At 31.1% G+C, this 53,697-nt stretch carries 70 protein-coding genes and 1 tRNA gene; 19 read left to right on the top strand and 52 right to left on the bottom strand.

Annotated features, from left to right (window positions below; genetic code table 11):
* Positions 1 to 12 precede the first annotated feature (12 nt).
* Complete coding sequence (locus K9L97_02465; GenBank protein ID MCF7871874.1) at positions 13 to 933, bottom strand: hypothetical protein; 921 nt, start codon at positions 931 to 933, stop codon at positions 13 to 15.
* A 104-nt stretch (positions 934 to 1,037) separates the two neighbouring features.
* Here K9L97_02465 and K9L97_02460 point away from each other — a divergent pair, with 104 nt between their 5' ends.
* The 3 genes from K9L97_02460 to K9L97_02450 all read left to right on the top strand — a co-directional run bounded on the left by K9L97_02460 (position 1,038) and on the right by K9L97_02450 (position 3,531).
* A complete protein-coding gene (locus K9L97_02460; protein MCF7871873.1) occupies positions 1,038 to 1,490 on the top strand; it encodes a hypothetical protein in 453 nt (150 codons plus the stop codon).
* Positions 1,491 to 1,509: 19 nt separating this feature from the next.
* Positions 1,510 to 2,625 (top strand): tryptophan--tRNA ligase, encoded by a 1,116-nt coding sequence (gene trpS / locus K9L97_02455; GenBank protein MCF7871872.1) that lies wholly within the window; start codon positions 1,510 to 1,512, stop codon positions 2,623 to 2,625.
* 312 nt (positions 2,626 to 2,937) lie between these two features.
* On the top strand, positions 2,938 to 3,531 hold the full coding sequence (locus tag K9L97_02450; protein ID MCF7871871.1) for a hypothetical protein: 594 nt from the start codon (positions 2,938 to 2,940) through the stop codon (positions 3,529 to 3,531).
* Here K9L97_02450 and K9L97_02445 read toward each other — a convergent pair.
* Together K9L97_02445 and K9L97_02440 are read right to left on the bottom strand one after the other, a co-directional pair.
* A complete protein-coding gene (locus K9L97_02445; GenBank protein ID MCF7871870.1) occupies positions 3,528 to 4,346 on the bottom strand; it encodes a hypothetical protein in 819 nt (272 codons plus the stop codon). The genes K9L97_02450 and K9L97_02445 overlap by 4 nt on opposite strands.
* Positions 4,347 to 4,413: 67 nt before the next feature.
* On the bottom strand, positions 4,414 to 5,013 hold the full coding sequence (locus K9L97_02440; GenBank protein MCF7871869.1) for a hypothetical protein: 600 nt from the start codon (positions 5,011 to 5,013) through the stop codon (positions 4,414 to 4,416).
* Positions 5,014 to 5,144: 131 nt separating this feature from the next.
* Between K9L97_02440 and K9L97_02435 the strand changes: the two genes are divergently transcribed.
* Complete coding sequence (locus tag K9L97_02435; GenBank protein MCF7871868.1) at positions 5,145 to 6,365, top strand: hypothetical protein; 1,221 nt, start codon at positions 5,145 to 5,147, stop codon at positions 6,363 to 6,365.
* Complete coding sequence (locus K9L97_02430; protein ID MCF7871867.1) at positions 6,362 to 6,799, top strand: hypothetical protein; 438 nt, start codon at positions 6,362 to 6,364, stop codon at positions 6,797 to 6,799. Before K9L97_02435 ends, K9L97_02430 begins: the two co-directional genes overlap by 4 nt.
* Before the next feature lie 73 nt (positions 6,800 to 6,872).
* Here K9L97_02430 and K9L97_02425 read toward each other — a convergent pair whose 3' ends face one another.
* Complete coding sequence (locus tag K9L97_02425; protein MCF7871866.1) at positions 6,873 to 8,042, bottom strand: phosphoglycerate kinase; 1,170 nt, start codon at positions 8,040 to 8,042, stop codon at positions 6,873 to 6,875.
* A gap of 52 nt (positions 8,043 to 8,094) precedes the next feature.
* Here K9L97_02425 and K9L97_02420 point away from each other — a divergent pair, with 52 nt between their 5' ends.
* A complete protein-coding gene (locus tag K9L97_02420) occupies positions 8,095 to 8,787 on the top strand; it encodes an RNA methyltransferase (protein ID MCF7871865.1) in 693 nt (230 codons plus the stop codon).
* 12 nt (positions 8,788 to 8,799) lie between these two features.
* On the opposite strand, the gene K9L97_02415 is transcribed toward K9L97_02420, so the two are convergent.
* Both K9L97_02415 and K9L97_02410 read right to left on the bottom strand, forming a co-directional pair.
* Entirely contained in the window at positions 8,800 to 9,558 is a 759-nt protein-coding gene (locus tag K9L97_02415; GenBank protein ID MCF7871864.1) for a hypothetical protein, read from the bottom strand.
* Between the two features lie 216 nt (positions 9,559 to 9,774).
* Complete coding sequence (locus K9L97_02410) at positions 9,775 to 10,098, bottom strand: hypothetical protein (GenBank protein MCF7871863.1); 324 nt, start codon at positions 10,096 to 10,098, stop codon at positions 9,775 to 9,777.
* A 150-nt stretch (positions 10,099 to 10,248) separates the two neighbouring features.
* Between K9L97_02410 and K9L97_02405 the strand changes: the two genes are divergently transcribed.
* Positions 10,249 to 11,370, top strand: coding sequence for a hypothetical protein (locus tag K9L97_02405; GenBank protein MCF7871862.1), 1,122 nt, complete (start codon positions 10,249 to 10,251; stop codon positions 11,368 to 11,370).
* 65 nt (positions 11,371 to 11,435) lie between these two features.
* Positions 11,436 to 11,636, top strand: coding sequence for a DUF378 domain-containing protein (locus K9L97_02400; GenBank protein MCF7871861.1), 201 nt, complete (start codon positions 11,436 to 11,438; stop codon positions 11,634 to 11,636).
* Positions 11,637 to 11,910: 274 nt separating this feature from the next.
* Here K9L97_02400 and K9L97_02395 read toward each other — a convergent pair whose 3' ends face one another.
* The 6 genes from K9L97_02395 to K9L97_02370 all read right to left on the bottom strand — a co-directional run bounded on the left by K9L97_02395 (position 11,911) and on the right by K9L97_02370 (position 15,977).
* A complete protein-coding gene (locus tag K9L97_02395; GenBank protein ID MCF7871860.1) occupies positions 11,911 to 12,507 on the bottom strand; it encodes a hypothetical protein in 597 nt (198 codons plus the stop codon).
* A gap of 27 nt (positions 12,508 to 12,534) precedes the next feature.
* Positions 12,535 to 12,810, bottom strand: a complete 276-nt coding sequence (locus K9L97_02390) for a ferritin (protein MCF7871859.1) — start codon at positions 12,808 to 12,810, stop codon at positions 12,535 to 12,537.
* Between the two features lie 28 nt (positions 12,811 to 12,838).
* A tRNA-Val gene (locus tag K9L97_02385) sits at positions 12,839 to 12,911 on the bottom strand.
* 48 nt (positions 12,912 to 12,959) lie between these two features.
* Positions 12,960 to 13,262, bottom strand: a complete 303-nt coding sequence (locus K9L97_02380; GenBank protein ID MCF7871858.1) for a hypothetical protein — start codon at positions 13,260 to 13,262, stop codon at positions 12,960 to 12,962.
* Between the two features lie 2 nt (positions 13,263 to 13,264).
* Positions 13,265 to 14,992 carry a hypothetical protein gene (locus K9L97_02375; protein MCF7871857.1) on the bottom strand — a complete coding sequence of 576 codons (1,728 nt, stop codon included), beginning with the start codon at positions 14,990 to 14,992 and terminating at the stop codon, positions 13,265 to 13,267.
* A complete protein-coding gene (locus K9L97_02370) occupies positions 14,979 to 15,977 on the bottom strand; it encodes a protein translocase subunit SecF (GenBank protein ID MCF7871856.1) in 999 nt (332 codons plus the stop codon). The genes K9L97_02375 and K9L97_02370 overlap by 14 nt, the downstream gene beginning before the upstream one ends.
* A 149-nt stretch (positions 15,978 to 16,126) precedes the next feature.
* Here K9L97_02370 and K9L97_02365 point away from each other — a divergent pair, with 149 nt between their 5' ends.
* The gene (locus K9L97_02365) at positions 16,127 to 16,987 is read left to right on the top strand and encodes a hypothetical protein (GenBank protein MCF7871855.1); all 861 of its coding nucleotides are present in this window, start codon (positions 16,127 to 16,129) and stop codon (positions 16,985 to 16,987) included.
* 60 nt (positions 16,988 to 17,047) lie between these two features.
* Here the strand turns inward: K9L97_02365 and dph5 are convergent, their stop codons facing one another.
* The 5 genes from dph5 to K9L97_02340 form a co-directional block, all read right to left on the bottom strand.
* Positions 17,048 to 17,851 (bottom strand): diphthine synthase, encoded by an 804-nt coding sequence (gene dph5 / locus K9L97_02360; GenBank protein ID MCF7871854.1) that lies wholly within the window; start codon positions 17,849 to 17,851, stop codon positions 17,048 to 17,050.
* A gap of 170 nt (positions 17,852 to 18,021) precedes the next feature.
* Complete coding sequence (locus K9L97_02355) at positions 18,022 to 18,954, bottom strand: hypothetical protein (protein MCF7871853.1); 933 nt, start codon at positions 18,952 to 18,954, stop codon at positions 18,022 to 18,024.
* A 57-nt stretch (positions 18,955 to 19,011) separates the two neighbouring features.
* Positions 19,012 to 19,311 carry a 50S ribosomal protein P1 gene (gene rpl12p, locus K9L97_02350; protein MCF7871852.1) on the bottom strand — a complete coding sequence of 100 codons (300 nt, stop codon included), beginning with the start codon at positions 19,309 to 19,311 and terminating at the stop codon, positions 19,012 to 19,014.
* 43 nt (positions 19,312 to 19,354) lie between these two features.
* Positions 19,355 to 20,209: a 50S ribosomal protein L10 gene (locus K9L97_02345; protein ID MCF7871851.1), complete on the bottom strand. Its 855-nt coding sequence runs from the start codon at positions 20,207 to 20,209 to the stop codon at positions 19,355 to 19,357.
* A 10-nt stretch (positions 20,210 to 20,219) separates the two neighbouring features.
* A complete protein-coding gene (locus tag K9L97_02340; GenBank protein MCF7871850.1) occupies positions 20,220 to 20,867 on the bottom strand; it encodes a hypothetical protein in 648 nt (215 codons plus the stop codon).
* Between the two features lie 200 nt (positions 20,868 to 21,067).
* On the opposite strand from K9L97_02340, the gene K9L97_02335 reads away from it, so the two are divergent.
* On the top strand, positions 21,068 to 21,709 hold the full coding sequence (locus K9L97_02335) for a proteasome subunit beta (protein MCF7871849.1): 642 nt from the start codon (positions 21,068 to 21,070) through the stop codon (positions 21,707 to 21,709).
* A gap of 94 nt (positions 21,710 to 21,803) precedes the next feature.
* Entirely contained in the window at positions 21,804 to 23,696 is a 1,893-nt protein-coding gene (locus tag K9L97_02330; protein MCF7871848.1) for a beta-CASP ribonuclease aCPSF1, read from the top strand.
* A gap of 279 nt (positions 23,697 to 23,975) precedes the next feature.
* Here K9L97_02330 and K9L97_02325 read toward each other — a convergent pair whose 3' ends face one another.
* Together K9L97_02325 and K9L97_02320 are read right to left on the bottom strand one after the other, a co-directional pair.
* Positions 23,976 to 24,275 carry a hypothetical protein gene (locus K9L97_02325; protein ID MCF7871847.1) on the bottom strand — a complete coding sequence of 100 codons (300 nt, stop codon included), beginning with the start codon at positions 24,273 to 24,275 and terminating at the stop codon, positions 23,976 to 23,978.
* Between the two features lie 67 nt (positions 24,276 to 24,342).
* Entirely contained in the window at positions 24,343 to 26,940 is a 2,598-nt protein-coding gene (locus K9L97_02320; protein MCF7871846.1) for a hypothetical protein, read from the bottom strand.
* Positions 26,941 to 27,098: 158 nt separating this feature from the next.
* Between K9L97_02320 and K9L97_02315 the strand changes: the two genes are divergently transcribed.
* Positions 27,099 to 28,811: a peptidylprolyl isomerase gene (locus K9L97_02315; protein ID MCF7871845.1), complete on the top strand. Its 1,713-nt coding sequence runs from the start codon at positions 27,099 to 27,101 to the stop codon at positions 28,809 to 28,811.
* A gap of 76 nt (positions 28,812 to 28,887) precedes the next feature.
* Positions 28,888 to 29,748, top strand: coding sequence for an NYN domain-containing protein (locus K9L97_02310; GenBank protein ID MCF7871844.1), 861 nt, complete (start codon positions 28,888 to 28,890; stop codon positions 29,746 to 29,748).
* 223 nt (positions 29,749 to 29,971) lie between these two features.
* On the opposite strand, the gene K9L97_02305 is transcribed toward K9L97_02310, so the two are convergent.
* On the bottom strand, positions 29,972 to 30,205 hold the full coding sequence (locus K9L97_02305) for a hypothetical protein (GenBank protein ID MCF7871843.1): 234 nt from the start codon (positions 30,203 to 30,205) through the stop codon (positions 29,972 to 29,974).
* Positions 30,206 to 30,333: 128 nt separating this feature from the next.
* On the opposite strand from K9L97_02305, the gene K9L97_02300 reads away from it, so the two are divergent.
* Entirely contained in the window at positions 30,334 to 30,480 is a 147-nt protein-coding gene (locus tag K9L97_02300) for a hypothetical protein (GenBank protein MCF7871842.1), read from the top strand.
* Between the two features lie 134 nt (positions 30,481 to 30,614).
* Entirely contained in the window at positions 30,615 to 30,884 is a 270-nt protein-coding gene (locus K9L97_02295) for a hypothetical protein (protein ID MCF7871841.1), read from the top strand.
* A gap of 32 nt (positions 30,885 to 30,916) precedes the next feature.
* Here the strand turns inward: K9L97_02295 and K9L97_02290 are convergent, their stop codons facing one another.
* The 4 genes from K9L97_02290 to K9L97_02275 all read right to left on the bottom strand — a co-directional run bounded on the left by K9L97_02290 (position 30,917) and on the right by K9L97_02275 (position 33,780).
* Positions 30,917 to 31,681 carry a hypothetical protein gene (locus K9L97_02290; protein ID MCF7871840.1) on the bottom strand — a complete coding sequence of 255 codons (765 nt, stop codon included), beginning with the start codon at positions 31,679 to 31,681 and terminating at the stop codon, positions 30,917 to 30,919.
* 38 nt (positions 31,682 to 31,719) lie between these two features.
* Positions 31,720 to 32,400, bottom strand: coding sequence for a TraB domain-containing protein (locus tag K9L97_02285; protein MCF7871839.1), 681 nt, complete (start codon positions 32,398 to 32,400; stop codon positions 31,720 to 31,722).
* 146 nt (positions 32,401 to 32,546) lie between these two features.
* Positions 32,547 to 32,969, bottom strand: a complete 423-nt coding sequence (locus tag K9L97_02280; protein ID MCF7871838.1) for a hypothetical protein — start codon at positions 32,967 to 32,969, stop codon at positions 32,547 to 32,549.
* A gap of 13 nt (positions 32,970 to 32,982) precedes the next feature.
* Positions 32,983 to 33,780 (bottom strand): hypothetical protein, encoded by a 798-nt coding sequence (locus tag K9L97_02275; GenBank protein MCF7871837.1) that lies wholly within the window; start codon positions 33,778 to 33,780, stop codon positions 32,983 to 32,985.
* Between the two features lie 146 nt (positions 33,781 to 33,926).
* Between K9L97_02275 and K9L97_02270 the strand changes: the two genes are divergently transcribed.
* Positions 33,927 to 34,493 (top strand): hypothetical protein, encoded by a 567-nt coding sequence (locus K9L97_02270; protein MCF7871836.1) that lies wholly within the window; start codon positions 33,927 to 33,929, stop codon positions 34,491 to 34,493.
* Positions 34,494 to 34,497: 4 nt separating this feature from the next.
* Here the strand turns inward: K9L97_02270 and K9L97_02265 are convergent, their stop codons facing one another.
* The 3 genes from K9L97_02265 to K9L97_02255 all read right to left on the bottom strand — a co-directional run bounded on the left by K9L97_02265 (position 34,498) and on the right by K9L97_02255 (position 36,335).
* Positions 34,498 to 34,938, bottom strand: coding sequence for a 50S ribosomal protein L14e (locus K9L97_02265; protein ID MCF7871835.1), 441 nt, complete (start codon positions 34,936 to 34,938; stop codon positions 34,498 to 34,500).
* 47 nt (positions 34,939 to 34,985) lie between these two features.
* Positions 34,986 to 35,255: a 50S ribosomal protein L34e gene (locus K9L97_02260; protein MCF7871834.1), complete on the bottom strand. Its 270-nt coding sequence runs from the start codon at positions 35,253 to 35,255 to the stop codon at positions 34,986 to 34,988.
* A gap of 339 nt (positions 35,256 to 35,594) precedes the next feature.
* On the bottom strand, positions 35,595 to 36,335 hold the full coding sequence (locus K9L97_02255) for an EMC3/TMCO1 family protein (protein MCF7871833.1): 741 nt from the start codon (positions 36,333 to 36,335) through the stop codon (positions 35,595 to 35,597).
* Between the two features lie 118 nt (positions 36,336 to 36,453).
* On the opposite strand from K9L97_02255, the gene K9L97_02250 reads away from it, so the two are divergent.
* The gene (locus K9L97_02250) at positions 36,454 to 37,623 is read left to right on the top strand and encodes a hypothetical protein (GenBank protein MCF7871832.1); all 1,170 of its coding nucleotides are present in this window, start codon (positions 36,454 to 36,456) and stop codon (positions 37,621 to 37,623) included.
* A 166-nt stretch (positions 37,624 to 37,789) separates the two neighbouring features.
* Here the strand turns inward: K9L97_02250 and secY are convergent, their stop codons facing one another.
* The 25 genes from secY to rpl3p all read right to left on the bottom strand — a co-directional run bounded on the left by secY (position 37,790) and on the right by rpl3p (position 51,909).
* Positions 37,790 to 39,124, bottom strand: coding sequence for a preprotein translocase subunit SecY (gene secY, locus K9L97_02245; protein MCF7871831.1), 1,335 nt, complete (start codon positions 39,122 to 39,124; stop codon positions 37,790 to 37,792).
* Positions 39,125 to 39,146: 22 nt separating this feature from the next.
* Positions 39,147 to 39,593, bottom strand: coding sequence for an uL15 family ribosomal protein (locus tag K9L97_02240; GenBank protein MCF7871830.1), 447 nt, complete (start codon positions 39,591 to 39,593; stop codon positions 39,147 to 39,149).
* A gap of 94 nt (positions 39,594 to 39,687) precedes the next feature.
* Positions 39,688 to 40,131 carry an uL30 family ribosomal protein gene (locus K9L97_02235; GenBank protein MCF7871829.1) on the bottom strand — a complete coding sequence of 148 codons (444 nt, stop codon included), beginning with the start codon at positions 40,129 to 40,131 and terminating at the stop codon, positions 39,688 to 39,690.
* Positions 40,124 to 40,936, bottom strand: coding sequence for a 30S ribosomal protein S5 (rpsE, locus tag K9L97_02230; protein ID MCF7871828.1), 813 nt, complete (start codon positions 40,934 to 40,936; stop codon positions 40,124 to 40,126). The genes K9L97_02235 and rpsE overlap by 8 nt, the downstream gene beginning before the upstream one ends.
* Positions 40,937 to 40,957: 21 nt before the next feature.
* Positions 40,958 to 41,473 (bottom strand): 50S ribosomal protein L18, encoded by a 516-nt coding sequence (locus K9L97_02225; GenBank protein MCF7871827.1) that lies wholly within the window; start codon positions 41,471 to 41,473, stop codon positions 40,958 to 40,960.
* Positions 41,474 to 41,475: 2 nt separating this feature from the next.
* A complete protein-coding gene (locus tag K9L97_02220) occupies positions 41,476 to 41,976 on the bottom strand; it encodes a 50S ribosomal protein L19e (protein MCF7871826.1) in 501 nt (166 codons plus the stop codon).
* Positions 41,977 to 41,983: 7 nt separating this feature from the next.
* A complete protein-coding gene (locus tag K9L97_02215; protein ID MCF7871825.1) occupies positions 41,984 to 42,526 on the bottom strand; it encodes a hypothetical protein in 543 nt (180 codons plus the stop codon).
* Positions 42,527 to 42,542: 16 nt separating this feature from the next.
* The gene (locus K9L97_02210; protein MCF7871824.1) at positions 42,543 to 43,091 is read right to left on the bottom strand and encodes a 50S ribosomal protein L6; all 549 of its coding nucleotides are present in this window, start codon (positions 43,089 to 43,091) and stop codon (positions 42,543 to 42,545) included.
* A gap of 15 nt (positions 43,092 to 43,106) precedes the next feature.
* Positions 43,107 to 43,499, bottom strand: coding sequence for a 30S ribosomal protein S8 (locus tag K9L97_02205; GenBank protein ID MCF7871823.1), 393 nt, complete (start codon positions 43,497 to 43,499; stop codon positions 43,107 to 43,109).
* Positions 43,500 to 43,509: 10 nt separating this feature from the next.
* On the bottom strand, positions 43,510 to 43,740 hold the full coding sequence (locus K9L97_02200) for a 30S ribosomal protein S14 (protein ID MCF7871822.1): 231 nt from the start codon (positions 43,738 to 43,740) through the stop codon (positions 43,510 to 43,512).
* The gene (locus K9L97_02195; GenBank protein MCF7871821.1) at positions 43,737 to 44,261 is read right to left on the bottom strand and encodes a 50S ribosomal protein L5; all 525 of its coding nucleotides are present in this window, start codon (positions 44,259 to 44,261) and stop codon (positions 43,737 to 43,739) included. The genes K9L97_02200 and K9L97_02195 overlap by 4 nt, the downstream gene beginning before the upstream one ends.
* Before the next feature lie 2 nt (positions 44,262 to 44,263).
* Complete coding sequence (locus K9L97_02190; GenBank protein MCF7871820.1) at positions 44,264 to 44,965, bottom strand: hypothetical protein; 702 nt, start codon at positions 44,963 to 44,965, stop codon at positions 44,264 to 44,266.
* A gap of 1 nt (position 44,966) precedes the next feature.
* Entirely contained in the window at positions 44,967 to 45,428 is a 462-nt protein-coding gene (gene rplX, locus K9L97_02185; protein ID MCF7871819.1) for a 50S ribosomal protein L24, read from the bottom strand.
* A 13-nt stretch (positions 45,429 to 45,441) separates the two neighbouring features.
* Positions 45,442 to 45,843, bottom strand: coding sequence for an uL14 family ribosomal protein (locus tag K9L97_02180; GenBank protein ID MCF7871818.1), 402 nt, complete (start codon positions 45,841 to 45,843; stop codon positions 45,442 to 45,444).
* 6 nt (positions 45,844 to 45,849) lie between these two features.
* Positions 45,850 to 46,134, bottom strand: a complete 285-nt coding sequence (rpsQ, locus tag K9L97_02175; GenBank protein ID MCF7871817.1) for a 30S ribosomal protein S17 — start codon at positions 46,132 to 46,134, stop codon at positions 45,850 to 45,852.
* 36 nt (positions 46,135 to 46,170) lie between these two features.
* Positions 46,171 to 46,428, bottom strand: a complete 258-nt coding sequence (locus K9L97_02170; GenBank protein ID MCF7871816.1) for a ribonuclease P protein subunit — start codon at positions 46,426 to 46,428, stop codon at positions 46,171 to 46,173.
* Positions 46,429 to 46,433: 5 nt separating this feature from the next.
* On the bottom strand, positions 46,434 to 46,739 hold the full coding sequence (yciH, locus tag K9L97_02165; protein ID MCF7871815.1) for a stress response translation initiation inhibitor YciH: 306 nt from the start codon (positions 46,737 to 46,739) through the stop codon (positions 46,434 to 46,436).
* Between the two features lie 4 nt (positions 46,740 to 46,743).
* Positions 46,744 to 46,980 carry a 50S ribosomal protein L29 gene (gene rpmC, locus K9L97_02160; protein ID MCF7871814.1) on the bottom strand — a complete coding sequence of 79 codons (237 nt, stop codon included), beginning with the start codon at positions 46,978 to 46,980 and terminating at the stop codon, positions 46,744 to 46,746.
* 2 nt (positions 46,981 to 46,982) lie between these two features.
* Entirely contained in the window at positions 46,983 to 47,765 is a 783-nt protein-coding gene (locus K9L97_02155) for a 30S ribosomal protein S3 (GenBank protein MCF7871813.1), read from the bottom strand.
* Entirely contained in the window at positions 47,762 to 48,523 is a 762-nt protein-coding gene (rplV, locus tag K9L97_02150) for a 50S ribosomal protein L22 (protein ID MCF7871812.1), read from the bottom strand. Before rplV ends, K9L97_02155 begins: the two co-directional genes overlap by 4 nt.
* A gap of 2 nt (positions 48,524 to 48,525) precedes the next feature.
* Positions 48,526 to 48,906 (bottom strand): 30S ribosomal protein S19, encoded by a 381-nt coding sequence (locus K9L97_02145; GenBank protein ID MCF7871811.1) that lies wholly within the window; start codon positions 48,904 to 48,906, stop codon positions 48,526 to 48,528.
* 12 nt (positions 48,907 to 48,918) lie between these two features.
* Positions 48,919 to 49,617 (bottom strand): 50S ribosomal protein L2, encoded by a 699-nt coding sequence (locus tag K9L97_02140; GenBank protein MCF7871810.1) that lies wholly within the window; start codon positions 49,615 to 49,617, stop codon positions 48,919 to 48,921.
* 11 nt (positions 49,618 to 49,628) lie between these two features.
* The gene (locus K9L97_02135; GenBank protein ID MCF7871809.1) at positions 49,629 to 49,889 is read right to left on the bottom strand and encodes a 50S ribosomal protein L23; all 261 of its coding nucleotides are present in this window, start codon (positions 49,887 to 49,889) and stop codon (positions 49,629 to 49,631) included.
* Positions 49,886 to 50,908 (bottom strand): 50S ribosomal protein L4, encoded by a 1,023-nt coding sequence (locus K9L97_02130; GenBank protein ID MCF7871808.1) that lies wholly within the window; start codon positions 50,906 to 50,908, stop codon positions 49,886 to 49,888. Before K9L97_02130 ends, K9L97_02135 begins: the two co-directional genes overlap by 4 nt.
* 2 nt (positions 50,909 to 50,910) lie before the next feature.
* A complete protein-coding gene (gene rpl3p, locus K9L97_02125; GenBank protein ID MCF7871807.1) occupies positions 50,911 to 51,909 on the bottom strand; it encodes a 50S ribosomal protein L3 in 999 nt (332 codons plus the stop codon).
* Positions 51,910 to 52,397: 488 nt separating this feature from the next.
* On the opposite strand from rpl3p, the gene K9L97_02120 reads away from it, so the two are divergent.
* Together K9L97_02120 and K9L97_02115 are read left to right on the top strand one after the other, a co-directional pair.
* A complete protein-coding gene (locus K9L97_02120) occupies positions 52,398 to 52,556 on the top strand; it encodes a hypothetical protein (GenBank protein ID MCF7871806.1) in 159 nt (52 codons plus the stop codon).
* A 62-nt stretch (positions 52,557 to 52,618) separates the two neighbouring features.
* Positions 52,619 to 53,697: hypothetical protein (locus K9L97_02115; protein MCF7871805.1), on the top strand; the 1,079-nt coding region annotated here is incomplete at its 3' end.

The raw sequence follows: 53,697 nt of genomic DNA, 5'->3' as shown, positions 1-53,697 counted from the left end.
AAGATATTGATGTCAAACAATAAAGAATACAATGAAAAAACCAACTAAACAACCTAAAGATAAGAAAGGCATAGCAGGATAAAACCTATTTTTCTTACCAAACCAAAATAAACCAAATAATGCCAGAGAACAAACAAAAATAGGAATAAGAGAATATAAAAAAGCTAAAGATGGCAAAATACCTAGTAAAATAAGATGAGACATCAAAACACCATTAAAAAGTAAAGGAAATACAACATCCCCTCCCCCTAAAATGCCTGTTTTAACAGAACTCTTAAGAGTTTTTTTGTTCTTATAAAGCAACAAGTTCTCTGAGACTTTCTTATCTTGATCATATTGCAAAGACAAACCAGGAAATACACTAGCATCAGAAGTAAACCTTGCCATTTTAACCATATGCTTACTTTTCCAAACTGCTAATGCGTCATATAAACTAATAAACGCTAATAAAACAATCATTACTTGAACATTAAGAATAGGAACAAATAAAACAGCAATACCTGCGTACATAATAATTTCCGTGAAATTATGAACTAAAGAGTTAAACCTAAAAATCTTAACATAAGCCAAAACAAAACTTAAAATCCAAGATCCCAAAAAAAAATTTGGACCAAACAAAGTTCCAAAAGCAACACTCATAGATACAGCTGCAGCAATAAAAAACCAAGTTTTCCACCAATTAACTTTTTTTCTCTTAACAAAATATAATAAGATGAATGTTCCAATAGTTATGCCTAGTGCAATGTAAACAAGACTTTCCCAACCAGAAACCTCTGCTCTATCCCCAATAGTTGTTGAAGAATAAACTATTTTTGAAGTTCCATTAAAATTTTCAATGCTTTGCATAGAAATATTCAACAAATAAAGGCCTAATAAATTAGAAATGAAAAACATCAAGATGAATAACAAGGTAACATTAATTGTGTGCTTCATAATAAGCAATAACTAGGGCTTAATATATAAAATTAACCACAATTATTTACAATATAGACCATAAATATAGTAAAATACATAAACAAAAGAAAAAAAACAAATAAATGAAACTCGCAAATCACATAACAATAAGACTCTTCACACAACCAGAAGAACCCGAACAAGAATTAAAAAATAAACTATATGAACTAATACAAATACAAAAAGAGCAAATCATAAAACAAAAAATACCATATGAAGAGATAAAAGCCAAAGGATTCAATGAAAAAAAAATTAAAATAATAACTATAATACTAGAAAAAGACAGACACATAAACACATTTTTAGAGACCCTAAAAAAACAATTAAGCGAAGAAGACAAAGATCAACTACTAACACAAAAAAACAGACTGGACAAAGACCTAAATTACTATTTGAGGTTAGACAAAAAAGAAATGCTTAAAGGAAATTACAAACTAACAGACACAGGGAATTGCTACCATATAAAAATAAATATTGCTGCATTTCCAAAAAAAACAGAAAAAGCACAAGAAACAATACAAAAAATCTTTAAATAAAGAAAAAAACAAGATAAAAATGGGAACCATAACACCTTGGGAAGTAACAGGCAAAATAAATTACGAAAAAATGATAGAAGAATTTGGGCTGCAAAAAATAAATGATGAACTCATAAAAAGACTTGAAAAAATCGCCCAAAAAAAAGGAAAAAAACTACACAGACTCCTACGAAGACAAATATTTTACGCGCAAAGAGAACTAAAATGGTTTTTAGACCAATACGAAAAAGGAACCAAGACATTCATATATACTGGATGCGGACCATCAGGACCTATACATCTAGGCCACTATAGTGTCTGGGAATTCACAAAATACCTACAAGAAATATTAGACATAGAATTATGGTTCCAATTTACAGATGATGAAAAATTTCTATTTAAAGACAAAACATATGAAGAAATACAAAAATGGACTTATGAAAACATGTTGGATGTAATAGCAATAGGATTTAATCCAAAAAACACAAAATTTATACAAGACACAAAACATGCAAACTTATTATATCCAGAAGCAATAAAAGTAGCCAAAAAAATAACATTCTCAACAGTAAAAGGAGCATTCGGATTTACTAACGATAAAAACATAGGAGAGATATTTTATACAGCAATGCAAGCAGTGCCTGCATTTCTACCATCAATAATAAACAAACAAAAAATGCCTTGCCTAATTCCACATGCAATAGATCAAGATCCCCATTTTAGAGTAACTAGAGATGTGATAGAAAAACTAGGACACTATAAGCCTGCAAGCATCCAATGCAAATTCATGCCCGGACTTACAGGAGCTGAAAACGGAAAACAATCAAGTTCTACAGGAACCGCAATATATATGACAGACAAACCTAACGAAGTTAAGAAAAAAATCAACAAATACGCATTCTCTGGAGGAAAAGATACTGTCAAAGAACATAGAAAACACGGAGGAAACCCGGACATAGATGTAAGCTACCAATGGCTCTTAGTCTTTGAAGAGGATGATGATAAACTAAGACAAATATATGAAGATTACAAAACAGGCAAACTGCTTTCAGGAGAACTAAAAACAATATTAATAGAGAAAATAAACCAAATTCTAGAAGAACATCAAAAAAGAAGAATGAACGCAAAAGTTGAAACATTCATATATAAAAATTGATAACATCCAAAATAGTTCATAATAGGTATTTAAAAAAAGATCTTTAAAATATTTTGTAAACAACATTTTGCCTACAAAAGCAGACGTAGTTAAGTATAACAAACAACAGGATTTGTGGATTTAAAAAAAAACCAATATTAAATTTTCATTACAAAGATTCAACCTGCTATGTAAAAGGAACAATCAAATAATACCGCATCCTTTGAGACTTAGAGCCATGAACATATTTCGTCATTTTTATTGACCATATAGACTGTTTTGAGAAAAAATTTATAAATACAGATTTTAAAATAATATGAAAGGGGTGGACAAATGACTCAAGAAAGATATGTTCCTTTAACATCAGGATTCATGGCAATAGCAATAATAGGTTTCTTTATATCAATATGGCTTCCAATAGATACTTTACAGTTATCTCCAGATACAGAATTAAGTTGGAGATTTACATTTGCATTATTTTTCGTGCTAATGTTTATAGCGTCAATGATAACAATGACAAGAGCGGAAGTAACAAGAACACACATGAGAGAATTAGAAATGCATGAAGAAGTACATAAGAAGAGAGAAATAGGAAAACTTCATAAAATAGTTCATGAAATAAACAAAAAACCATTAAAATTAATTTGGCAAGACATAATCATTTTTTTATTTCTAATAGCTTATATTTACTTTGGAATAGCTCAAATAACCCCTATAATGCACATACACGTATTTGTAAACATGGCATTTTATGGAATAACACTTTTTCTCGTACTAACAATAATACTAGATACAATAACATCAGAAAAATTGACTGCAATACAAAAAACAATTATAAGTTTGTGTCTGATATTTTTAGGAGGTCTTGGAGTGGTAATATTCTATGTATACCGAAGAATAAAGCACAGGTGGGGTCAGAAGAACTAAATTACTTTTTGTAATTTATTAAAAAAATTTTCTGCACGTTTTAGCTCGTATTCTGAAAACTGCGCTGATTCTTTTTTTTGTTTTGAAAAATAAGAACATCTAGCAGATTTACGCAGTCCTCTAAGAGAAACATCGCTAGGAGGGATATATTTGTTTTGATCATTATTTATTAAGTTAATACGTTCAAGATATAATTTTCGAATTTTTGAATCCTCTAATTGAGTCTCCAAAGGCTTAAAAAAATCATTGATGAGATTCAAAGCGGAATAAATTAAACCTATTCCTGCGCCTCTATTGCTCCCACCATATAAAACTGTGGCTTTAACACCTAATTCAAATCCCATTTTTATATCATCTTCAGGAGAATTATAAATGTGGTGAGAATTAAAGATGTTTTTAAAAACAATTTCAAAATCTCTATTTGGACAAAAAATGTGGACTGATTGTGTATTTTCTGAAGAAGCATATTTAAGGTCAACAAGACGGTATAAAGGGAAATGTGCTTCACGTCTAATATCTAACAAAGAATTCAGTTCATCATCTGATAATTTATTGTATTTTTCTTTTTTTTCAAGTTCAGCTAGTAAAAATTTTTTTTGTTTATTTTGTTTAAACCTATCAGAATCTGATATTTTGATGAGTTTGTTAGACGAATCGTAATCAACAACAAAGCCTCGGGAATCTAGTTCTTCTAAAAAATCAGGCAATTCAATAGAATCTATTGATAAAAAATTTTCGGGGAGCACAAATACCTCTTGTCTGGAAACAAAAAAATTTCTAAAAACTACGCTATCTAAGCAGTCACTATAGTTCATAAAAAAAATTATTGAAATAAAAACTATATAATATTTTCTATGTCAATTAGTTGTGACGAAAAACAAGTTAAAAAAAAGGAGAGTATATGAAAATGGCATCGACTAAAAATTTATACAGCGAGGGATCAAACTTATGCAATATATTAATTGAATCGACATCATCTAATTTTATAAATTTACAAAAAGTTGAATCTGGAGAATCGTCCAATTTCAATTCTTTAGCAATAGGTTTATCCCAATATTTAAAATCGTTTTTTTCATATAATTTATTAGGAATTATCTTATCAGCACTTAAAGGAATAGAAACAACTTGATCTTTTAACAAAGCCGCTGACTCATAGTTCGGAGATTCTGCATGTATACCTGCAAAGATGTCAAAAGCAAGATTTTCTTCTTTTAGATAAATATTAGTTTTGTTAGAAAAAAGAAAGTAATCAAATGAAGAACGGACAAAAACATCATAAAACTCAGGAAATTCAGTTAAAGCATCCAAAGTGCCCTTGTTTTTATTTCTATTTTCAATCTTCCAGACATCTTGGTGAATGAAAAGGAATCCTTCTTTCCAAGAATATTCCTGTGTTTTTATAAATTCAAGCTTAGAAAATTCGCTGTGCAAATAATCAGAGAGTTCATTACCTTTTAAAGCCAAATCAACAACAACATCCATAGAAGATATCATAAATATAAATATAAAAATGTTTCTTCAAAAAACAGTTTATTACCATATGGAAGATAATTTGTGTTTGTGTTTTCGAAACTATTTAATATAAACAATTATTCTCTTTTTTAGATATTATCATGGCAATATTTAATTTCTTCAAAAAAAAAACTGTAAAACACATTCATTTAGATGAATTACTAGATTGGCTAGACGAATACGTAGAAGCACAAAAAATCTCTGAGAATATTGCGATAATTAAAAGAGAATTTAAAGCTAAAAAAGTTCGATTGAACGAATTACTGGATTCTCTTGAATCTGCAAAAGTAAAAGATACCAGTGTTATTCCTGAAAGAGCAATCAGCATATTTGAAGGTAATAGAAATAGTTATATTCACAAAATACGTTCTTTTCTTTCTAATTTAGAAATTCCTGAAAAATACGACGATGTAAAAAAATTTTTAGAGGAATCAGCAGAGAAATTAGAAAATCTTGCAACTGACACACAAAAGAATTTTTTTATTGTTAGAGACTTTGTCGCAGATGATGTTGCAACAGTTACTAAAAAACTTGGAGAATTTGATAATCTTATTTCTTCATCTATAGAACGCCTTGATAAAACTAGTTTGAATAAAGTTCAAGAAATTAAAAATTTATTAAGAAAATTTTATGATTCTGAAAGAGAACTAGAAAACTTAAGAAAATCGATGGAAAGCATTCAAGCTTCTAAGCTTACTTTGTTTGAAAGAAAAAGTAAAATAGAACAAAAAATTATTTCTTTAAGAGACTCTGCAAGTTTTAGAGATTTTGAAAAATTAAAAATTTTATTAGAAGAAAATAAAAACTCCCTTATTGAAAAAGAAAAGAAAATCCATAGCATTATATCCAGCGTTGACTCAGCAATAAAAAAATATGCGAAACTTCAAGCGAACAACATTCTTTCTGAATATCTTAAAGAACCGTTCAAAACTTTGAAAAATGATACAACCTTAAAATTGTACGAAGAATTAAATAATTTACAAAAGTCACTTCCAAAACTTGAGTTAAAAGAAGATAAAGAAATAAAAATGAAAAAAATTATTGATTCTTTAAAAAAAGATTCTTTAGAAAAATTAAGAAATTCAATCCTTAGTTTAGAAGACGAAATTAGTAATTTGAAAAAAAGAATAAGCAATAACCCTTCCAGGCTAAATGTTAAAGAACAAGAAGGTTGGGTGGAATCTATTCAAAAAGATATTGAAGAAGAAGAACGTAAAGCTGAAGAGCTAGAAAATCAGATTGAACGCATCAATACAAAACTTATCAAACAAAAAATTTCTAAATTAATAAAAGAATTAGATGAGTTTATTGAATTAAAATGAACAATATTAACGATTTTGCTAAAAGTATTAACTCTGTTGTTGATTTTGAGTACATTCTAAAAGACAATAATTACTATTTTATAACAAGCACCCAAAAATATTTTATAGACGCTGATGACCGAATGTTTCCTTCTGGTTTTTTAGGCAGAATAAAGAAAAGATTTGAGCCAAGTCTTTTTCTTTTAGAATTATTATCAAAAAATTCAGATAATAAAATTTTTATTAATGATACAGCAGAGTTTCTTTTTCTTTGCGGTAGAGATGTATTTAAGGAAAATATCACTAGAAATAATTCTAACAAAGAAATCTTTTTTGTTCAAAATAAATTTGATGAAAATCTCGGTTTTGGGACGTTTTTTAAGCAAGATAAACAAGTTCTTGTTAGAAACATTAAAGACAGGGGAGATTTTTTAAGAAGAGAAATGAACAAATAGACAACAAGACACATGATGTTAAATTATATGTCTCTTATATAGACTTAAAAAAATACTCTGGATTTGAATTTATTTAGTTATTTTCTTCAAGTGTCTTTATTGCTACTAATTTTTTCCCTTCTAGTAGCTTTAATGTCGCTCCTCCTCCAGTACTTACATGAAAGAACCTTTCCTTTATCCCTAATTTAGTAACAAGATTTGTTGTGTCTCCACCGCCTATTATTGTCTTTATTTCAGGGCTTTGTGCTAAGAATTTTAAAATGTTTACCGTTGCTCTTGCATATGCAGGATTTTCATAGTACCCTAGCGGTCCATTCCACACAACAGTTTTTGCTTTTGCGAGCTTTTTTTTGAATTCTAACACTGATTTTTCACCTATGTCAAGACCATACATGTAGCTGGGTAATTTATCTATTGTTACATTCATGCAGTTTGTGGATTCTGGATTGTCTGAAATTATTATGTCTGTTGGCAGCATTATTTTATCGTTATTGTTGAGCATTTGAGCCATAGCTATGGATTCTTTGTCTACAGGGCTTTTTCCTGTGCTTAGACCTTTTGCTTTGTAAAAAGTAAATATCATAGCGCCTCCTATAAGCAGTTTATCTACTTTCTGCGTTAAATTTTGTATTATGGGCAGTTTAGTTGATAGTTTTGCTCCCCCAATTATTGCAACGTAAGGTCTTGTTGGTTCTTTTAATATGTGATTAAAAGCTCTGAGTTCTTTTTCTACTAGTAAACCCACACATCCAGGTATGAATTTTGTTATTGCACACATTGATGCGTGTTCTCTATGACACACCGAAAAAGCGTCATTTACATATATATCTGCGTATTTTGTTAGTTCTTTTGCAAATTCTTCGTTGTTTTCTATTTCTTCTTTGTAAAATCTTAGATTTTCTAATAAAACTATTTTTGCATCTTCTGGTTCTGGAAATTCTTCTTCTCTAAAATTTATGCAATCATTTAATTTTTCTGTTGTTTTTTTTGTTAATTTGTATATTTCTTTTGCAATATTGTCCATTCGTAAGTGTTTTTCATTTCCTTTAGGTCTTCCTTGGTGACTTCCAATTATTATTTGTTTTGCTCCTTTTTTGAAAAGTAGTTTTATTGTTGGTATTGTTTCTTTTATTCTAAAGTCATCTAGTATTCTCCCTTCATTATTTATAGGTACATCAAATCCTGCTCTTAGGAACACTCTTTTTCCTTTAAAGTCCATTGCTTCTATTGTATTTACTGCCATGTGTTTTTTTGGTTCGTATAATTATTTAAATGTAACTGTTCTTCTGATTTTTATGGTGAAAATTTCAGTTATTTTAGTTGATTCCAAATTTTCTGGTAATGTGGGTGCTGTTGCTCGTGTTATGAAGAATTTTGGTTGTAATAGTCTTATTTTAGTTTCTCCTAGTTGCAAAATTGATGTTGAAGCTAAGAATAGAGCAAAGCATGCTCAGGACATTTTAGATTCTGCGATTGTTTTGAATTCTTTTGAGGAACTAAGAAATATGTTTGATACTTTAATTGGCACTACAGGTATTATTGGATCAGATTATAATGTTCTTAGGAGTCCTGTTCTTCTTAATGATTTGAAGGAGAAAATTTTAGGGTATGATGGATCTTTGGGCCTTGTTTTTGGTAGGGAAGATGACGGGTTGTATCAGAGTGAATTGTCCATTTGTGATTTTTCTTTGCATATCCCATCATCTCCTGTTTATCCTGTTCTTAATTTGAGTCATGCTGTCGCAGTTACTTTATATGAGATTTTTTCTGTTGAAAGGGGAATTAATTTGTTAGAAGAACATAAGGCTCTTAGTTTTGAAGAAAAGAATGTTTTATTAAGAGAAGTTGATAGAATTATTGATAAGACTTTTTTTTGTACTGAAGATGAGAGAGAAAATCAGAGGTCTATCTGGAAGAAATTTGTTGGTAAGGCTATGCTTACTAAACGTGAAGGATTTGCTCTTATTGGTTTTTTGAAAAAATTGTAGTTACAATAGGGGTCATTGTTTTTGATATTCGTGTATGAATGTTTGTATCATTTTCTTTTGTGTTATATCTATTATGTTTTTTTTGTCGTATAGTGCGTTTTTTGTGTAGATTGAGTTCATTTTAAGTATGTGTTTTATTTCTTTTTGTGTGTTTAGTTTGTTTATTTGTTCTATTATTGTTGTGTGTAGTTGTGAATCTATTATTTTTTTTTGTTTTTCTATGTCTTTTAATTCGTTTATTAATATTGAAGTTCCAAAATCTGTTACTTTGTAGTTTTCATGATTTTTGTGAAATTCATCTAACCAGTGGTTGTGGTTATAGAATACGTTAAATTTTGCTAGTTTAGCGTGCACTATTGCGCTTTCTGTGAATGCATTAATTATTGTTTCTGGTATTTGTTCATTGACTTTAGACCACAGTGTTTCATATGAGTTCGGGTGTATGTATTCCTCTATTAGGAAGTCTTCTCCTAAGTATAATATTTTTGGGCCAATAGTTGATTCTGTTTGTTTTATTATTTTTGCTTCGCGAATTTTTGAGTAAATATCATAGGATTTTATTACAAATTTTTGTTTGTGTGTTGTTATTAGAAAGGGTATTCTTGTTTTTCCTTTTTTTATATTATTGTTTTCTTTTAATAGTTCTACTCTACATTCTTTTATATTTGCTCGTTGTATTTTTTGTTCTAAATTTTGTATTAAAGTCCATTTGAATAAGTCTAAATGTTGTATTTGATACAATCTGTATATTTCTTCTGTTATTTGTATCATTCTCAGATTTTCAGTTTTTTTCTGTAATTTTTTTGGTTTTATTGCGTTTTTTGATTGGTTTGGTAGTTTTGATGTTAGATGGGTTATTTATTTGGTAGTTTTTATTATATGAGTTAGTATTTATGTGTGGTTTGTCTTTAGTGTTGTTTTGTTCTTTTATTTTTTTAACAAGAATAAATTTTTAATTTATAAATATTTTGTTACTTTCAAGAAGTATCATTTTTTTGTGTTTTGTGTCTCTAAAAACACTTTTACTCGCGGATCTGCTTTTGGTTTAGCTTTAGGCCCTATTTTGTAGTATGTTTTTTCTGCTTCAGAGCCCCAAGAATAAGTTCCTGATTCTTTTTGAACTTCATCTATTTGTAGTTCTCCTAGTTCTATTCCTTTTTTTAAATGGTAGTATATTCCTCTAAGAGTTATTTTAGGAAATATTTGTTTGTATATTTTATATATGTGATATCCATGCGCATTTCCGAGGAAATACAATATTTCTATTATGTTTTGTCTTACAGGGCTACCTATTGGTCTTCCTCTTCTCATAATTCATTCCTTGTTTTTCTGGTTTATATACTTTTCGAATATATTTTCTCTATTGAAGCTAATTGCACCTTTATAAATGAAACCACTATAGAATGAAAAAATATTTAAGAGAGGGGCGTTTATATTTTTCATATTGGGGAGGGTGATTTCATGAAGAAATTAATGTTTATATTACTGATGCTGATTTTAGCGAATAGTGTTTCTGCTTTAAGCGCAGATAATTTTGTTGTTGAGTCTTCATTTAATGTTAATGATTCTTTTAGAGATAATCTATATGTTATTTCTGATGATTTAGTTGTTCAGGAAGATGTTTTAGGTGATTTATATGCTCTTTCAGGAAATATTCTTTTAAATGGCACAATTAATGATGATTTTGTTGGTTTGACAGAGAATGCTTTAATTATAGGTAATATTGGTGGAGATTTGAGATTTATAGGTGGGGATTTAGTTGTCTCTGGCACCGTATTTAAGGAAGTTTTAACTTTTGCTGAATCTGTTGTTTTTGAGGAGTCCGCTGATGTGGGAGGGACAGTTTGGATTAATGCTCTACGAATTAATCTTAATGGTAATTATGATGGTTCTGTAAAGATTGATGGAGAAAATGTTGTTCTTAATGGCGTTTTTAGTGATGATGTTTATGTTAATGCTCGTTATTTGAGTGTTGATGAGAATTCTTTATTTTTGGGAGATGTATATTTGAGTGATAATCTTGTTATTGATAATTCTCTTGTCAAAGGAGATGTTTATAATTTTACTTATGAAGGATTTTTATCGGATTTTAGTAAGTATACTTTCGGAATTTTTGAGTGGTTTTTGACTTTGGTGACCATTTTTGTTACAGGCGTTGTATTTTTACTTGTTTCTAGAGATTTTTCTAGTAGATTAAATGTTACTTTGATGCAAAGACCTCTTTATTCTTTTTTGATTGGATTAGCAAGCATCATTTTAATCCCTGTTGTAGGATTCGCCCTTTTATTTAGTGTTGTTGGTTTACCTCTTAGTTTTATTTTATTTGCGGTCTACGGCATTTTGTTTTTATTAAGTGGTGTTGTTGGTGCTTGGTATCTTGGAGGTTTACTTATTAGATTATTTACTTCTGAAGATTATAAATATGTTAAGATGTTTTTGGGTTCCATCATTTTTATGGTAGTTATTTTAATTCCTATTTTAGGAGTTTTGATTTGGGTTATTTTGAGCATTATGGCTTTTGGCTCTTTTATTAGAAATTTTTATGGCAAAGATAAACCTAAGCGTAGGAAGAAAAAGAAGTGATTTTTTTGTTTTTTGCCATAAAATTTAAATATTCAACAACACAATTTTAGGTCAGGGGTGATTAAATGGCTAAAAAAACAACGTTAGATTGGATAGCTTTGATTTTGTTGATAGTTGGCGGTTTAAATTGGCTACTTGTTGGCTTGTTTAATTTTGATTTAGTAGCTGCTATTTTCAATAGTTGGGCACCAGTTATAGGAACCATAGTATATATTTTGGTTGGTTTGTCAGCTTTGTATACTATTTATTTCTTAGTGAAAAAATAGGTTCTTAATTTTTTCTTTTTTTTATGTGTTTGTTTTCTATATTTTTATTTCATTTAGTTTTAATAAGAGTATCATCTTTTTAGATTGAGGTGGTTTTTTATGAGAACGTTTGTTTATTTAGGAGGATCTTTTGTTGATGTTAGCAGCAAAGATTGTTCTTTGTTGTTTGATGATTTAATTGATCAGATTGAGTGTGAAGAGCAAAAAAGAAATTTTTAAGTTGTTGTTTCATTTGAAATTGCATTTGTATTTATGTTGTTGATGTTTTTTTAGTTTAAGATGTTTTAACAGTAGTGATTTTCGTTAATTTTTGTTCTATTTCTTTCCAGTTTTTGACACGAACTATGTTTTCTGGTAATTTCTTTGTTTGATTCCATGGTTGGTTCAACAGCAGTATTTTTGTGCCTGTTTTTGCTATTTTTTTTGCGTAGTTTAGATTGTCTTCAATCATTACTTGTATTTTTAGGCTTTTACATATTTGTGTTTTGTTTTTTTTGGTGGTTTGAACTAAATCATTTGAGAAGTGTATTTCTTTGAACATGTTTGGATGATGTTTTTTTATCCAATTAACTGTTTTTTCTTTTGTTAATTCAGGTCTTGCTGTTATTGCATATAGTTCATGTTTTTTTGTTAATTTTTTTATTATTTTTTGGCTGTCTTTTACTGGTTTTGTTTGTTCAAATTCTTTGCTTTGGTAGAATTCATATATTTTTTGAATGGTGTCATTTTTTGTTGTTTTCCACAAATGTGATAAATCAAATTTTTTTATGTTTTCTTTTTCGTGGTTCGTATTTTCTTTTTTGTTGAAGTATATTAGTACTTGAGGTATTAGATCTGCTAGCACTTCATCTATGTCTATTCCTATTCTCATTTTTGATGTTTTATTCGTTTTTGTTTTTTAGTGTTGCCCTGTTATTGGTCCGTTTTTAAATAGTGTTTCTTTCAGTTCTTTTTCTAGTTGAGAATCTTGTCTTCTAATCCATTCTAATAACATTGCAAAGTGTTCTTTTTCTTCATCTGCGTTGTGTATTAATATTTTTTTTAGTTCTTCGTCAGTGCATGCATCTGCTCTTTGATTGTAGAAATCTACTGCTTCTATTTCTTCTCGTAGTGATTCTATTGCTCTGTGCGTATTTTGTGTTTTTTCACTTAATTTGGTTGTTTTTTCTTCCATTTTTGCCCCCTCTTGTTTTGGTTTTTTATGGGCTCGCCCAGAATCGAACTGGGGATCTCCCGCGAGTCAGGCGGACGTCATAGCCACTAGACCACAAGCCCTGTTATATTTGTATTATAAAAGTGAGTTCTTCTTTAAAAATATTTATTTTATAGAAGTGATTCTTTTAGAATTATTAAATATTTTTCGTGGTTTTCTTCATTCGTGTTTATATTATTTTGTATATCTATAATTTTTCCTTTGTGTGTTATGTTTTCTTGATCTGTGTATTGCGGTAAATATTTTATGAATATGTGTTTGCTCTCAGGCGTATCTATTGTTATTAGAAATTCTTTTTGGTTTACTTTTTTTAGTTGCAAATTTTCTATTATTTTTTTGTTTCGGGATACTCTTATTTTATTTGCTTCATCTACTGTTTTTTTTACTTTTTCATATAGTTGTTCTGGATTCATTTTTATTTTTCAAGAAGTATTTCAAGTATTGCTGCAAATGCAGGCCTTGTTATTAGAACACCTATTGTTACTCCGGCTATGGTTGTTATTGCGAATCCCATCAAAAGTCCTGCACCTGCAAACATAAGAGGGATCATTGCTACTACGAGTGTAAAGTATGCTGCCATTATTATGAAGAATGCTCGTTTCATTCTAGCTTTCCAATCTATTGTTTCGTCTTTGTTTTTTCTTCTTCCTAGTGTTTCGTCCGTTATAACTATTTGATCATCTACTCCGCTTCCTACAGCAATTATTATTGCAGCTATTGCTACTATGTCTATATTCCAACCTATAAATGCTGCAAATCCTAGCAAAATTATTACTTCTGATAGCATCGTTATTGCCATAGGTATGCTTATTCTTGGTTCTCTGTATCTTATTGCTACAACTATTATTACTGCCAGTATTGCTAGTAGTCCTGTATTCATAGCGGTTTTTGTAAAGTCTTTTCCTAATATCGCGCTTACGGTATTTACATTTGCTATTTCTAGTTTTACAGGTAAAGATCCTGTTATGAGTAATGTTTGGAGTCTTTTCATTTCTTCTTTTGCATTTTCGCTCGCACTTTTTTGTGAAGTTCCTTGTCCTGAACCTGATATTCTTATTTGAGTTGTTGCTAGCCCTTTTAGTCCGGAGCTTATGCTTAGTTCATCTACTTTTTCTCCATCTAATATTAATGACAGATTTTCTGTTAGGTAATTTTGTCCAGAGGAACTTGGAATTATTCCTAGATCTCTTGTTGCATCTGCTTGCCTTTCTGCTGCTATTTGACTTAGTGTTATTTGGAACCAAAATCCGCAGAAGTACGTTCCGTCTGTTGTTTGTTGACAGGTATTTATTGGATCTATGAATGAGCATTGACTCGTTCTGCACACATTTAGTATGTCTTTATTTCCGCCTTCAAATACTGTTATTTGTCCTATTTTTGCTTGGAATTCTCCTTGTTGTGTTAATAGCTCTTTTATTTGATCCTCGTTTGTTCCTGCTATTTCTACAGATATGAATTGGTTTCCAAAGAAATCTCTTGTCGGCCTTACAGTTATATCGCTGACTCCAAAAACGTTTAGTCTTTGTTTTATATTTTCTACTATTATGTCCATGTCTTCATCATTTATTTCTTCTTGTGGTTTTAGTAGTACTCTGGTTCCCCCTTCTAAGTCTAGACCTTTTTTTACGTTACTAGTCGGACGGTCGTATACTGTTATTCCTATATCTTGTTTTCCTATTATTTCTTCTTTATATACTGGTTTTTCTGTTTCTATTTCTTCTGTTATTGTTTCGTTTGTAGTTTCGTTTACAGTTGTTCTGTTTATTAGTGTTGTTTCTGTTTCGTTTGTTAGTGTTAAATTAATTAGGGGGTTTATTGTTATGAAATATGTTTTTTTGTTTGTTTTTATTGTGAATGTGTCGTTTATTTGAAATTGTTCTATTGAATCGTAGTATTCTTTTATTGTGTTTATTGGTTGGTCGTTTACACTTAGTATTACTTCTCGACCCATAGGTTTTGTTGTTTGCGGCGGGCTCAATATTGGTGTTGGGAATGCTTGTGCTGCCGCGCTGTCTTTTTGCACGCTTCTTATTGCTACACCTTGTTCTGAGAATCCTGGTTGTATTAGTATTACTGATATTATTAGGAACGCGAGTAGTATTAGTATTCTTTTGTTTGTGAATATTTTTTTAATTTTGTTCATTTTTTTCTTTCCTTTCCATATACCATCTTAGTATGCTTGCGTTTTGTAACCAAGTATTTATTAGGTCTACTAACAGACCTATTAATATGATTGTCATTATTTCAGTTAGTTCTCCTATTGAATTTAAATGAGCCATTATTAAGGTCACTATTATAGCGGCCATTGTTGTTACAGTCATGGTAATTCCAGTTTTCATTGAATCTATTGTTCTTTTGTAGACAGTTCCTTCTTTATTTTTTAGTACTCTGGAGCTTAGTAGTATGTCTGTGTCTACTGAATATCCTATTAGCATCAGTAGCGCTGTTATTCCTGCTACGCCTATTTTCATACCAAATAAGTCTGTTATTGCTATTGTTACAATTATGTCTGATATTGCTGCAAGTATTACTGCTGCGCTTGGTATTATTGTTCTGAAGTATAGAAAAACGACTATGCCCATAAAGAGCAGTGCTATTAATATGCCAACCATTAGTTGTTGGAAGAAAGATTCTCCCATTTTTGCGCCCAGGATGTTTTCTGTTAGTTCTCCTTGTGATGGATTTGTAAGTTCTTTTACTTTGTTGGTGAATTTTTTTACTTGTTCTTGGTTTTCTTGTATTATGTTTGATTCTATTGTTATTCCTGTTATTTGTCCAAAGCTTGTCGTTTCTCTTACTATTACGTCATTTAATGGAAATTCCTGTTGTAGTTTTTGTTCAATTGTTTTTGCGTTTAGTCCTTGTTTTGTTATTATTAGTTCTGTTCCTCCTGTAAAACTTATTCCTTTAGTTATGAAATCTCCTGTTGTTGCTATATTTATTCCTATAATCATTATTCCAAATAGTAGCATTACAAAAGGTATTATTAGAAGTTTTTTGTAGTGTTTGTAGTAAAATGAGTTTGATGTATCTTTTTCTTTCTCTATTTTTTTCGTTTCTGTTTGTACATCCACAATTTTTGGTTGTTTTTTTAGGAATCTTTTTTGTCTTTTTTCTCTTCGGTTCACTAAGATCTCCTCTTTTGTTTTGGATAGAGGTTTTATTTATAAGGATATCGGTATCTTCTTATAGCGCGCTGCGTTGTAATAACCACACCCTCAAAACACTATTGTTTAGTAGCAAAATATTTATAAAGAGTTGGAATTTGCTTTTGTGCATGAACATTATCGTATTGAAAAAAAGTGTTGATAATTATTTTGGTGTTGATATTGGCAAGGATAGTTCGCGTAAACGTAATGTAGAACATTTATTTTTAAAAGATAAACCTAATTTTTTAAATTATATGATGAATCATTCTTTTGAATTATTTCCTGATTCAAGAGATCTTAATTCGGAAGATATTGTTGTTAGAACTTATTTGGGAGAAGATGCTGGTTGTTTATCATTGGATGCGTTTGTTGATTCTGATTTGAAAAAAAATATCGATTTTTATTCTAAACACATGATTAAATCTGTTGAGAATGTGACTGCTAAAAAGCTCGGTTTTTTTGAAAAAATATATGTTGGTTTTGACGAAAATGTTCTTGCTTTGAACGATTTACCCCATATTTTGAATTGTTATTCTGTTGACTCTAAAAAGAAAGAAGATGTATTTCTTCGAAGACTATTTCATGTTTCTTTTGATAGTAAGCATGTTGCTTTGTATCAAGTTAATGATACTTCTTTTTTTAATGATGATGCGTATAGGGGGGGAGCACCTGTTGCTTATGCTGTTGAAAGAAAGAAAAATAAAAATATTCGTTTGAGCAACGTAGCCAGGAAACCTGTTTTAATTAGTCCTGTTTTTTATCTTAGAGCTATTGATACTAATGAATCTTCAGTTAATTTGGTTGGGGGAGACCATTTTAATAATTATTTCGAAGATCCTGTTCGTGTAGATTATTCGAATAAATTTTTGAATCCTGTTGGTTTAGGAGTTGTTTCTTTGAGCCAGCCATCTAGGCAATCAACGATTGAGTTGATTAGGAATTTTATTCGTGAAGAAAAAAATATTAGATCTAGGCGTTATGGTTTTTGATTTTTTTGATAATTTTATACGTTGATAATAATGTTTATTATTTTTAAGCGCCAGTTTTTCTTATTTGTGTTGGTTTATCATTTGTTCTTCTATTTCGTGAAGTTTTCCTGGAATTATTAGAGAATGCATTTCTTTTCCGAAGTTTGTTTGTTCTAGTTCTTTTAGCGTTGCTGTTTTTATTATTTGATCTTCTGCGCCAATTCTTGCTATTCCTATTCCAATAGTTTCATCAGAGATTATTTTGTTTTGTTTTTTTTCTTCTAACTTCTTTAGTATTTTTATTGCTTTGTTTATTGTCATGAACCTTGGAGGTTCTGGCTTATCTAGTTCTTTTCTTATATTTTCTGGAGTTGGTTCTGCTACTTTTATATCTAGTAAACAGAGCGTGTGTAGTCCTCTTTTCAGGTTTTCGTTTATTACATTGTATGGAGTTTCTGGCAGCCAGTTGTTGTCGTCAAACACTACGCTTGTTGTTTTTCCTAATTTATATAGTTCTAGTCCTGTTTCTCCTATTGCATTCATTATTGATGCGTTATGATATATTTTTATTTGAATGTTTTTTTCTTTTGCTCTTAAAAATAAATCAGCGTGAGTTGTTGCTCCAAAAGCATCACCGACTACTAGGAATGCTATATTTTCTGTTTTTGCAGGGTTTAGTATTTTGTCTGATTCTTTTTCTACTAGTTCTCTTGTGGCTAGGATTATTTTTTTTTGATAGAAGTTTTCCATTTCTTTTTGTGTGCAGTTCATTATTGCCGTGTAATTTTCTAGAAATACTAGTTTTGATTTCATTATTGCATTCATGCCATTTATTGTTATATCTCTAAGATTTCCAAGTCCTAAGCTTATTATGTGTAAAGTCATATGTTTAGAAGTGGTGTTTTGTTTATATTTTTACTTGTCTTTTGTGAATTTTCACAGGAGTTTATGGAGTTTTTGTGTTCTTATCGTCAGCATTTAGGTATTTTTTAGTTTTAAGTTCAATTTTTTGTTTTTAGAAATAATTTTTGTTATAGTATTTTATAAAGAAATAATTATTTGTTTTCTGTGTCGTTTTGTTGTTCTTTGTTTGGCTTCTTTTTTTGTCCTGTGCTTCCTGTTCTTTGCAGTATTAGTAGGTCTTCTGTTGTTAGTTTTTTTCTTTTTTCTAGTTTTTCTTCTACTTCTGCTGCTTTTTTCTTTAGTTCTTGTCTATCATTTCTTTGCCGTTCTTCTTTGAATTCTATGTTATGCTCTTGAAGTTTGCTTTGTAGTTCATTTACAGCTTTTAATTTTTCTTTTAAATCTTTGTTTGCTTCTGTAAATACGTCTTTTTGTTCTGAGAATTGTTTGAATGCTTCTTCTTCTTTTTCTTTTAGTTCGTCTATGTCTTTTGATAGCTTTATTAGGTCTTCGTGATATTGTTGGCTTAATTGTGCTTTTTCTTGCATATCTTTGTGCAGTTTATTTGCTTCTTTTTTGAGTTTGTCTGTTTCTTTGCTTTTTTCTTTTATTTCTTTTGTTGCCTCTCTTATTGGTGCTAACGTTTCTAGTTCTTTTCTTAGCTGTTTTAGCTGTTTCATCAGTTTTTGTTCTTGCGCATACTTCATAGGAGTTGTTTCCATGTTATATTCTATTTTTTCTATTTGTTTTTTTATGAATCCATAACTTTTATTTTTGTCTCTTTTTATATCAGTTTTATCATCTTTGTGAACTAAGTCTTTTATGTTTGTGCTTATTGCTGTGTTTAGTTGGTTTCTTTTGTCTTTTAGAGTTTTTACTTCTGTTGAGAATTGATTTCTTTTTTGTTTTAGGTCTTTAACTTGATTTATTTTGCTTTTTATTTGTGTACCTATTTCTGCTTTTTTTGAGAACCATTTTTCTTTTTCTTTGTTAAGCTCGTTCAGTCTCTTTTTTAGATTGTTTACTTCATCTTTTGCTTTTTTTAGTGTCTCTAAGAGCTTTTCCTTTTCTTGTTCTTGTAACATGTTGGTATCACTGATGAAAAATTAGTTTAAAAAAATTAAAAAAATTGTTTTTTAAGCTTATCCGAAAAGTGCGCCTAGTCCTGCTGCTGCAGCTCCATCATCTTTCTTTTCTTCTTTCTTCTCTTCTTTCTTCTCTTCTGCTGCTGGTGCTGCTGCTTGCGCTGCTGCTGGTGCTGGTGCTATTGCTGCTGATTTTATAGCTTCTTCTATGTCCACTCCATCTAGTGCTGCTATTAGTGATTTTACTCTTCCATCATCTGCTTGAACGCCTGCTGCTGTTAGTACTTTCTTTACTGATTCTTCATCAACTTTTTGCCCTGCTTTGTGCAGGAGTAATGCTGCATATACATATTCCATTTTTTGTTCCTCCTAATTGTATAGTATTGTACTTTCGTTGGTCTTATTCTTTTGTTACTTTGTTTTTAATTGCTGTTGCTTGAGCTTCTGCTTTAGCAAGTACTTTTACTGTATCTTTTGTTATTATATTTTGTGAATCTGCTAATCCTATTGCTTCTGTTGTTGCTTTGCATATTAATTGTGTTATGTTGTCTTTTGTCGGGTATGCTATTCCTATTGTTAAAGCAAATGCATCTCTTGCTGCTCCTTTAAGTTGTGCTAGGAATGCATCTTCGTCTATGTCTAGGTCTTTTTTTGTTAGTATTGATCCTTTTTCGTATGCTGCTTGTAGGTTTAATCCTATTTCCATAGGATATATTTCTAGTCTTGTTAGTAATGCGGCCAGTCCTTGTTTTACTTCTTCGCCTTCTTTTGCTACTGTGACATCTTTTTTTACTGCGACTTTTCCGTTTTCAACACCAGTTATGATTCTAAATTGACCTAATTCACCTATTATTGGTCCTGGTGCAAAATTTGTCGGGCCTGCCTTTACAATTATGTCTTTAGGGGCTATTTGTCCTCCTTTTATTGGCGCTGGACTTTTACTTTTTTTTAGTATTTTAAACAGTGTGAATGGGTTTTCGTTTGTGAATAATAAAGCTGGCATCCCCGTCATATATTTTATTAGTTCGTCTATTTTTTCTTTTCCTGAATCATTTATTGCTAGTTTTAGAAGTCTTCTTTTTGTCATTTGTAAATGAGCTTTACCTCGTAGACTGGCTCTCATTTGGTTTAGTTGTTTTGCAGGCAAATTCTCTACATCTACTGCGGCTATGACTTCGTACTTTTTTATTAAATCTGAAAATTCTTTAACGATTTTTTTCTTTTCTTCTGATACATGTGCTTGAACTTTTTCCATTTTGATTCCTTTATTCTATCTTTACTGGTTTGCTCATTGTTAGTTTTAGCATTATTTCTTTGACGTTTGATTTTTCTTTTGGTAAGTGATGCACTATTTGATTGTATGCATGTTGTATGTTTTCTATTATTTGTTCGTCAGTCATATCTTCTTTTCCTATTTTTACTTGAATGACTGGTGATTTTTTCGCCATTACTCTAACTGTTTTTTGTAGTCTCTCATATATTGTTTCTACTTGCCCTTTGGCAGGCAGTACAGATCCTAATTTTGGATTTGGCATTTTATTTCTTGGGCCTAGCACTCTTCCGAATGTAGCTGCAACTTTTGGCATTATTTCTGCTTGTGCTATGAAAAAAGTATGTTCAGCTGCTAACTTTTTAGCTAGTTTTTTATCTTTATATTTATCAAAGTCATCTACATTTATTGTGATATCGCATATTTTTTTCGCTTTTTCTTCTAGTTCAGGTCCTACTAGGGCTGCTACTTTTTGTTTTCCTTGAATGTGAGGTATTGTTGTAAAGAAATCTACTTGTTCATCAACGTTTTTCAGATTTAAATCTTTTAGTGTTACTATCAAGTCAAATGATTGTGAGAATTTTCTTTTTTTTGCGTTTTCTCTTAAGTCCTTTATTGATTTTTGTATTAAATTTTTATCCATATTAATTCCCTCCTACGTGAAGTAGTGTTTTCGGGTAATTGTCAGGAATGCTGTTTGATTTATAAAGGTTACTGTGGTTGTTTTGGATTATTTAGCAAAAACTATATAAATAAATGGAGACTTACGTAGTTTAATGAAATTTTTTCTAGCGATTCTAAAGGCTGCTAGGCACAATATAATATAAATTGGGATTGATATTAATGAGTGAAGATAAAAATATTTTAAAGACAGGCACTACAACTGTCGGTGTGTTGGCAAAGGACAGCGTTATTTTGGCTGCTGATAAGAGAGCTACAGCAGGAAGTCTTATTGTTGATAAGACTGTGGAGAAAGTCATTCCAATCACCGATAATTTAGCTTTGACTTTGTCAGGTAGTGTTTCTGATGTTCAAGTTTTAATTAAATATCTGAAAGCTGAACTTGCTTTAAAGGAATTAAAAACTGGCAGGGTTGCTAGCGTTAGAGAGGCTGCTAATTTATTATCTGCGTTTACTTATAGCGGGATTAGAAGCCGAGGAAGTATAACCCATTTTATTATTGGAGGGTATGATTCTACAGGAGCTCATCTATATGATATTTTCCCTGATGGATCTTTGACTGAAATTAAACCAGAAGTTGGATTTGTTACTAGCGGGTCTGGCATGGTTTACGCATTAGGTGTTTTAGAAGATTCTTACAAAGAAGGATTGACAGAAGATGAATCAGTAGACCTTTGTTTTAGGGCAATTGGTTCTGCTTTAAAGAGGGATAACGCATCAGGTGAAGGCGTTGATGTTTTTGTTATTAATAAAAATGGTGTGAAAAAACTTGCACAAAAATTGATTAGTAACAAATTAAATTAATTAAATTAATTTTTTTGTCATAAAGGTTATTTAAAAAATTGAGTTAGGTGAAATTTAAATAGTATTTTTTTAAGAAAAGTGAAGTGAAAGTTCTATGTCAAGCGAAATAATAAAGGAAATATTAAAGGATATACCGAGTGGAAAGATCAGTGATGCTGTTTTTGAGGGTGCAAATATTGTTTTGTATTCTAAAGATAAGACTTTTGTTAAGGATGATAAGGGTCTTGTGAAGAGCATTGTTTATAAAATTAAAAAAAGAATTGAATTAAGGCCGGATCCAGAGTTGTGTCATGATCCTGATAAAGCTGAGAAAGAAATCAGAGCATTGATTGGTGATGAAGCTGGAATTGATCAGATAATATTTGATCCTCAAAGATCAATCGTCATTATTGAAGCTGAGAAACCTGGTCTTGCAATAGGCAAACAAGGTGAATTGCTACAACGAATAAAGGCCAAAACTTTTTGGGTTCCTCAAATTAAGAGAACTCCTCTTATTAGAAGTCAAATCATTGAAAATATTCGAAGCGTTTTATATCAAAATTCTGATTATCGTAGAAAATTTTTGAACAAAGTTGGTGAAAGAGTGTACAACGGTTGGCTTCGTCAGAAGAAACATGAGTGGATTAGAATAAGTTATCTTGGTGGTGCAAGACAAGTTGGCAGATCTTGTTTGTTATTACAAACTCCAGAGTCAAGAGTTTTATTAGATTGTGGTATTGATGTTAGTAGTCCTGATGATCCTTATCCGTTTTTAGAAGCTCCTGAGCTAAATATTAAGGAACTAGATGCAATTATTGTTAGTCATGCTCACGTTGACCATACGGGTTTGATTCCTTATTTGTTTAAGTTTGGTTATAGAGGCCCTGTTTATTGTACAGCGCCCACAAGAGACATTATGGCTTTGTTGCAATTAGATACTATTAAGATTGCGCGCGGAGAAGGCAAAGATCCTATTTATGATACTGATGATGTAAAAGAGATGGTGAAACACACTATAACGTTGGATTATGAAGAAGTGACGGATGTAACTCCTGATGTTAGAATTACTTTGTATAATGCAGGACATACACTTGGCAGTAGCATGGTTCATATTCATGTAGGTAACGGCTTGCACAATTTATTATATACTGGAGATATTAAATTTGTTAAAACTCGTCTGTTAAGCCCTGCTGCAACTCAGTTTCCAAGATTAGAAACTATGCTTGTCGAATCCACGTATGGTGGTAGAGAAAATGTTACGGAGTCTGTCAGGACACAAGACAATATTTTACAAGAAGTCATTAAAACTGCAGTTAACCGCCATGGCAAGGTTTTAATGCCTACTTTAGGAAGCGGTCGTGGTCAGGAAGTTTTGATTTTGGTTGAAGAAATGGTAAGGAATGGATTGATTCCAGAAATTCCCATTTATATTGATGGCATGGTTTGGGACATTACTGCTATTTTTACGGCATATCCTGAATTTTTGAACAAAACGATTAGACAACAAATTTTCCACAAAGACAATAATCCTTTTTTGAATAAAAACATTAAACAAGTTGGAAGCCAAAAAGAAAGACGACAAATCATGGAAGAAGAAGGTCCTTGTATTATTCTTGCTACTAGTGGTATGCTGAGTGGGGGCCCTAGTGTTGAGTATTTAAAGGGTTTAGCTGAAGATAAAAGGCACACTCTAGTATTCTCATGTTATCAAGGGGAAGGTACGCTTGGTAGGCGTATTCAGCGCGGAGAAAAAGAAATTATTTTCCGTGAAGGTGGCAAAGAAGAAGTTCTTAATATTAGAATGGATGTTACTAGAATTGAAATCAGCGGTCATGCAGATCGTAGAGAATTAATCAACTTTGTTCAACATCTAAGTCCTAGACCTCGTAGAATTTTAATTAACCACGGAGAAAATAATAGATGTTTGGATTTAGCTTCTACGTTACACAAACAGTTCAGAGTAGAAACTGAAGTTCCAAGAAACCTTGAATCTGTCAGAATTAAGTGAATTTAGTTATATCCTTAACACAGTTAATTAATTGCTTTAAAATTGTATTTATGAGTAAATTATTTTTAAAGCGCTGAATATGAATAGATAACTATGATAAAAATTGTTATTTTAAATTCCTACTTAGAAAAGCAAAAGCGTGCCTAGAATACCAAGGCACAAAAATCTTTTGGTGTATATCTACGACCTAAATATACAGAAACATGTTCTCAATAAAAACACTAAAAATTATTCCAGCAACATCTTATTTAAGTGCACACAGTTTAATGATAGAAAAATTCAATTAGATAATTTGTCAAATTTTTCTTTTGCTTTTTTTTCCTTGAAAAAGACTTCATGGCTTGCTCTTTTTTCAAATAAAGCAACAGCGATATCTACAAGAATTTGTTGACTCTCCATTAGTTTTTTATCTAAAACAATACTTCTAGCATCATCAACGCACTGCAACATTTTCAAAATATTATCATTTCTGCAGTCTTGTTCTGCTTTTTTCTCTTCTTCTTCAGTTAAATATATCTCTTCCCATTTAGGATATACAGATTTATCCGTGCTTTTTGGAAACGTTTTACTAAAAGGCATAATACTTATGAAATACAAGTATTTTATATATTTACTGGAAAGAAAACCGAAAAAAAACCAATATTAGTTAATCTTCATCAACATCATGAATCGCTGTAGGACTACCACCGCCGTGCCAAGTAAATCTGGGTCTGATTCGAACAGGATACATTTTTTCGTTTGTGTCATCAAAAATAATAGCTGCGCCTTTTTCTCTAGGTAAATTGTCAAGTTCTTCAACTAGACCTTTTCGCATATATGACTGCATTAACATGCCCAAAGCGTCTGTGTCCATTTTAGCGGTAATACGATGTGCAATAACAGTATCTGATTGCGTCATAACATCAGTATGTATTTTACCAGGCTGCTGAGTGGCTAAAATCAAACTAATGCCTGGTTGTCTTCCTTCTCTTAGAATAGTAACTAAAGGATCTGTAGCTAAAGTCTTTCCTTTAACAGGTAAAAATTCATGAGCTTCATCTAATACTAACCAAACTAGAGGAAAATTTTGTTTTTTTACGGCTTCATCACTATAAGGATTGAGACTCTTATGCAAATCCAAATATTCTTCTTCTTTTCTTGCAGTCATACGTTGAATAAAAAGCTTTTCGGCAACTAGCCCAACAACTAAATTTTTAATCTTCCAAGAACCTTGCATAGTAGCATAACAACTAACATCCAAAACAGTGACTTGCCCAGGCATAGCAATATCTGAAATCTTTGTTGCTGTTTTAGAAAACAAACCCCAATTATCTGCATTCAAAAAACGATTCTTGGCAGCGTTCACTTCGTTTTCTTCAGCGCTTTTTTCAGCATCTAAAGATTTGATGATGTCTTTGATGCCGTAATCTTTACCCGATTCTTTCAAATCGTAAATAACTTTTTCGATAAGAACACCAACTGGATCATCTTCTGATAAACCAAAAGTTACAACCCAATCATGACCTGAAAGCTCGGATGGTTTAATACTGAACGGATAATCTGTGGGAATGCCTTTTTCTTTAAACTCATCGTGATAACCTGAAGGCGTGAAAATTTTTACATCCAAACCTTTTCCTTGTAATCCCCAAGAATCTAACAAATCAGGATCTTGTTTATTACCATACTTCATAGTCCAATAAACACCCATAGTGTCTACGAGGATTATTGATAAATTTTGTTTTATTTCTTCAGGCAAATCAGCAACACCTTCGGCAATAACACCCATAGTGTAAGAATTGTGAACAATTATATCATTTGCAACAAAATTGTGCGTGTCTGGAACAGAAAAATCATAAACAGGTATAGATTCGTCTATTTCTTCAACACAAATAATTTCATCCCAATAAATATCTGAATTGACCAATTTATTTACAGCGTCATGTTTATCATTAATAGAGATTTGCGCCAATCTTTGTTCAGAGCAATAAGAACTCCCCTGATTTACTACATTTTCAAAAAGGTTGTAACCTAATCCATCATCATTAACAACAGGCAGAGTATGATCACAAAAAGTTAGTAATTCTTTAGGAATATTGTCTAAATTGGAATTGTTCTTTACTTTTTCAGTTTCTAAAAAAGCACGCTTTTGGATTTTTTGTTTATTCCCAAAAAAACCAATTTCTTCAATAAAACTTCTTAAAAAAGAACCTTGAACGATTAATTCGTACTTTGGTCCAAAAGAAGAACCCTGTCTTTTATTTTTTAAGATGCTGACAATTCCGAATCTGGAAAGTAAATGTTGAACATCGTTGACTAATTTTTCTGAATTTGAATCATAATATATTTTCCACTCATCGTCTTCACAACACAGTCTTCCATCACAAGAAAATAATCTATTCAAAAATAAAGATAGCTTATGTTTAGGTAATTTAAAAATATCTTGGGGAACAAATTTGTTTTCTAAAGTCATGCCGGGACAGTCTGACAAATCTAGCAATTTACTTAAAGAATTTTTAAGATCTCTAACATAAAGATTTCTAGAGTCAACACTTAAATTTTTGTTTTTATCAAAAAAACAATCGATATTAGTTTCTAAAATTTTAACTGAAAAACAGTCATTATTCTCAATTATTAAATTCGAATCAAACTGTTTTATAGAACTGCAAAAATCAGATACTAAAATGGAATCCTTAATATTAAATAAAATAAAATTTTTCTTGACAATACAGCCAGCAACCAAATAAGCCAATAATTTGACTTTAGCCTCTGATAAATCATATTCTCCGAAAACTCTTTGAATTTTGGGAGTTGCAATTTTTGAACCTACCCGCAAATTTTTAGCTTCTACCCAACCCGAAACAGTTAATAAAGGATGTTCTGGAGTCAACCTCACTTTTTTTCCAGTTTCAAGAGTTAAAAGCAGAGTTTTGTCAACAATTCTTTTAAAAAAATTTTCTTTGCCCATGGATCTTATTTTCAAATCTTCATTTAAACTAATAATTTCTTGATCATTATTTTCTAACTCATCAATTTTCTTGACAGAACCATCACTTAGAGTAATTCTTGTATCCCCCGCAAGACATTTGCCGCCGCCTCTCTTACCACAAATAAAAACGACGTGACTGTTAATAACATCTAAAAAAACATCATTAGAAAGACTGGTTGTTCGGCCCATTTGAATATAATGTTTGCCTAAAAAAACAACACCTTTATTTCCAAATTTCTTTTTATCTTTTTCACTTCTACCTATAACTATATCATTCATAACTAAACTCATAAAAAAACAGCTTTTTAAATTTATCTTTAAAAAAGAACAATAAACTGTTACCATTTCATAATTAGTGCAAACGATAAGTTTAAAAAGACCGGTTACATACAATTATAAAAATATCCTATTATTTTACAAATCAAAGGGTGATAATTGTGGCAAATGATCTATTCAAAGACGTAGATGAATTAACAGAAATAGAATACGACTCAGATTTATATCCAAAAAGAAAAAGTCAAGCAGAATTAGATCTTGAAACTGAATTAAAAAAAGATTCAAAAGAAATAGAAAAAACAGAACAAAAAACAGCAAAAAAAACAGATTCAGAACCAGAAAAAACAGAACAAAAAACAAAAACAGAAATGAAGACTTCTAAAAAAACAGCGCCAAAAAAGAAAAAATTCCTAAAAGATAATACTGAAACTAAAGAAGAAAAGAAACCAGAAACTAAAGAAGAAACAAAAAAGAAAGAAAACAAAAAATCAAAGAAAAGTGAGCCTGAAGAGCAATCAAAGAAAAAAAGAACGGAACCGCAAACAATAATTCTAGAAGATGAAGAAAAAGGAAACTGGGCAATAGTTGCTGCTAGTTCATTAGTTATAATAGCAATAATAATAGCATTATACTTCGCATTCAACGCAGCACAAACAAATACTCCTGCAGACAAAGTACTGGCATTAGTAAACAACGAACCAATATATCAAAGTCAAATTGATTTTAGAATTCAAAGCCTAAGCAGTCTTGGTGCAACAACCGTAAATGAAGAAATCATACTAAACCAAATAATAGATGAAAAACTAATATTGCAAGATGCAGAAAAACAAGGGATAAAAATCACAAAAAATGAAGCAGAAAAACAGTTGCAAGAAAGAATGTTGGAAACAGGAATAGAAATAGAAGAACTAAAAACTCGACTCGCAGAACAAAACATGGAATACGAACAAATGGTAACTTTCTATCAACAAAGCATGATCGTTAATGAATACATAAATCAAACAATAATTCCTACAATAAACACAAGTGAAAAAATACTAAAAACATACTATGAAGAAAACAAAAATTTATTCAAAGTCCCAGAACAAGCACAAGTAAGACACATATTAATACTATTCACAGACGAAAATGAAACTGAGACATACACTAAAACAAAAGACATACAATTGCAAATAAATGAAAATGCGACAAATTTTTGCGACTTAGTTAAAGAATACACAGAAGACATAGCAAGTAAAGAAACATGTGGAGAATACAACTATACAATGAATGATCCATTAGTGCCGGAATTCAAAGAAGCTGGATTTACAATGGATGAAAAAGAAATAAGACTCGTAAAATCTCAATTTGGGTACCATATAATGCAGAAAATAAAACAAATACCAGAAACAACAAGAACTTTTGAGGAAGTAAAAGAACAAATAAAATTGGGAATACAACAACAAGAAGTAAACAAGAAATATGATATGAAAGTTGAAGAACTCAAAAAAGATGCAATTATAGAAATATATACGGATGATAAAGAAACTGAAAATACAAGTCAACAAATTCCAGAGCCCAACATCCAACCAACAGACACAGAAGAAACAAATGAAACAGAGTCACAAAAAACAACGCCTAGCTTAACAGACTGCATATCACAAAAAGCAACAATGTATACAGTTTATTGGTCTCCAGATAACGAAAAACAACTAAGTTTTTTTGAAGACGAAGCAGATAAAATAAAAATAATAGAATGCGATAAGGAATCAGAGAACTATGATACAATCTGTGAAACAAAAGACATAAGAGCATACCCTGCTTGGGAAATAAATGGAAAGATATACAATGGAATACAAAATATTGACAGATTAAAAGAATACACAGAATGCTAAATACAAACATTTTTATTTTATTAAATTAATTCTAATATTTATACTTAAAAAAAAGAGGAATAATAAATACAAAAAAATGAAAACAAACATAACGCAATCAGTAGCAATTTTATGTGATGGAAATAACATTGAAAGAAGCATACAAGCTCAAACACAATCAAATTCTATGTTGAATTTTGACGTAATAATCCCTAGATTATTAAATGGAAGAGGACTAAATAGGCTTATATATTTCAGAGAAGGAAGACAAATATCTTCAAAATTGGCGGATCGATTACATGAAAACTTTTTTGGATCAGTAGTTCCTTGTCATAAATCAGCAGATATACCCCTTTCTATAAAAGCAACACAATTAGCAAGCAAAGTCGATACAATAATAATTTTAAGCGGAGACTCTGATTATATTGATTTAGTAAGACACTTAAAAAGCGAGGGTGTAAGAGTGGAAATCTCGGCAGTGAAGGACAATACTGCAAGAATACTGCTAGAAGAAGTGGATTTTTTTCATCCTATAACAAAAGAAGATTGGTTTGAATATAATAAGCCAGTTAGACAGCAAAATTTAAGTTATAGAAACCAAAAGACTTCTTATCAAAACTACAAACCACAAAACTATAGCAATTTAAACTCTAATAAACCAATTGCACAAACAACAGAGGCAAGTCAAAGATTTGACAACATAGAAACAATAAAACAAAAATTAGAAGCCAACATGCAAACCCCTGAATCTAAAAAAATAATGATATTAGAACAACCACCTGAGCCTAAACAAATTAAACAAGCACAGGATACCTCACAAAATAATGTTGAAAAGGACATACAAAATACGAAAAATAGTCCAAAAGAAGAGTCTAAAACAGTAAAAAAAACAAAGAGTAAAAAGAAAATAACTAAAAAGAAAACTGTGAAGAAAAGCGAAAAGGACGTAAAATCATGAATAATTTGAAGTAAGACTGTTTTTTTATTCATAAATACTGAAAATTCTTGTTCAGGGCTACTTAAAAACGAAAAAGAGGCGTGTATCTATCGCGCAAAAAATGATATTCTAAGCAGCTTATATCTATTCAGTCATACTATTTGTTAATTCATACAACAGTTTTATAATAATGCAAAAAAGTTAATTACCATATTGAAAACAAATATTTTAAAAAAAAAAAGAACTATTTTCTTCCACGAGCCATTTTAGCCTTAGAAACATCGCCTTCTTTATCAACAAAATACAAAAAACCGGCTTCTTTTTTAATATTTGCCTTGCTAACAACTTCCGGTTTCTTCTTTTTACCCTTCAAAGCGCCCCTTACCATGACCGCTCTTGCAACATCACCATTCTTATCAATAAAATAAAGATACCCAGTTTCTTTTTTTAATCCGAGTTTAGCAACTTTTTTTGACATAATAACACCCTCCTATAAAAATATGAATATAATAATTACAAAAAACCTAATATTTAAATCTTTTCAAAAAAACAGGGCGTGTCCCAAATATCTGTATTACCCTAGAGTTCAATTGAGAGAAACACAACGTGGAACACGTTAAAGATCGGTGTTTCTTAGTAAAAACCTTAGACTGCAAAGCAGCTAACAATACTTTGCAATACGAAAAAGAAAGACCTGAAGAGACACTCCAAAAAACAATAGTTAATGAAACAACCTTTAATTTTTTTTACTAAAAATGCTCATACCCTATAAAAACAAGTTTTTTATCCAAAAAAACTCAATACTACGCAACACACTCTAAATTATAAGCGTGACAAACATCTTTAAAACCAAAGAAAATATTAATGCGATAAAGTTCACAGACTAAATGGTTGTTATAAAATTTTTAGGTTTTGTTGATATCATAGCTGCAATAATAATAACATTATTCAATTTTGAACTTGTGCCTCTTAAAATATTTCTAAGCATATTTCTCTATTTAATACTGAAAGGATTAGCATTTAGAGGAGATTTTGCAAGTTTTACAGACATAGGTATCGCAATATACATGCTTTTAATGTTAATATATCCAATCACAATAATTACACTCATTTGCTCTTTATTTTTATTTCAAAAAGGAATATTTTCTATGCTTTAAGCAAAAAAACAAGATAAGCGGCATCTTAGGTTTCAATGTAATTTAGGAACCATATATTTCTTAAACCACCAAGCTAACAATAAAGCAATAATAACAGCAGAAATATATATCCAAACATTCCAAGATGCTAGACTGGCAGAAATCATGAACATAAACACTGCACAAAAAAAGAAATAAATTAACCAACCAATTCTGGACTTTATAAGAACATTTATCCCGTTCATATAAGGAAGGGGAAGACTTGTAAAGAACAAAATTAAACTTCCGAAAATAATCGCCCACTTAATTATAGAAAATCCCGTCAGGGCATAAAATGGTATAAAAAACAAAATTAAAAAAAGAAGCACTATTGGCCCTGTTAATCCCACAATAGTCATGTCTTTTATATTTATACTTCTTCTATGTTCGCCCAGCCTAAGTCGAGGCACATCTATTATTGAAACATTACCTAAGTACAAAATAACTAAGAAAAATAAAACTGGTGATGGAAAAAACATTAAAGAATACATAGTTAAAAAAAATCCGAGTAAAGGACCATATTTCCATATTTCATATCTTCCATGATACCCTTTAGTCGCCGCAATAAATTTTTGAGACGCTACAAAAACAAAATATAATATGCTAAATATTAATGTAAAACCAACAAAATAAAGTACTGCTGAATCAAGAGTTTCTGCAGCAGCTAAATGCCTTGAACTGAGAAGAAAACCTGCAATTATTACAGTTATTAAAAAATTTCTGAGTTCTTTAGTTTCAAAACTCAAAAATGCTTTCCAACCCTGGTTAAGTCTGAACATGATTCTTAAATTAGATAAATAATATATAAATCTGATGGTTAAATCAGATTAGATGCTACTAGTTTCTCTAAAGAGCTAGTCATTCCTTTTTCATGACCTGCACCAACAATTGCCAATATTTTTTTATCAGGGTTGTTTTTTAGCAATAAAAATAATTTTTTTGCCATAAATTTATTTCTGTCTGCTAATAAAACTTTGTGAAACCCGGGGTATCTTTTTTCCAGTTGCAACATCATCTTATCAATTATTTCATTCGATGGCACTTTATTTAAATCAATAGATATCTTTTCTTGTTTTCTAAAAGGAGCGGACAATATATCCCACACAATTTTCATTTTTTCAGAAAATTTAACTTCTTTTCCTAGTTTTAAAGTTATAGAAACTTCTTGATCTATTAATGCCAACGCTAGCTTATTATTTTTAGCCAATCTCGCGCCCAGGAGCATTTCCTCTCCCGGAATTACACCGACCAGTTTTCCTATATGCTTTTGCACCAATTTACCTATTATTGCAAAAATAAACCCAGTTATACCTATACGAGATATATCTGTTATTGAGAGGGAACTTTTAGCATTATTTGATAAAGCATAAAACCTTTGTCTGTCTAATTCTATAGCGATTATGTCAGGGGAGAATTCTGCGAAAGCAGTTTTTATTTTATCTTGTGATTCTTTTGCAACGTGGCTTGTGCCTACAACTCTAAGTCTGATTATGTCCATAACTACACGAAAGAAGTCTTTAATTTTAAATTTATGTGTTAATATATCTTTATTTTAAACATTATTTGAATTTTTTTGTTTTAAAAGAGTCGAAATTTATAAATTTATACTCTTTAATTCTTAATAGAACACACTCTAAAAACAGTTTACTTGTAACTGTCTAACATATTAATTATTTTTTGTTCATATACACCACATAATTTTTCTGTGAAAATTATTCTAGGAGATAACTCTTTAGGCGTATCTAGTTTTTTAAGATAAGGTTTTAATTCATCTGCTAAATTAGATATTAAACTAATTATTTTTACATTATCACTAAGATCGAAAGAATTCTTGTTTTTTGATATATAATATATAGATTCAGAAGCTAAATCATCCATTATATTGTCTATTCTTTTAATAGGGTCCGTTAGGGACCAGTGATTTATTTTATTAAAAGGTTTGTTTAAATCAGTAGGTGAAATAAAATTTAGAAGTTTATCGTAGTTTTCATCAATAATTTTTTTAAGATTAGAAATATGATCCTTATTTAAATTTTCATCTTTGAAATATTTAGTTGATTCGAACATTCTTTCTTAAAAATTATGCTTTTATTTTTATGGATTTCCAAGCTAACTCGAATAACTGTTGAAGTGCTGATGCAAACAAAGGGGTGTTTACCCAAATTCCAACATCGTATGTAGGATGTACTTCGGCATCATTTGCTAGCATGAAAAGGACTGATTTGTTATCAGAGATGCAAAATCTTGCATTGATATTTATATTTCTTATTTCTGCTATTTGTTTTAGTTCTTTTATTTCAGGAGTTTCTTTTTTTATTGGTGCTCCAATCATTATCTTTATTCCTTTAGCTTTTGCTTTTTTTAAATTTTTTAGTAAAATGTCTGCTTTTCTTAGTAATCCTTCCTCGCTTGTTACTATTACAAGAGATTCTTCTGATTCTTTTATCATCATGTTTATGTGATCATAAAGTGAATCTCTTCCTTTTACAGCGCCGGAAAGATCTGTTGGGTCTACCATTTCAACCCCGTTTTGGTGAAGCTGTATTAAATCGTTTAATATTTCTGAATCTTTGATTGTATCTATTTGTTTTACGGTCCTTTCAGATTCTTCTCTTACATTTTTCTTGACTCTATCAAGAACTTCTTCGGGTGGTACTGCGATGTATTTTATTGGTTTTCCTATTTTCATTACGACAAAACCTTTTTTTTCTAAAGATTCTAAAACGTCATAACTTCTACTTCTTGGCACATTAGCTATGTCTGAGAGTTCTCCCGCAGTACTAACGCCTCTTGACAAAAGAGCAGTCCATATTTTTGCTTCATAGCTATTTATTCCGAAATCTTTAAGTTTGTTCAAAAAGTCTTGTTTTACTAGCATTTTATACATCACCTTTATTATTAATTTTGATAAAAAGAGAAATGCGTTATCATTTATAAATGTTTGCGTATGTTACCATTCAAAAGTGAATAAAATGGAAAGTTTTTTATAGTCTATCAGTTTAAGTGCCCTTTAAGGTGGTTCATATGCAACAAGAAGAACAACTTATGGAATTCCGATTCGAAGAAAATTTTGCAGAGAAATATTTGGGAACAATCATAGATTATGTACAAGAAAATATGCAGCATAAAGGGTATGAATGTGATATAAAAAACATTTTAGCAAAATTAGCTAAGATGCGAATAAGCCCAGAATTAGAAATTACAAAACACATACCGTCTGATGAAAATTCACTATACGACACATACAATTTAGACTTGAAAGATTTAAATGTCACAGAAGAAGTTGCTCAATTCGAAGAAAAACTAAAACCCCTAGAAATTATAATAAGCTTGCCTAACACTGAGCAAACACTTCAAACAAAATTTTACCAGATAAAAGAAAACGCGGTTATAGATAACAAAATATTTGAAGAAATCATGCAACTAAGCAGACTACTTTATCGTGCGGAATCTGCAAACAACCAAAAAGATGTTTTCTTTACAAACAAAGCATTGAATATTAAGTTCGAAGAGTATTTGATAAGTGGACAAACACTAAGAGAACAAGCAGCAGAATATGCAAACAAACAAAGTAATCAAAAAAGAACATAAAAAATTAATTTTCTTTTTTGCCGCCAGAAAGCTCTTTTTTAACTTCTTTTTCAGCTTCCGTTTCTTTAGTTTCTTCTTTTTTAGCTAGTTTCTTTGTTGATTCTGTCTTTTTTGAGGCTTTCTTCATCTCTTTAGTTTGTTTGGGTTGTTTTTCTTTCTTTATTTTCTGTTTTTTAGGTCTTTTAGTTGATTTTTTTGGACTTGTTTTTTTAACTTCAACATTTAACGTTTTAAACGCTTTAATAACTTCATCTGTTGAAGCATCTTTTTTAATATCAAGCAAAGTATCTACTGGTTCCAAATGTTTTACATTGCATTTTCTTCTTCTTGTTTGACCATCAATCAATACAAAAGAATCATCTATCTCATTTATTATGACGCATAATTGTCCTGCATCTCTTCCAGCTATTTTCATACAAACTCTTCCGACATTCATCATTTTCATCACCTTTTGACCCTTTAGAAATCTTCTGCGTCACCGCAAAAGCAGGTCTATAATTCTAAATTTCTTGCTTTATTTTTCATTAGCTTTCTTGTAGCTTCTGAAGACAACACACCACCATAAGGTCTTTCTGGTCTCTTGCTTGATTTAGGCATCTTCTTTAACTCAAAAGGAAGTGCTCTTGGAACTCCTTTGAGTTTTTGACCAGTTTCTGGACAAGTAGGTGCAGAAGGTTTCTTTCTTTGATAAGAGGTCTTTGTACCTGAAACAACTCTTACCTTAACTCTTCTAAACGTTCTTGATTTAGTTTTGTGTTGCATACATTTTGGGAAAGAATGTCTATTTATAAAGCTTATTGTGTGATGCTATAATTATCAATTTGTCCAGATTCATAAGAAGTTACATTTATCTATTAATAGCTATAGAAATTTTTAAGTATTAACTCTCTTTATTTTACTTTTTGCTTTTTTATGAGTTTTTTCTCTTTCTTTGATTTAACCGTATTTTTTGTGTTCTTATTTAGTTACTTTGTCAAAAGTCATCATTTTTTTATTGTGATTATATTATTTTACTACATTTTAGGATTCTTATTCGCAATAATTACGCACAATAATTAATCGCACATTATTTTTTAAAGAACAATTCTTTTTTTAAGAAAATTATGCGATTTTTAGTAGTTTTCTTAGACCTATACTCATAACTACAGATAGTAAAATGTAGCTCCATAACCAATCTAACCCGCCTATTATGGGGAGTCCTTGGAAAGGCTTTACTTTTTTGTTACTTATTTCAATTTTTTCTAATTGACCAGAATATGTTTGTGTTGGAGAAACATATTTTTTACTATTTGTTACTAATACTTCTTTTGTTTCCTTAAAGCTCTCGCCTTCTATTAAGAAGTTGTAGGTTCCCTCTTCCTCTGCATTTATAATCCATCTTAATTGTTTGCCATCAGGTTGAAAATCATTGTCTAATTTCATTTTTATTGCTTTGTCTGCTGTTAGTTTTGTTTCATTTAGTGTTCCCATGTAGTTTTCATCAAAAGTTGCCGTTATCGCGAAAGGAACTCCTGGTTGTATTGGTTCAAATGCGAGTGTTGAGGACATCCAACTTAATATTAAAAGCAAAGGTATGAATGTATAAAGCATTGGCTTAAAGCTTTGTTTCATTAAATCCATGTTTTTAGACATCATTTCTTGTTGTGTTTTTAACATTTTTTTCTGATCGTCTTTGTATAATTTCATCTCTTTTTGGAGTTTTTTAACGTCTGCTCTGTGTTGCTTTATTTTCTTTTGATCAGTTGTATATTTGTATGTAAGTGTAGAAATAAGAGTTACAATTAACGAAAGAATAACTATGAGTAACCAATAATCCATATTTAATATTGTTTCTAAAACCATTTTTTAACCCTTTGATTTCGTTTTAGAATGTTTAACCATTTATAAGGTTTTTGAGTGTTTATCCCTGGCTGTGATTTTATTCGACAACATTATAAATAATTCTTTCGATTGCTTGTTTATGGATGAAAAATTGAAATCTAATATCTGGAAATTTTTTCTTATCAAGTTATGTAACAGAAGGAATTATATTCCTATTCTCTCTATTTATTTTCTGACATTACCGGATTCAACTGCTCAGCAGATTGGTTTATATGTTGGTATTGGTTGGTTAGTTGGTTTCCTTGCAGAGATTCCTTCCGGTTATGTTGCTGATTTGTTTGGTCATAAAAAGACAATAATTCTGGGAAAAATATTCATGCTTACTTCGAGTTTGTTGTTTGTTTTGGGAAATTCTCTTATTTATTTTATCTTAGGATCGTCATTTATTGCATTGGGTTTTGCCTTTTCTTCAGGGACTTATAGTGCATTTTTGCATAATACTTTGATTGGTCTTAAAAGAGAGAAAGAGTACGGAGTTCTTCATGGGAAGATTGATGCTAATGTTTCGTTGGCTTCTGCTGTAATGATTCTTTCATTACCTTTTTTGACTGAGATTTCCATTGTGATGCCTATTATGGCTTATTTAATGCTTGATGTTTTAGGGTTGTTGCTTAGTTTCACATTGTTTACTCCTGTAATAAAATATTGTGTTGAAGATAAAAAAGGAGAAAATATTTTGTCTCAATTAAAAAAATTCAAAGGAACTGGTTTTTATCTAACTTCAATATTTTTCGGTTTGCTTGGTGGTTTATTGTTTGGTTTGACGCCCTACAAAGAGCCATTTGTTCAAAGCTTAGGAATGCCAGTTATTTTTATTGGGAGCATTATGGGTGTTTCGAGAATAATATGGTTTTTAGTAGGACATAATCTGAAGCTTTTGAAAAAAATCCCTATAAAAAGACTAATGTTGATTGAAATATTTGTTTTTCCTGGATTAATTATTTTTGCATCTCAAATCACTAATCCTTATTTTGTTGCGGCAATATTTGCTCTGCTTATGGGTTATTATTTTGGTAGGATGTCTTTAATAGAAGAGTATTATATTGATAATTTTCTTGTGAACAAGCGATTTAAGGCAACTATGCTTTCTATAAAGCAGCAGATCAGAAAACTTTTTGATACTATTATTATTTTTTCTGTCGGTTTTTTGATGGTTGAATCTTATAGCTTGGGTTTTTTTGTGACTGGAATTATTATTTTGATTTTGCTTATCATATTGTACGTTATTGTTAGAAAAGTAATGAAGTGAATTAGAAAGTTAGAACTTCGTGAAATGAAAATTTTTGTTAAGGGATCTTACTTTGTCTTCTTTTTTCTGAATCCTGACAGCTGCATTCCCAGATTTAAATTTTACTTGTGCTAAGCGAATTTTTGAGCGCGCACCCACAATGAGTAGTATATGCGTAACTATAAATTTAGAATTTCATGAATTTTTTCATCAATGGGTTCATGTCGTACATATGTTGTTTTGCGATATCTTCATATAGCTTGTATATTATCATTACTGTTAATAAGAGGCCTGTTCCTGTTCCTATTGCTCCTGTTAGGTCTGCTAGGGTTGCCAGTATTCCTATGCTTATTCCACCCATTACAGTCAAGGGAGTTATATATCTTTTGAGCATTCTTTCTAGCACTCTTTTGTCCCGCCTGAAACCAGGGATTTGTAATCCTGAATTTATCATTTGTTGTGCTTGGCTACTTGCGTCTAGGCCTGAGGTTTGAACCCAAAATATACTAAATACTGTAGCGCCTACCATATAGATTACCATGTATATTGCTGCTTGTCCTATGATTGTTAATGAGCCTGCACTAAAAAGTTGTCCGTCAAATGCTGCTTGGAGTATATTTGGGGCTTGTATCCAGTTAAATATTGGTTGTAGTGTAGGCCACATTTGGCTTAATAATTGAAAATTTGCTATAAGTGCGGATACTAAGATTATTGGTATTACATTTGCGTATAAGAAGTTTAGTGGCCATCTTATTCCGTGTCCTGCAACTCTTCCAAAACTTAAAGGAATCTCTACTTTCATTGCTTGAACATATACAACTATTAAGTATATTATCACAGTTGCCAATATTATTGTGAAGCTTGATAATATTACGTCTGTGCCTGTTTGTGTGAATAGTGCGGATAGTATTGCTATTATGTGTCCTGATGGTATGCTTGCTGCTTCGCTTGTTAGTGGGTTGAATAATTGTAAGAATATTTGTTGGCTTACTCCTGCTGCTATAAAGAGACTTATTCCTGATCCAAAGCCATATTTGCTTACTATTTCGTCCATGAATAGTATGAATAATCCCCCAATAATTATTTGTAGAATTACTATTTCTGTCATGCCTGGTTGTGCTCCAAGGGCTCCTGTTATTACAAATATTATGGATTCTAGAATTATGAAAAACACGCTTAGTAGTTTTTGAAGTCCTTGAAATCTTCTTTTTCCTTGTTCCGAGCTTAAGTCAAATTTTACTAGTCCTGAGCCGTTTAATAATTGAAGTACTATGCTTGCAGTAACTATCGGGCCTATTCCTAGGCTTACTAGTGATCCGAAGCTCGCTCCTAGTATTGTTGATAAGAATTCGAATTGTGCTAGTGTATTTTGTCCTAGACCATATACGGGTACTAGGCCTAATGCGAAGAACAGGACCAGGATTATGGCGGTCCATCTAACTTTTTCTGAGAATGCTAATTTTTTTTGTGTTGGTGGTTTGACTTCGGGGAGTGCCGCTATTAAGTTGTCTAAGAAAGACATTTTTTCTTACCGTTCCTTTTTTTTAAGCGTTTGGAAGATTTATTTTTCCGCCTGCTTCTTCTATTTTTTTTATTGCTATTTTTGATGCTTCTAAAACTGTTATTTCGTATTTTGTTTTTGTTTTTCCAGCACCGAGTAATTTTGTGTATTTTAGAGCTGTTAAGTCTAGTTTTATTGTGTCTCCTGTTTTTGTTGCTTGCCCGTTATTTAATAATTTGTCTTTTTGAAGTTCTAGGTCTGATATGTTGATTGTGGTTGTTGTTTTTTGGTTTATTGGATGAAAGCCGTATTTTCCGAAGTATTTGGTGTCTTTCCAGTACATTGTTTTTTTTGCGTCTCCTTTTTTTCCGGATCCTGCTTTTCCTCTGCCTCCTCTGTGTCCAGCGCCTCTTCTTTTTTTCTTTTCGCCGCCACCGTGAGTCCAGCTTCCTCTTGCTCTGCTTAGTTTGCTTCTTTTATTGTGAACCATTTTTTACTATCCTCTTAATTCGTAGTTAAAATCTATTGTTTTTGTTGGGCTTGATGAATATTGATATTTATGTTCGTTTGACATTTTTAATTTTTTATAGCATTTTTTTGATTAGTTCGTTGATTTTTTCTTTTCTGTATCCTAGTACTCCACCTTTTGTGAATGGTGTTTTTATTCCTTTTCTTTCAAATCCTCCTCTTGGAGGGTGTAGTGCGTAGTATTTTTTGTTTGTTTTTCTTTTTTCGTTTAGGAGTTTTTTAGTTTCTTGGTTTATTTCTCCGTATGTTATGTAGTCTTTTGTTTTTTTTAGCATTCCTTCTGTTTGTTTAGTTTTTGGTATTATTGTTAGTTGGTTTTGATTTTGTAGGTTTAGCATTTTTAGGGTGTCTTTAACTTCGTATGTTACGTTTATTAGACCTCTAACTAGCAATACTGCGTATTCTTCTCCTGTTTGGGTATTGTTTTTTGAACTTTGTTTTTGTGTGTTTTGAACCTTTTCCGTTTTTTCTGGGTTCTGTTTGTTTTTTTCTTCACTCATTTTGTTCTAGCCTCAGTCTTCCTTCTTGTATGCTTAATGTTTCTGTGTCTTGGGGTCTTGTTTTTGTTTTGATTAGTTGTTTTAGTGATTTTTCGCATGCTTTGATGAGGTTTATTTTGTTTTTTGTTTGCCCTTGACTTTTTGCCCAAATGTCTTTTATGCCTGCAAGTGCTAGTATTTTTGCACATTCTTTTTCTACGCATAAGCCTTTTCCTTTGGGTGCTGGCATTAGTTTTATTTGTACGGAGCCTACTTTTCCTTGTACTGCGTATGGTATGCTTGTTGGTTCTTTGCTGTTTGAGGCCCAGCTACCTGATCCTCTGCTGATTTTGAATATGTTTAGTTTTGCGTTTTTTATTGCTTTTTCTCGTGCGGGAACTGTTTCTTTGCTTTTTCCTAGTCCTAGGCCTATATATCCGTTTTTGTTTCCTACTACTGCCATTGTTGTGAATTTTGGTTTGTTTCCTTCTCTTGTTTTCTTTTGTGTTTGTCTAAATATTCTTCTTTGGCCGCCGCCAAATTTTCCTTTAGCTTGTCCTATTAGTAGTAATTCTGATTCTAATTCTGGTAGTAGTGAGTCTACTATTTCTGGTTCTAAAATTGTTCTTCCAGAATCTATTATTTGGTCTATGTTTGTGATTTCTCCAGATTTTACTTTTTTGCCTAGTTCCGTTTTGGGAGTCCAGTTTTCTACAATATTTGTTTCTATTTTTTCTACTTTAGGCGATTCTTCGTCTATTGGTTCTAGTACTTCTGGTTGTTCTTCTAAATCTTCATTTTTTTTTGTTATTTTCTTTTTAGGCATGCTTGATCACTCGGATTTTTTTTAGTTTAGTATTTGTTTTTTTGTTTTTTCGAAGTCTTCTTGTATTGATTTTGCTTTTTCATTATGTTGTGCTATGTGTTTTCCTGTTATTCGATCTTCTGAGGGGAATATTTCTTTTGAGGCTGGTATTTTTAGTCCGCCGTCTATTGCTCCTTTCAGCGCGGAGTATATTCTGTTTCCTTTTTTTGGTGTTTGAAGCCCTAGGTCAAGTATTGCTTCTGTTATTTGGTGTTTTTGTGCTTCTTTTGCTAGTATTAGTCCTGTTAAGTATGCTGCAGGTAATGTTTTTGTGTCATGTTTCCAACCTGTTTTTTTGAGGTCTGCACTTCCTGTTGTTAGTAGTATTTTATCTCCATCTGGATTATATGTTGCTATTTGCATTATTATTTGTGTGTTTGTTCTTCTAACGATTAGTCTTTTTTGTCTTCCTTTAAGTAGTTCTAATCTTCTTTTGTAGTTTGTTTTTCCGTTTCTTTTCCTTCTGTACTGTACTGTGTATGTTGTTTTTGATGCCATGATTATTCACTTTTTGTATTTTTTTTGTTTGTTGATTGTTGTTTTTTTGGTTTGGATTTGGATTGTTGGAATAAATTGTGGTCTTCTAAGTATAGTTTAATGTGTCTTTTGTTTCTGAAGTATCCGCCTTTTGACTTTTTGTATATTTCTCTGTATGTTTCTTGTGTTATGTTTTCGTTATCTTTTAGTTGTTTTATTAGTTGTCTTTGCGATCTTATTTTGTTCATCCATTCTTCTTTTTTTGGTAGTCTTGCAGTTCTTTTTCCTTTTTTGCTTCCAGGACCTTTTTGTTTTCCTTTGCTTTTTTGTTTTTTTATTTTGTTTGCTCTGCTTCGACTTATTCCTTTTTCGTTTTGTTTTGTGATTGCTTTTTCATCTATTAATTGTCTTATATCTGTTTTGGTTATTGCTTCTTTTATGTCTGCTAGTCTGTCTGCTGCGAATTTTATCCTTTTAGAGGATGCTTTCATTAATCGTGATGCTAGTCTTTTTTGGATTTTCATTTTATTTTCACTTTGCTTTTGTTAGTATTTTATCTTGTTCTTCTTTTTGTTGCTTTTTTTTGTCTTCTTCTGTTTTGTTTTCTGTGGTTTGAGTTTTTGATTCTGTATTTTTCTTGTTCTCTTTGTCTTGTTTTTGCTTTTCTTTTAGTTTTTGTTCTCTTTGTTTTGCGGTTTCTTGTTTCTGTTTCTGTTTCTGTTTTGTGTTTTCTTCGTATTTTTTTAGGTTTAAGTTTTGTATTGTGATGTTTAGTTTTTTTGCTTCTTCAATTATTTGTGTTTTGTTTTTTCTTCCTAAGTTGGGTATTGTTATTGTTTGAGTTTTAGGATTTATTGTTTTTAACTCTTCTATTTTATTTACGCTTACTATTAGTAGTCCTTGTTTGTTTGTGTTTTTTTTGGTTTTTTCTGTTCCATACCCTGGTTTGACTGTTGCTGCGTGTCCTTTGACGTGCAGTCTTTTTTTATTTTGGAGTCCTTTTGGTTTTCTCCATTTCATACCTACTTTTGTTTTTTTGTGAGTGTCTTTTCTTAGGAATTTTTTTGGTTTCATTTTCTCATCCTTGTAATTATGCTATTTTTTTTCCGTCTTTTTCGGTTATGTATATTCCGTCTTGAAATATTCTTTTATCAAATCCGGGTCTTTTTGTTAGTTTTTCTATACTTGCGGCTGTTTGTCCTACTAGTTCTTTGTTTATTCCGTCTACTTCTATTGTGTCTCCCTTTATGTTGACTTTAGCGCCTTCTTTTATTTTGATTGTTCTAGGTACTTTTTCTCCTATGAAATTTTTAATTTCGAATATGTTTCCTTTTAGTGCTACGTTCATTGGAAAGTGTCCTGAGCATATTTTTAGTTTGTAGTTGTATCCTTCTTTTACTCCTTTGATCATATTTTTTATGTGTGCTCTTGTTGTGTGTAGTTGTGCTTTTTGTTTTTTTCCTGATTTTTGGTAGCTTAGAGTGATTGTTTTGTTTTCTATTTTTATGTTCATGTGTATGTCTGCTAGTTTTCTTTGGTTTTCTCCTTTTGGTCCTGTTACTTTTAGGATTTTTCCTGTCATGGTTATTTGACAGTCTTCAGGCATTTCAATTGTTACTTCTTGCTTGTTTTCTTTCATTTTAATCTTTTATTTTTAGTATGCATAACTTATTAGTTTGCCGCCTACACCTTTTTCTTTTGCTTGTTTGTGAGTCATTAGACCTTGGCTTGTTGATATTATTAATATTCCAAAATCTTTTGCGGGTAGGAATCTTTTTTCGTATTTTTCAAATTCGTCGTATTTTGTTTTAAATCTTGGTTTTATTACTCCGCATTTGTTTATTGAGCCAAGAAGATTTATTTTTAGTATGTTTCCTTTGCCATCTTCTATTTCTTCATGACTTCCTATTAAGTGTTCTTCTTGCATTATTTTTAATACATTTCTGATTAGTTTTGAGTTGTTTTTAGTGGTCATTTCTTTTTTGCCTAGTTTTTCGTAGTTATATATGTGACTTAGTACATTTGCTAGTGGATCGTTTAGTGTCATTTTTTTAGCCTCATGAATATTTTTTAAATCCTAATTTTGTTGCGAATTGCCGGAATGTTTTTCTGCAAAGGTTGATTCCGTATTTGTGTATTACTCCTCTTGTTGCGCCGGTCATTCTGCATCTTTTTTTGTATTTTCCTTGATCTCTTTCTTTTGGTATACTATATTTTTTGTATTTAGCGTATTTTCCTGGTTTTTTTTGTATTTGTTTTAATACTTTAGTGTGATCTGCTTGAGTCATTCTTCGTCACCTGTTTTTGTTTTGAATGTTTCTTTCATGAATTGTATTGCTTCTTCTTTGTGTATTCTGTGTTTTTGAGGTATTTTTTTGTTTTGCAGTTTTCTGTTTTTTATTCTATATCCTGGTCTTTTTAGGGTTATTGTGGCTTGTAAGCCCATCATTCCTATTTCTGTGTCATATTTTGCGCCTTCTATATCTATGTATTCTGGTATTCCAAAGCTTATGTTTCCGTTTTTGTCAAAACTGGATTCTTTTAGTGTGTTGTCTTTGGCGCTTAGTAATCTAGGTATTATTTTTTGTGCATCTTCGTTTCTAAGTGTTAGTTTTGTTCCTATTGCAAGCCCTACTCTTAGTCCCCATCCTTGTATTCTTTTTTGTGTTATTGTTTTTATTGGGTCTATTCCTGTTAGGTTTTTGATTAATTTCTGTCCTTTTTCTAAGATTTTTTGGTCTTTCCCTGCACCTATGTTTAAGGTGACCTTCTCTATCCTTATTTGCCTCATCGGGTTTTTTTCTGTCATTTTTATGCTTCGATTGTTAGTTCTGGTTTTTTATTTCCTATCATGATTATGTATGATTTTTTTGTTTGTATTGTTTCGTCTTTGGTTTTTATTTTTATGTGTTGGTCGGTTATTTCTTCTATTGTGCCTGTTTTTCCTGCGTGTTTTCCTGTGTAGATTAAGGCTAGATTTCCTTTTTCTCTTTTTATGCAGGATTCAATTTTTTTTTCTGGTAGTTTTATTATTAGTGTGTCTCCTGTTTTGTATTCGTTTATTTTTTCTGTATTGTCTAAGATGTTCATTCCACTTAGTGTGTTTATTTGTGTTTTTCCATTTTTGTTTGTGGTTTTGTTTTTTATTATTGCAAATGTTTTTTTGGTTTCGTCGCCTTGTATTTCTTTTGCAGATAGTTTTCCTTTTTTGTCTATGATTATTCTATAAGTTTTATTTGTGTTTGGTATTGTTATTAGGTCTAAGAATCCTACTTGTTGTTTGTGGTTTCTTTTTCTCTTTCCGTTTATTTGTACTTCTTGTTTTGTTAGTAAGTATTTTGTTTCTTTTGTTGTTGCGGTTGTGTTGGTCATTTCTTTTAGGAATGTGTTTAGTGATATTCCCATTTCTTGTGTATGACCCGCAGCCTTTGGTCTAGTTATGAATGTTGTGTTTTTTCTTAGTATTCTCCATGTTTTTGGCATGGTTAGTCTTTTCATGTGATTTTTGACCATTTTATTTTCCCTCTGTAACAGTTTGTTTTGTGCTTGTTGTGCTTGTTTTCTCGTTTTTTTGGGTTTTTGATTTTGAGTTTTGTGTGTTTTGAAGTAGTTTTTGTTTTCGTCTTTTGTCGTCGAGGTTTAGTTCTGTTATTTGTAGGTTGTTTGCCCTGTGTGGAACTCTTGTTTTTGAGCCATCTTTTTTTGTTATTTCTATTTTGGTTAAGTAGATTTTTCCTGTTTTTAGGTTTAGTTCCTCTACTTTTGTTTCTTGGCCTTTAAATTTTCCTCTTAGTATTTTGACTTTGTCTCCTTTTCTTACAGTTGTGTTTCTTGTTCCATATTTTTGTCTTAGTTCTTTACTTAGGTTTGTTGATTGTAGTTTTTGTTTTATGTGTAGTGGAGCGTTATGTAGGTATTTTCTTTGTTTTCTTGTTTGTTTGCTGTGTTTCCACGTTGTTGAAAATTTTGTTTTCATTTTTTTATTCTCCTTATATGATTATGTTTGCTATTTTTGCGATTCCTGGCCATCTCTCGCATGCTTCTTTTGCTATTGGGCCTTTGAATATTGTTCCTTTTGGATTGCCTTTGATGTCTTTTACTACGACTGCAGCGTTATCTTCGAATTTTATTCTTGTTCCGTCTAGTCTTCTGTATTCTTTTTTTTGTCTTACTATTACAGCTAAGACTGCTGTTTTTCTTATGTCTGGTTTTCCTTTTATTACTGATGCTTGTACTAGGTCTCCCACTCTTGCTTCAGGCATTCTTCCTTTGATGGTTTTTCTTCCTTTTACAGCGAAAACCTTTAGGACTTTCGCGCCACTGTTATCGCAGGTTCCTAATACAGCTCCGTGAGGGAGCGCTTTTGATATCGTTGCTTTTACACTTTTCATTTTTTATCAGTTTTCTTCTTCGTTTTGTATTATTTTTAGTACTATGAAATTTTTTGTTTTGGATATAGGTCTTGTTTCTGCTATTATTACTTTGTCTCCTGTTTTTGCGTTTATGTTTTCGGGGTTGTGAGCTTTTACTTTGGTTTTTCTTTTTTCGTATCTTTCATATTTTGGGTCGTATTTTCTTCTTTCCCATTCTACTGTGACTGTTTTGCTCATTTTATCGCTTACTACTGTGCCTGTGAATTTTCTTCCTCTGATGCTTAGTGGTTTTTCGTTCATTTTTTTCATCCCTTGAGACCTTGTGAGGTATCAAAATTTATTTTTTTATGTTTTGATTTTGATTCTTTCTTCTGGTTTTTTTGTTATTTTGTTTCCGTTTATTGTTTTTTCATTGATTTTGAATTCTTTGTTTTGTTTTAGTATTGTTATGATTTTGTTTTCTTTGTTTTTTGTGATTAGTTGTATTGTGAATGTGTTTTTTGTTTCGTTTATTATTTTTCCTATCTTTCCTTGATGTTGTTTATCGTTTGATTTTGTTATTTCTATTTTTTTTCCGATGTATTCTTGTTGGTGTTTGTTCATTGTTTTTATTTTTCTATTTGATCTGGTGCAAATCCGAGGGTAACCAGTTCTTTTCTTATGTCTTTCATGTGGTCGCCTTGAAGTTCTATGTGCCCTTCTTTGGCAGTTCCTCCGCATGCGAATTTGTTTTTTAGTTTTTTTGTGATTTCTTTTATGTTGACTTCGTGTTTGTTTATTCCTTCAACCACAGTGTATTTTTTTCCGAATTTTTTCTTGATAATTTTTATTGTGATTTTTTGACTTTCTTTTGTGATGTTATCCCAAGCGCCTAGTTCTTTGGGCAAGCCTGTTATTGGATCGATTTCTGGCATTTACTTATTTTTCCTCCTTGGATTTTGTTTTGGTTTCTTGCAATTTTTGTTTTAGTTCTTGTTCGTGCTGTATTGTTTTGAGTCTTGCAATTATTTTTTTTATCTGTTTTATTCTTCCTGGGTTTTTTGGTGGAGTTCCTGTTGCTGCTTGTCCTTGTAGTTGTATTAACTCTGATTTCAGCTCTTTTAGTTTTTTTGGGAACTCTTCAGGTTTTTGTGATCTTATTTCTTTTGATTTCATTTTTATTCTTCTGTGTTTTTGTGATTTTCTTTCTCTGATTTTGGAACCTTATTTTCTTCTGTTGTTTTGGTTGTTTTTTTCTTTGTTGCTTTCTTTTTGGTTGTTTTTTGTTTTGTTTCTTTTTTTTCTTTTTCTTTCTCTGTTGTTTTAGTTTCTTCTGTTTTCACTTCTTCTATGATTGTTTGTGGTTCATCTAATAGTTCTATTTTATCGGGTAGTTTGGTGGTTCCTGGCATGATTGTGACTTGTATTCCTACGATTCCTGATTTTAGTCTTGCTATTTGTTGAGCATTATTTACGCCTGATATGCTTATGTCTCCACATTTTTTTAAGTATCCTTGGTAGAATCGCCATGTTTTTGCTCTGCTGCTCGGGATTTTTCCGCTTATTAGTATTTCTACACCTAGTGCTCCTGAGGACATTACTGTGCTCATTGCTTTGTGTCCTACGCCTTTGAATCTTGCAGGTCCGTATTTTTCTAGTGAGTTCGCAATCATTTCTGCAGTTATTGAAGCGTCTGCTCTTGGATCTAGTAGTTCTTCTATTTCTATTTGCGGGTTTTCTAATTTGAATATTAGTTTTAGTTCTTTTGTTAATCTTGTGATGTTTGAGCCTCCTTTTCCAACTACTAGGCCAGGTCTTGAAGCTGTCACTACTATTTTTTCTCCGAGTGGTGTTCTTTGTAGTTTTACATCGCTTAATCCTACTCTACTTAATTCGTTGAATAAGTATTTTTTTATTTCAAATTCTTTGATGTTTTGAGCTACAAATTTTCTTTCGATCATTTTTTATCCTCTGTGTTTTTTTCAGTGATTTTTGGTTCTGTATTTGGAGTGTTGTTTGGTTCTGTGTTTTTCTTGAGTTCTTTATCTTGTTTTAATTCTTCAGTTTTTTTTTCATTTGGGCTTTCTTTTGATTCGGACAGATTTTCTTTTTTGTTATCGGAAGTTTGTGTTGATGAATTTTGTTTTTGTTCTGATATTTTTGTTTTGTTCTCAGTTTTGGAAGTTGAACTCGAAGCTGATTTTGGAGTTTTGTTTTCTACTGTGCTAGTTTTTTGTGCTGGCTTTGCTTTTTTGTTTGCTTTTTTATTATCTTGTTTTGTTTCTTCTTGTTCTTCAACAACTAGTTCTAAATGTGTTCTTTTGTATTTTCTTCTTCGTTGTCTTCCATAGTGGAATTGATTGCTTGCTTTGTTTGCTAATAAATGTATTATTTTTAGATTTGTTGAAAGTCCCTTTGCTTGAGCATTTGCTTCTACTGATTTTATTAAATCTAGGAATTCTTCTGTTGCCTTTTGAGGAAATCTTCCAGTACCTATTCCTGAGCCTGCTCTGTGTCCTAAGCCATTTGTGAATCTTGTGAACGGTATTGCTGTTTTTTTCTCTAGTACTCTGTTAAGTATTGTTTTTGCTTTTTCTGTTGTTTTTCCTTTTAGGAATTTTGCCATCTCTATTGAAGTTTTTGTGCTTATTGATGCATCTTTAACTAGTGCTCTAGCCATATTTTCTTTCAATTCCTTATATGCGTATTTGTTGTCCATTTTTATCTTACTGATACGTTTCCTGATGATTTTGTTGCGCCTACACCTGGTGAACTGTGTCCTACTTTTTTCCTTGATAATGCTAATTCTCCCAGATAGTGTCCTATCATTTCTTGTTGTATTATTATTGCTTGAAATTCTTTTCCTGTGTGTATTTGAATTGTTTTTCCTACCATTTCAGGCAATATTATCATATTTCTTAAGTGTGTTTTTATTGTGCTTTTTTTGTTTAATTTTATGAGTAAAGCTTTTTCTTCATCAGAGAGTCCTCTTTTTAGTTTTCTTCGTTGTCTTGATGGAAGTAATTCTGCAACTTCTTTCTGGGATAATTCTTGAAGTTCTTCAAGGGTTTTTCCTTTGTATGTGAATTGTTTTTTTGCCATTTTATTTTAACCTTATTTCCTTCTTCCAGTTCTTTTTGCTGCAATCATACCAACTTTTCTTCCTGGAGGTGCATTTCTTGATGTTGGTTTTGCTTTTGATTTTCTTAAGCTTCTTTTATTTCCGAATGGATGTGCTACTGCATTCATTGCTGAACCCGACACTATTGGATAATATTGATTCTTTGATTTTGCTATGTGATGTTTTTTGCCTGCTTTCATCAGTGGCTTTTCTGTTCTTCCCGCTCCTGCAGCCACTCCAATCATTGCTCTGCATTCTGGATGGAAAAGTTTTTGTTTTTTTGAAGGCAATATTAATGTTATTGCTTTTGGAGTTTTACTTACTATTTTCGCGCTTGCTCCTGAACTTCGTACGAATTTTCCTCCGTCACCAGGTCTTCCTTCTATGCAAAAAACACTTGTTCCTTCAGGTATGTCTTTTAGTGTTAGTATGTTTCCTGCTTTTATATCTCCGTTGTTTATTGTGAATTGGTCTCCTAAGCACACGCCTTCTGGAGCGATTAATAAGGATTTTGATCCGTCGTCATATTTTGCTTCAATTAGTGGTGCTGAGTGTCCCGGACATCTAACTAAATTGTTTACGGTATATGTGTTTTTTTTCAGCATTTTTATTTCGCCTTTAAATCTGAAGACTGGTTTTCTGAATCTTCCTGATCCTTTTCCTCTTCTTTGCTGAATTAAGTTTTTTCCCATTTATTTACACCTTACATTAATCCTAATTTTGTTGCTATGTCAATTGCTGGTGTTTCCATTGAAAATTTGACATATGCTTTTTTTCTTCCTTTTGTATCCATTAATGTTTTTACATCTGTTATTTTAACATCAAATTCTTCTTCTATTGATTGTTTTATTTGCTGTTTGTTTGCTGTTCTGGTCACAACGAATATTAACTTATTTTCTGATTCCATTAGTTTAATACTTTTTTCTGTTGCTAATGGATATTCTATTACGTTGTCTTTACTCATTCTTGTGCCTCATTGTCCTTTTTTGTTTGAGTTTTTGAAGATAATGTTTTTTTGTTTTCTTTATTGTCTTTAGGTTCCTTGATTTTCTTAGGTTCTTTGACTTCTTTGGTTTTCTTATTTTCCTTTTTTGGTTTTGATGGTTTTAGTGATTTTGGTTTTATTTCTTTTTTTTTCTTGACTTTTGTTTCTGCTGTTTCTTCTGATTTGTATTCTTTTGTAAATAGTTTTTTTTCAGATAATGCTTTTATTGCGGATTCTGTGAATAGAGTCACTCTGCCAGGCGCTGCACCTGGAGCAAGGTTTTCTGTATTTAGTTTATTTAATAATATTACATCTATTCCCGGAATGTTTGTTGCGCCTTTAATCAAATCGCATTGTGTATCAGTCACGATTAGAACGCCTACTTTTTTCTTATGTCTTCTTCCTCTAAGAGTTCCTTTTCCAGCTCTAACTTTTGAAATTTCAGATCTTATAAGTTCATCTTTGAATCCTAAATTTATTAGTTCTTCTTTCACAATTTTTGTTTTTGATAATGATTTGAATTCATCTGAGATTGCAAACGGATAGTCTGAAGGGATCTTATGTCCTCTTGTTTTTACAAGTTCCGGAATTATTGTTGCTGACAATGCAGATCTTATTGCTTTTCTGTTTTCTATTTTGTTTACTTTTTGATCCCATATTTTATCAGCTTTTGGAGGATGAGCTCTTCTTCCTCCAACGGTTTGAGGTGCAAATGCGCCAGTATAATTGAATCTTGTTCCTGATCTACTCATTACTTTTCTCGGAGTTCTTGATTGTCCTATACCATATGTTCCCCTGTATTTTCTTCTTCTTTTGCTTAATTGCGCAGAAACATTTTTCCCTGATTCTGGATCTGCACCATATGCTTGTCTTCTATTTGCTTGGATTGCTAATACGGCTCGTTTTATTAGATCTTCTCTTACTGGCTCTTTGAATTGATTTGGAAGAGCAAGTTCGCCTTTAATTGTATTTTTTAATCCTTTAATTTTGATATTCATGTTTATCTTCCTTGAATGCTAGCTGTACTTATTTTTTTTATGCCTTGAACATTAAATTCTGGCTTTTTGTTATTTAGTCTGATTGGTTCTGTCAAGGTTATCAGTCTTTTTTTAGGACCTGGTATTGAACCTTGAACAAGAACATAACTCGTATTTAACAAACCATAGTTCACAATGCCTCCTTGAGGATTTACTTCTTCTGGTTTGTCTGAAATTTTTAGAATGAAATTGTTAAATTGTGTTCTTTGATGATACCCCATTTGACCTGCATGAGGAACCCTATACATAACGTGAGCTTGTCCAGACCAGCCTCCTAAGGAACCTACAGATCTTACTCCTTTTTCAGACTTGTGGCTCTTTAGTCCAATACCGAATCTTTTAACAGGTCCCTGATATCCTTTTCCTGTAGTTATAGAATGTGAATCAACAAATTGACCCTCTTTAAAAACATCTTGAATAGAAACTGGCTTATCCACGTGGTCTTTTATCCACGCAATCTTTTCTTTGATAGAACCACTTAAATTAACCTCAAATATTTCTGGTGTTTTTTTAAGTTTAGCAATTTTTGGTTGAGTATATATTTGGATAGAAACATCAACTAAATTTTCAGTATCTATATTATCTAATTCTTCTGTTGTGGCAAATGTTTTTTTTGGAACGTTAGTTTTTCTATTAAGTTCCTTTTCTGATTTGAAATTTAATTGATTTACAACGACAAGTTCTTCATCATCATTTTTTCCATATAATCTGATACTTGCAATTTTTATTGGAGGACATTCCAAAATTGTTACCGGAACTTGAGAAACAGTTTTTGAAGTTCTTTTATTTTTATCTGAACCTTCAGCCATGACGTGAGTCATACCTGCTTTGTATGCAGGAAATGCAAGAAGTTTTGTTTCTTTTAATATAGGAACCGATCTGACTCTTGCATATTGCCTTTTAGATCTGACTCTGGGCCAAACACCCATGCTTCCGGACCTTGGTTTTTGTGGTTTTCCCATTTTTTAACTCTGAACATATTTTTTAGTGTATTTTTTGATTTTGAACGAAAGTATCAACTTACAAGATTTACTTAGTGTTACAAATTCATTCAAAATACAAATCATAAATCCGATTTGAAATTGCTTGAATCATTTGTGTTTTGTAAACACTCATCTTGTTTTAATGATGATTTTTTGATGATGTTTTAGTCACCTATTATTGGAATTAATCTTTAGAAGCAAAAAGCTTCGAAAAATCCCTTTTCAGGCGATGTTAAGTTGCAAGACGTATTAAGTCTTATTTACAACGTTTTTTGGGAATTGATGAGCCTTTAAAAAGGTTTGTATTGACATTAAACAAAATTCTTTCGATTTACAAGACCAAAAAAAGACCAAAAAAACAACATTTAAATATTGAATATTTAAATAAAATAAATGAAAGTACTTATTAAGACCTTATTTAAGTACTCTAAATTCATAAATCTAAAAAAAAGAAAATAGAAAAAAACATGACAAAACAAAAACAAATCAAAATAACAGTATCTGAAAAGGCAGATAAACTAATAGAAAAAAGAGCAAAAAAACTAGGAATGAACAAGGCTTCTTACTGTTATAATCTAATTTTCGAAAAAATCAGAAAAGAACTAGAAAATGAGGAAGATAAATGACTAATCAACATAAAACAAGCAAAAAAAACAAACAGCACAATGCAAAAATTAAACCTTAAAAAATGAAAAATAAATTAAGAAAATACAAATACCTTGAAAAAAATAAAAAAATAGAACTCGCACTACTAGGATTAACATTCTTAATACTGTTTGCAACAGCGATAATACTGCCTGAAGCACTCACAGGAAAAACAATATACTTTGAAAATATAAACGGAATACTAGAACTAAACCGAACAATAAACCAAACAGACAACATACCTCTGAGCATAGAAAATGTGACAAGCATCACAATAAAAGGCAAAATAAACAACAAAACAAAAGCAACAATAATAGCAGAATTTGAAATAGGAAACCACACAATATACACAACACAATACAAAGAAAAACAAAAACTCACAGCATTTGCAACAAAAACAAACACAGACAAAACAATAAAACTGGAATTACCATCAGAAACGAAAATGACAGAAAACCAAACAACAAACCAAACAGACAACAACACAAACACGACAATAAACGAAACAGGCACAAAAGAACAAGAAGAAACCACACTAACAACAAACCAAACAGACAACAACACAAGCACGACATTCCTGATAGAATCCGCAGAAAACAACAATCAAAGTTCTGAACTTAACACAACATTCGAAATAACAGAACCAATACCAAATCAAAATCTCAAAAAAATACACATAATAATAGAAGAAGGAGAAATATACCTAGAAACTATAACAATACAGTTCCAAAAAGACATAATAAAACAAACAAAAAAATTCGAAAATACAGAAATACAAAAAGGACAAAACAAAACATACAACCTAACAGAGTACTTCCAAGGAGACAAACTGTTCTATGATTTCACAAGCTCAAAAAATTACGACTACGCAATAAACCAAGAAATTCTAACAATAATAGCAAAAAAAGAAAGCACAACAACAGCAAGAGTGTATGCAAGTAACGAAGACACAACAATAAACGCCAACGAATTCAATGTGACGGTAATTGAAGCTTCCGAAAAGAAAGATAATAAAACGCAAAAACCAGACAACAAAACCCAACCAATAACTCCAACAACACCAACAACACCAAACACTGAAAAAATACCACAAAAAATACTACAAAAACTCCAAGAAAAAGG

The sequence above is a fragment of the Candidatus Woesearchaeota archaeon genome (genome assembly GCA_021735165.1).
GTDB lineage: Archaea > Nanobdellota > Nanobdellia > Woesearchaeales > 21-14-0-10-32-9 > JAIPET01.
The sequence above is the reverse complement of the archived record's forward strand: the minus strand, read 5'-3'. Positions and strand labels throughout refer to the sequence as shown.

What these genes read in the sequence shown, in the direction of transcription:
- K9L97_02465 (MCF7871874.1), bottom strand. Translation starts at nt 933, where the DNA reads ATGAAGCACACAATTAATGTTACCTTGTTATTCATCTTGATGTTTTTC.
- K9L97_02460 (MCF7871873.1), top strand. Translation starts at nt 1,038, where the DNA reads ATGAAACTCGCAAATCACATAACAATAAGACTCTTCACACAACCAGAA.
- trpS (MCF7871872.1), top strand. Translation starts at nt 1,510, where the DNA reads ATGGGAACCATAACACCTTGGGAAGTAACAGGCAAAATAAATTACGAA.
- K9L97_02450 (MCF7871871.1), top strand. Translation starts at nt 2,938, where the DNA reads ATGACTCAAGAAAGATATGTTCCTTTAACATCAGGATTCATGGCAATA.
- K9L97_02445 (MCF7871870.1), bottom strand. Translation starts at nt 4,346, where the DNA reads ATGAACTATAGTGACTGCTTAGATAGCGTAGTTTTTAGAAATTTTTTT.
- K9L97_02440 (MCF7871869.1), bottom strand. Translation starts at nt 5,013, where the DNA reads ATGGATGTTGTTGTTGATTTGGCTTTAAAAGGTAATGAACTCTCTGAT.
- K9L97_02435 (MCF7871868.1), top strand. Translation starts at nt 5,145, where the DNA reads ATGGCAATATTTAATTTCTTCAAAAAAAAAACTGTAAAACACATTCAT.
- K9L97_02430 (MCF7871867.1), top strand. Translation starts at nt 6,362, where the DNA reads ATGAACAATATTAACGATTTTGCTAAAAGTATTAACTCTGTTGTTGAT.
- K9L97_02425 (MCF7871866.1), bottom strand. Translation starts at nt 8,042, where the DNA reads ATGGCAGTAAATACAATAGAAGCAATGGACTTTAAAGGAAAAAGAGTG.
- K9L97_02420 (MCF7871865.1), top strand. Translation starts at nt 8,095, where the DNA reads ATGGTGAAAATTTCAGTTATTTTAGTTGATTCCAAATTTTCTGGTAAT.
- K9L97_02415 (MCF7871864.1), bottom strand. Translation starts at nt 9,558, where the DNA reads ATGATACAAATAACAGAAGAAATATACAGATTGTATCAAATACAACAT.
- K9L97_02410 (MCF7871863.1), bottom strand. Translation starts at nt 10,098, where the DNA reads ATGAGAAGAGGAAGACCAATAGGTAGCCCTGTAAGACAAAACATAATA.
- K9L97_02405 (MCF7871862.1), top strand. Translation starts at nt 10,249, where the DNA reads ATGAAGAAATTAATGTTTATATTACTGATGCTGATTTTAGCGAATAGT.
- K9L97_02400 (MCF7871861.1), top strand. Translation starts at nt 11,436, where the DNA reads ATGGCTAAAAAAACAACGTTAGATTGGATAGCTTTGATTTTGTTGATA.
- K9L97_02395 (MCF7871860.1), bottom strand. Translation starts at nt 12,507, where the DNA reads ATGAGAATAGGAATAGACATAGATGAAGTGCTAGCAGATCTAATACCT.
- K9L97_02390 (MCF7871859.1), bottom strand. Translation starts at nt 12,810, where the DNA reads ATGGAAGAAAAAACAACCAAATTAAGTGAAAAAACACAAAATACGCAC.
- K9L97_02380 (MCF7871858.1), bottom strand. Translation starts at nt 13,262, where the DNA reads ATGAATCCAGAACAACTATATGAAAAAGTAAAAAAAACAGTAGATGAA.
- K9L97_02375 (MCF7871857.1), bottom strand. Translation starts at nt 14,992, where the DNA reads ATGAACAAAATTAAAAAAATATTCACAAACAAAAGAATACTAATACTA.
- K9L97_02365 (MCF7871855.1), top strand. Translation starts at nt 16,127, where the DNA reads ATGAACATTATCGTATTGAAAAAAAGTGTTGATAATTATTTTGGTGTT.
- dph5 (MCF7871854.1), bottom strand. Translation starts at nt 17,851, where the DNA reads ATGACTTTACACATAATAAGCTTAGGACTTGGAAATCTTAGAGATATA.
- K9L97_02355 (MCF7871853.1), bottom strand. Translation starts at nt 18,954, where the DNA reads ATGTTACAAGAACAAGAAAAGGAAAAGCTCTTAGAGACACTAAAAAAA.
- rpl12p (MCF7871852.1), bottom strand. Translation starts at nt 19,311, where the DNA reads ATGGAATATGTATATGCAGCATTACTCCTGCACAAAGCAGGGCAAAAA.
- K9L97_02345 (MCF7871851.1), bottom strand. Translation starts at nt 20,209, where the DNA reads ATGGAAAAAGTTCAAGCACATGTATCAGAAGAAAAGAAAAAAATCGTT.
- K9L97_02340 (MCF7871850.1), bottom strand. Translation starts at nt 20,867, where the DNA reads ATGGATAAAAATTTAATACAAAAATCAATAAAGGACTTAAGAGAAAAC.
- K9L97_02335 (MCF7871849.1), top strand. Translation starts at nt 21,068, where the DNA reads ATGAGTGAAGATAAAAATATTTTAAAGACAGGCACTACAACTGTCGGT.
- K9L97_02330 (MCF7871848.1), top strand. Translation starts at nt 21,804, where the DNA reads ATGTCAAGCGAAATAATAAAGGAAATATTAAAGGATATACCGAGTGGA.
- K9L97_02325 (MCF7871847.1), bottom strand. Translation starts at nt 24,275, where the DNA reads ATGCCTTTTAGTAAAACGTTTCCAAAAAGCACGGATAAATCTGTATAT.
- K9L97_02320 (MCF7871846.1), bottom strand. Translation starts at nt 26,940, where the DNA reads ATGAATGATATAGTTATAGGTAGAAGTGAAAAAGATAAAAAGAAATTT.
- K9L97_02310 (MCF7871844.1), top strand. Translation starts at nt 28,888, where the DNA reads ATGAAAACAAACATAACGCAATCAGTAGCAATTTTATGTGATGGAAAT.
- K9L97_02305 (MCF7871843.1), bottom strand. Translation starts at nt 30,205, where the DNA reads ATGTCAAAAAAAGTTGCTAAACTCGGATTAAAAAAAGAAACTGGGTAT.
- K9L97_02295 (MCF7871841.1), top strand. Translation starts at nt 30,615, where the DNA reads ATGGTTGTTATAAAATTTTTAGGTTTTGTTGATATCATAGCTGCAATA.
- K9L97_02290 (MCF7871840.1), bottom strand. Translation starts at nt 31,681, where the DNA reads ATGTTCAGACTTAACCAGGGTTGGAAAGCATTTTTGAGTTTTGAAACT.
- K9L97_02285 (MCF7871839.1), bottom strand. Translation starts at nt 32,400, where the DNA reads ATGGACATAATCAGACTTAGAGTTGTAGGCACAAGCCACGTTGCAAAA.
- K9L97_02280 (MCF7871838.1), bottom strand. Translation starts at nt 32,969, where the DNA reads ATGTTCGAATCAACTAAATATTTCAAAGATGAAAATTTAAATAAGGAT.
- K9L97_02275 (MCF7871837.1), bottom strand. Translation starts at nt 33,780, where the DNA reads ATGCTAGTAAAACAAGACTTTTTGAACAAACTTAAAGATTTCGGAATA.
- K9L97_02270 (MCF7871836.1), top strand. Translation starts at nt 33,927, where the DNA reads ATGCAACAAGAAGAACAACTTATGGAATTCCGATTCGAAGAAAATTTT.
- K9L97_02265 (MCF7871835.1), bottom strand. Translation starts at nt 34,938, where the DNA reads ATGAAAATGATGAATGTCGGAAGAGTTTGTATGAAAATAGCTGGAAGA.
- K9L97_02260 (MCF7871834.1), bottom strand. Translation starts at nt 35,255, where the DNA reads ATGCAACACAAAACTAAATCAAGAACGTTTAGAAGAGTTAAGGTAAGA.
- K9L97_02255 (MCF7871833.1), bottom strand. Translation starts at nt 36,335, where the DNA reads ATGGTTTTAGAAACAATATTAAATATGGATTATTGGTTACTCATAGTT.
- K9L97_02250 (MCF7871832.1), top strand. Translation starts at nt 36,454, where the DNA reads ATGGATGAAAAATTGAAATCTAATATCTGGAAATTTTTTCTTATCAAG.
- secY (MCF7871831.1), bottom strand. Translation starts at nt 39,124, where the DNA reads ATGTCTTTCTTAGACAACTTAATAGCGGCACTCCCCGAAGTCAAACCA.
- K9L97_02240 (MCF7871830.1), bottom strand. Translation starts at nt 39,593, where the DNA reads ATGGTTCACAATAAAAGAAGCAAACTAAGCAGAGCAAGAGGAAGCTGG.
- K9L97_02235 (MCF7871829.1), bottom strand. Translation starts at nt 40,131, where the DNA reads ATGAGTGAAGAAAAAAACAAACAGAACCCAGAAAAAACGGAAAAGGTT.
- rpsE (MCF7871828.1), bottom strand. Translation starts at nt 40,936, where the DNA reads ATGCCTAAAAAGAAAATAACAAAAAAAAATGAAGATTTAGAAGAACAA.
- K9L97_02225 (MCF7871827.1), bottom strand. Translation starts at nt 41,473, where the DNA reads ATGGCATCAAAAACAACATACACAGTACAGTACAGAAGGAAAAGAAAC.
- K9L97_02220 (MCF7871826.1), bottom strand. Translation starts at nt 41,976, where the DNA reads ATGAAAATCCAAAAAAGACTAGCATCACGATTAATGAAAGCATCCTCT.
- K9L97_02215 (MCF7871825.1), bottom strand. Translation starts at nt 42,526, where the DNA reads ATGAAACCAAAAAAATTCCTAAGAAAAGACACTCACAAAAAAACAAAA.
- K9L97_02210 (MCF7871824.1), bottom strand. Translation starts at nt 43,091, where the DNA reads ATGAAAGAAAACAAGCAAGAAGTAACAATTGAAATGCCTGAAGACTGT.
- K9L97_02205 (MCF7871823.1), bottom strand. Translation starts at nt 43,499, where the DNA reads ATGACACTAAACGATCCACTAGCAAATGTACTAAGTCACATATATAAC.
- K9L97_02200 (MCF7871822.1), bottom strand. Translation starts at nt 43,740, where the DNA reads ATGACTCAAGCAGATCACACTAAAGTATTAAAACAAATACAAAAAAAA.
- K9L97_02195 (MCF7871821.1), bottom strand. Translation starts at nt 44,261, where the DNA reads ATGACAGAAAAAAACCCGATGAGGCAAATAAGGATAGAGAAGGTCACC.
- K9L97_02190 (MCF7871820.1), bottom strand. Translation starts at nt 44,965, where the DNA reads ATGGTCAAAAATCACATGAAAAGACTAACCATGCCAAAAACATGGAGA.
- rplX (MCF7871819.1), bottom strand. Translation starts at nt 45,428, where the DNA reads ATGAAAACAAAATTTTCAACAACGTGGAAACACAGCAAACAAACAAGA.
- K9L97_02180 (MCF7871818.1), bottom strand. Translation starts at nt 45,843, where the DNA reads ATGAAAAGTGTAAAAGCAACGATATCAAAAGCGCTCCCTCACGGAGCT.
- rpsQ (MCF7871817.1), bottom strand. Translation starts at nt 46,134, where the DNA reads ATGAAAAAAATGAACGAAAAACCACTAAGCATCAGAGGAAGAAAATTC.
- K9L97_02170 (MCF7871816.1), bottom strand. Translation starts at nt 46,428, where the DNA reads ATGAACAAACACCAACAAGAATACATCGGAAAAAAAATAGAAATAACA.
- yciH (MCF7871815.1), bottom strand. Translation starts at nt 46,739, where the DNA reads ATGCCAGAAATCGATCCAATAACAGGCTTGCCCAAAGAACTAGGCGCT.
- rpmC (MCF7871814.1), bottom strand. Translation starts at nt 46,980, where the DNA reads ATGAAATCAAAAGAAATAAGATCACAAAAACCTGAAGAGTTCCCAAAA.
- K9L97_02155 (MCF7871813.1), bottom strand. Translation starts at nt 47,765, where the DNA reads ATGATCGAAAGAAAATTTGTAGCTCAAAACATCAAAGAATTTGAAATA.
- rplV (MCF7871812.1), bottom strand. Translation starts at nt 48,523, where the DNA reads ATGGACAACAAATACGCATATAAGGAATTGAAAGAAAATATGGCTAGA.
- K9L97_02145 (MCF7871811.1), bottom strand. Translation starts at nt 48,906, where the DNA reads ATGGCAAAAAAACAATTCACATACAAAGGAAAAACCCTTGAAGAACTT.
- K9L97_02140 (MCF7871810.1), bottom strand. Translation starts at nt 49,617, where the DNA reads ATGGGAAAAAACTTAATTCAGCAAAGAAGAGGAAAAGGATCAGGAAGA.
- K9L97_02135 (MCF7871809.1), bottom strand. Translation starts at nt 49,889, where the DNA reads ATGAGTAAAGACAACGTAATAGAATATCCATTAGCAACAGAAAAAAGT.
- K9L97_02130 (MCF7871808.1), bottom strand. Translation starts at nt 50,908, where the DNA reads ATGAATATCAAAATTAAAGGATTAAAAAATACAATTAAAGGCGAACTT.
- rpl3p (MCF7871807.1), bottom strand. Translation starts at nt 51,909, where the DNA reads ATGGGAAAACCACAAAAACCAAGGTCCGGAAGCATGGGTGTTTGGCCC.
- K9L97_02120 (MCF7871806.1), top strand. Translation starts at nt 52,398, where the DNA reads ATGACAAAACAAAAACAAATCAAAATAACAGTATCTGAAAAGGCAGAT.